At 36.3% G+C, this 46,376-nt stretch carries 45 protein-coding genes and 3 tRNA genes (1 of these 48 only partly in view); 36 read left to right on the top strand and 12 right to left on the bottom strand.

The window, feature by feature from the left end:
• Positions 1 to 5: 5 nt before the first annotated feature.
• Both SanJ4206_RS09815 and htrA read right to left on the bottom strand, forming a co-directional pair.
• The gene (locus tag SanJ4206_RS09815; protein ID WP_003029516.1) at positions 6 to 773 is read right to left on the bottom strand and encodes a ParB/RepB/Spo0J family partition protein; all 768 of its coding nucleotides are present in this window, start codon (positions 771 to 773) and stop codon (positions 6 to 8) included.
• A gap of 54 nt (positions 774 to 827) precedes the next feature.
• On the bottom strand, positions 828 to 2,018 hold the full coding sequence (gene htrA / locus SanJ4206_RS09810) for a serine protease HtrA (RefSeq protein WP_003029517.1): 1,191 nt from the start codon (positions 2,016 to 2,018) through the stop codon (positions 828 to 830).
• A 192-nt stretch (positions 2,019 to 2,210) separates the two neighbouring features.
• On the opposite strand from htrA, the gene rlmH reads away from it, so the two are divergent.
• The 8 genes from rlmH to SanJ4206_RS09770 all read left to right on the top strand — a co-directional run bounded on the left by rlmH (position 2,211) and on the right by SanJ4206_RS09770 (position 6,512).
• Positions 2,211 to 2,690, top strand: coding sequence for a 23S rRNA (pseudouridine(1915)-N(3))-methyltransferase RlmH (rlmH, locus tag SanJ4206_RS09805; protein WP_003029518.1), 480 nt, complete (start codon positions 2,211 to 2,213; stop codon positions 2,688 to 2,690).
• A 42-nt stretch (positions 2,691 to 2,732) separates the two neighbouring features.
• Positions 2,733 to 2,806: transfer RNA gene (locus tag SanJ4206_RS09800), tRNA-Arg, on the top strand.
• A gap of 165 nt (positions 2,807 to 2,971) precedes the next feature.
• Positions 2,972 to 3,118 carry a bacteriocin gene (locus tag SanJ4206_RS09795; protein WP_003029519.1) on the top strand — a complete coding sequence of 49 codons (147 nt, stop codon included), beginning with the start codon at positions 2,972 to 2,974 and terminating at the stop codon, positions 3,116 to 3,118.
• A 20-nt stretch (positions 3,119 to 3,138) separates the two neighbouring features.
• The gene (locus SanJ4206_RS09790) at positions 3,139 to 4,461 is read left to right on the top strand and encodes a sensor histidine kinase (RefSeq protein ID WP_232202911.1); all 1,323 of its coding nucleotides are present in this window, start codon (positions 3,139 to 3,141) and stop codon (positions 4,459 to 4,461) included.
• Positions 4,461 to 5,210: a competence system response regulator transcription factor ComE gene (comE, locus tag SanJ4206_RS09785; protein WP_157622123.1), complete on the top strand. Its 750-nt coding sequence runs from the start codon at positions 4,461 to 4,463 to the stop codon at positions 5,208 to 5,210. The genes SanJ4206_RS09790 and comE overlap by 1 nt, the downstream gene beginning before the upstream one ends.
• Before the next feature lie 109 nt (positions 5,211 to 5,319).
• Positions 5,320 to 5,391 (top strand) — tRNA-Glu (locus SanJ4206_RS09780).
• 5 nt (positions 5,392 to 5,396) lie between these two features.
• Positions 5,397 to 5,470, top strand: a tRNA-Asn gene (locus SanJ4206_RS09775).
• A gap of 208 nt (positions 5,471 to 5,678) precedes the next feature.
• The gene (locus SanJ4206_RS09770) at positions 5,679 to 6,512 is read left to right on the top strand and encodes an ISL3 family transposase (protein WP_022525263.1); all 834 of its coding nucleotides are present in this window, start codon (positions 5,679 to 5,681) and stop codon (positions 6,510 to 6,512) included.
• 43 nt (positions 6,513 to 6,555) lie between these two features.
• On the opposite strand, the gene SanJ4206_RS09765 is transcribed toward SanJ4206_RS09770, so the two are convergent.
• A complete protein-coding gene (locus SanJ4206_RS09765; RefSeq protein WP_003027897.1) occupies positions 6,556 to 9,132 on the bottom strand; it encodes a YfhO family protein in 2,577 nt (858 codons plus the stop codon).
• Positions 9,133 to 9,198: 66 nt separating this feature from the next.
• Positions 9,199 to 10,821 carry an ATP-binding cassette domain-containing protein gene (locus SanJ4206_RS09760; RefSeq protein WP_003040594.1) on the bottom strand — a complete coding sequence of 541 codons (1,623 nt, stop codon included), beginning with the start codon at positions 10,819 to 10,821 and terminating at the stop codon, positions 9,199 to 9,201.
• A gap of 162 nt (positions 10,822 to 10,983) precedes the next feature.
• On the opposite strand from SanJ4206_RS09760, the gene SanJ4206_RS09755 reads away from it, so the two are divergent.
• From SanJ4206_RS09755 to guaB, 5 genes are all read left to right on the top strand, one after another.
• Positions 10,984 to 11,523 (top strand): NAD(P)H-dependent oxidoreductase, encoded by a 540-nt coding sequence (locus SanJ4206_RS09755; protein ID WP_003027895.1) that lies wholly within the window; start codon positions 10,984 to 10,986, stop codon positions 11,521 to 11,523.
• 21 nt (positions 11,524 to 11,544) lie between these two features.
• Positions 11,545 to 12,234 (top strand): triose-phosphate isomerase, encoded by a 690-nt coding sequence (locus SanJ4206_RS09750; RefSeq protein ID WP_003027894.1) that lies wholly within the window; start codon positions 11,545 to 11,547, stop codon positions 12,232 to 12,234.
• A 20-nt stretch (positions 12,235 to 12,254) separates the two neighbouring features.
• The gene (gene galE, locus SanJ4206_RS09745) at positions 12,255 to 13,250 is read left to right on the top strand and encodes a UDP-glucose 4-epimerase GalE (RefSeq protein ID WP_003027892.1); all 996 of its coding nucleotides are present in this window, start codon (positions 12,255 to 12,257) and stop codon (positions 13,248 to 13,250) included.
• A gap of 81 nt (positions 13,251 to 13,331) precedes the next feature.
• Positions 13,332 to 14,357, top strand: a complete 1,026-nt coding sequence (gene trpS / locus SanJ4206_RS09740) for a tryptophan--tRNA ligase (protein WP_003027891.1) — start codon at positions 13,332 to 13,334, stop codon at positions 14,355 to 14,357.
• Positions 14,358 to 14,486: 129 nt separating this feature from the next.
• Positions 14,487 to 15,968: an IMP dehydrogenase gene (guaB, locus tag SanJ4206_RS09735; RefSeq protein WP_003027890.1), complete on the top strand. Its 1,482-nt coding sequence runs from the start codon at positions 14,487 to 14,489 to the stop codon at positions 15,966 to 15,968.
• Between the two features lie 88 nt (positions 15,969 to 16,056).
• Here guaB and recF read toward each other — a convergent pair whose 3' ends face one another.
• Together recF and yaaA are read right to left on the bottom strand one after the other, a co-directional pair.
• On the bottom strand, positions 16,057 to 17,154 hold the full coding sequence (recF, locus tag SanJ4206_RS09730; protein ID WP_003027889.1) for a DNA replication/repair protein RecF: 1,098 nt from the start codon (positions 17,152 to 17,154) through the stop codon (positions 16,057 to 16,059).
• Position 17,155: 1 nt separating this feature from the next.
• Positions 17,156 to 17,533 carry a S4 domain-containing protein YaaA gene (yaaA, locus tag SanJ4206_RS09725; protein ID WP_003027888.1) on the bottom strand — a complete coding sequence of 126 codons (378 nt, stop codon included), beginning with the start codon at positions 17,531 to 17,533 and terminating at the stop codon, positions 17,156 to 17,158.
• A 175-nt stretch (positions 17,534 to 17,708) separates the two neighbouring features.
• On the opposite strand from yaaA, the gene yfmF reads away from it, so the two are divergent.
• From yfmF to SanJ4206_RS09685, 8 genes are all read left to right on the top strand, one after another.
• On the top strand, positions 17,709 to 18,956 hold the full coding sequence (gene yfmF / locus SanJ4206_RS09720; RefSeq protein WP_037582553.1) for an EF-P 5-aminopentanol modification-associated protein YfmF: 1,248 nt from the start codon (positions 17,709 to 17,711) through the stop codon (positions 18,954 to 18,956).
• On the top strand, positions 18,956 to 20,251 hold the full coding sequence (yfmH, locus tag SanJ4206_RS09715) for an EF-P 5-aminopentanol modification-associated protein YfmH (RefSeq protein ID WP_003027886.1): 1,296 nt from the start codon (positions 18,956 to 18,958) through the stop codon (positions 20,249 to 20,251). The genes yfmF and yfmH overlap by 1 nt, the downstream gene beginning before the upstream one ends.
• Before the next feature lie 58 nt (positions 20,252 to 20,309).
• Positions 20,310 to 21,131 carry a cytoskeleton protein RodZ gene (rodZ, locus tag SanJ4206_RS09710; protein ID WP_003027884.1) on the top strand — a complete coding sequence of 274 codons (822 nt, stop codon included), beginning with the start codon at positions 20,310 to 20,312 and terminating at the stop codon, positions 21,129 to 21,131.
• Between the two features lie 10 nt (positions 21,132 to 21,141).
• Positions 21,142 to 21,681 (top strand): CDP-diacylglycerol--glycerol-3-phosphate 3-phosphatidyltransferase, encoded by a 540-nt coding sequence (pgsA, locus tag SanJ4206_RS09705; protein WP_003027883.1) that lies wholly within the window; start codon positions 21,142 to 21,144, stop codon positions 21,679 to 21,681.
• 1 nt (position 21,682) lies between these two features.
• Positions 21,683 to 22,510 carry an energy-coupling factor ABC transporter ATP-binding protein gene (locus SanJ4206_RS09700; protein ID WP_022525260.1) on the top strand — a complete coding sequence of 276 codons (828 nt, stop codon included), beginning with the start codon at positions 21,683 to 21,685 and terminating at the stop codon, positions 22,508 to 22,510.
• Positions 22,495 to 23,334 carry an energy-coupling factor transporter ATPase gene (locus SanJ4206_RS09695; RefSeq protein ID WP_003027880.1) on the top strand — a complete coding sequence of 280 codons (840 nt, stop codon included), beginning with the start codon at positions 22,495 to 22,497 and terminating at the stop codon, positions 23,332 to 23,334. The genes SanJ4206_RS09700 and SanJ4206_RS09695 overlap by 16 nt, the downstream gene beginning before the upstream one ends.
• Complete coding sequence (locus SanJ4206_RS09690; protein WP_003027879.1) at positions 23,327 to 24,121, top strand: energy-coupling factor transporter transmembrane component T family protein; 795 nt, start codon at positions 23,327 to 23,329, stop codon at positions 24,119 to 24,121. Before SanJ4206_RS09695 ends, SanJ4206_RS09690 begins: the two co-directional genes overlap by 8 nt.
• A gap of 156 nt (positions 24,122 to 24,277) precedes the next feature.
• Positions 24,278 to 24,895, top strand: coding sequence for a LysM peptidoglycan-binding domain-containing protein (locus SanJ4206_RS09685; RefSeq protein ID WP_003027878.1), 618 nt, complete (start codon positions 24,278 to 24,280; stop codon positions 24,893 to 24,895).
• Between the two features lie 137 nt (positions 24,896 to 25,032).
• Here the strand turns inward: SanJ4206_RS09685 and SanJ4206_RS09680 are convergent, their stop codons facing one another.
• Genes SanJ4206_RS09680 through sdaAB form a run of 3 tightly spaced genes read right to left on the bottom strand, consistent with a single transcriptional unit; the run spans position 25,033 to position 27,294 of the window.
• Positions 25,033 to 25,689: an HAD hydrolase-like protein gene (locus SanJ4206_RS09680; protein ID WP_003027877.1), complete on the bottom strand. Its 657-nt coding sequence runs from the start codon at positions 25,687 to 25,689 to the stop codon at positions 25,033 to 25,035.
• A 52-nt stretch (positions 25,690 to 25,741) separates the two neighbouring features.
• A complete protein-coding gene (gene sdaAA, locus SanJ4206_RS09675; protein WP_003027876.1) occupies positions 25,742 to 26,614 on the bottom strand; it encodes an L-serine ammonia-lyase, iron-sulfur-dependent, subunit alpha in 873 nt (290 codons plus the stop codon).
• 8 nt (positions 26,615 to 26,622) lie between these two features.
• A complete protein-coding gene (gene sdaAB, locus SanJ4206_RS09670) occupies positions 26,623 to 27,294 on the bottom strand; it encodes an L-serine ammonia-lyase, iron-sulfur-dependent subunit beta (RefSeq protein ID WP_003027875.1) in 672 nt (223 codons plus the stop codon).
• A gap of 247 nt (positions 27,295 to 27,541) precedes the next feature.
• Here sdaAB and apf point away from each other — a divergent pair, with 247 nt between their 5' ends.
• The 9 genes from apf to rpsD all read left to right on the top strand — a co-directional run bounded on the left by apf (position 27,542) and on the right by rpsD (position 37,434).
• Positions 27,542 to 28,069, top strand: coding sequence for an aggregation-promoting factor (apf, locus tag SanJ4206_RS09665; RefSeq protein WP_003027874.1), 528 nt, complete (start codon positions 27,542 to 27,544; stop codon positions 28,067 to 28,069).
• 333 nt (positions 28,070 to 28,402) lie between these two features.
• Positions 28,403 to 29,548: a tRNA 2-thiouridine(34) synthase MnmA gene (gene mnmA, locus SanJ4206_RS09660; protein ID WP_255261428.1), complete on the top strand. Its 1,146-nt coding sequence runs from the start codon at positions 28,403 to 28,405 to the stop codon at positions 29,546 to 29,548.
• A 135-nt stretch (positions 29,549 to 29,683) separates the two neighbouring features.
• Entirely contained in the window at positions 29,684 to 31,600 is a 1,917-nt protein-coding gene (gene mnmG / locus SanJ4206_RS09655) for a tRNA uridine-5-carboxymethylaminomethyl(34) synthesis enzyme MnmG (RefSeq protein ID WP_037613094.1), read from the top strand.
• Between the two features lie 241 nt (positions 31,601 to 31,841).
• The gene (locus tag SanJ4206_RS09650) at positions 31,842 to 33,818 is read left to right on the top strand and encodes a DHH family phosphoesterase (RefSeq protein ID WP_003040566.1); all 1,977 of its coding nucleotides are present in this window, start codon (positions 31,842 to 31,844) and stop codon (positions 33,816 to 33,818) included.
• Entirely contained in the window at positions 33,815 to 34,267 is a 453-nt protein-coding gene (gene rplI / locus SanJ4206_RS09645; protein WP_003040525.1) for a 50S ribosomal protein L9, read from the top strand. The genes SanJ4206_RS09650 and rplI overlap by 4 nt, the downstream gene beginning before the upstream one ends.
• Before the next feature lie 31 nt (positions 34,268 to 34,298).
• Positions 34,299 to 35,651 carry a replicative DNA helicase gene (dnaB, locus tag SanJ4206_RS09640; protein WP_022525258.1) on the top strand — a complete coding sequence of 451 codons (1,353 nt, stop codon included), beginning with the start codon at positions 34,299 to 34,301 and terminating at the stop codon, positions 35,649 to 35,651.
• A gap of 3 nt (positions 35,652 to 35,654) precedes the next feature.
• A complete protein-coding gene (locus SanJ4206_RS09635; protein ID WP_003027868.1) occupies positions 35,655 to 35,927 on the top strand; it encodes a Veg family protein in 273 nt (90 codons plus the stop codon).
• Between the two features lie 58 nt (positions 35,928 to 35,985).
• Positions 35,986 to 36,618, top strand: coding sequence for an HAD family hydrolase (locus SanJ4206_RS09630; protein WP_022525257.1), 633 nt, complete (start codon positions 35,986 to 35,988; stop codon positions 36,616 to 36,618).
• A gap of 204 nt (positions 36,619 to 36,822) precedes the next feature.
• Positions 36,823 to 37,434 carry a 30S ribosomal protein S4 gene (rpsD, locus tag SanJ4206_RS09625; RefSeq protein WP_003026749.1) on the top strand — a complete coding sequence of 204 codons (612 nt, stop codon included), beginning with the start codon at positions 36,823 to 36,825 and terminating at the stop codon, positions 37,432 to 37,434.
• Positions 37,435 to 37,545: 111 nt separating this feature from the next.
• On the opposite strand, the gene SanJ4206_RS09620 is transcribed toward rpsD, so the two are convergent.
• Entirely contained in the window at positions 37,546 to 38,079 is a 534-nt protein-coding gene (locus SanJ4206_RS09620; RefSeq protein ID WP_003027864.1) for a TetR/AcrR family transcriptional regulator, read from the bottom strand.
• 173 nt (positions 38,080 to 38,252) lie between these two features.
• On the opposite strand from SanJ4206_RS09620, the gene SanJ4206_RS09615 reads away from it, so the two are divergent.
• Positions 38,253 to 41,051, top strand: coding sequence for a YhgE/Pip domain-containing protein (locus SanJ4206_RS09615; protein ID WP_003027863.1), 2,799 nt, complete (start codon positions 38,253 to 38,255; stop codon positions 41,049 to 41,051).
• A gap of 39 nt (positions 41,052 to 41,090) precedes the next feature.
• Here the strand turns inward: SanJ4206_RS09615 and SanJ4206_RS09610 are convergent, their stop codons facing one another.
• Entirely contained in the window at positions 41,091 to 41,864 is a 774-nt protein-coding gene (locus tag SanJ4206_RS09610) for a Cof-type HAD-IIB family hydrolase (protein WP_003027862.1), read from the bottom strand.
• Between the two features lie 17 nt (positions 41,865 to 41,881).
• Positions 41,882 to 42,766, bottom strand: coding sequence for a helix-turn-helix domain-containing protein (locus tag SanJ4206_RS09605; RefSeq protein WP_022525256.1), 885 nt, complete (start codon positions 42,764 to 42,766; stop codon positions 41,882 to 41,884).
• A 567-nt stretch (positions 42,767 to 43,333) separates the two neighbouring features.
• Between SanJ4206_RS09605 and SanJ4206_RS09600 the strand changes: the two genes are divergently transcribed.
• From SanJ4206_RS09600 to SanJ4206_RS09580, 5 genes are all read left to right on the top strand, one after another.
• Complete coding sequence (locus SanJ4206_RS09600) at positions 43,334 to 44,092, top strand: DUF6261 family protein (RefSeq protein ID WP_022525255.1); 759 nt, start codon at positions 43,334 to 43,336, stop codon at positions 44,090 to 44,092.
• Positions 44,093 to 44,183: 91 nt separating this feature from the next.
• A complete protein-coding gene (locus SanJ4206_RS09595; RefSeq protein ID WP_049533144.1) occupies positions 44,184 to 44,576 on the top strand; it encodes a hypothetical protein in 393 nt (130 codons plus the stop codon).
• Between the two features lie 158 nt (positions 44,577 to 44,734).
• The gene (locus SanJ4206_RS09590) at positions 44,735 to 45,469 is read left to right on the top strand and encodes a polyphosphate polymerase domain-containing protein (protein ID WP_003027856.1); all 735 of its coding nucleotides are present in this window, start codon (positions 44,735 to 44,737) and stop codon (positions 45,467 to 45,469) included.
• On the top strand, positions 45,450 to 46,130 hold the full coding sequence (locus SanJ4206_RS09585) for a DUF4956 domain-containing protein (RefSeq protein WP_003027855.1): 681 nt from the start codon (positions 45,450 to 45,452) through the stop codon (positions 46,128 to 46,130). Before SanJ4206_RS09590 ends, SanJ4206_RS09585 begins: the two co-directional genes overlap by 20 nt.
• Positions 46,131 to 46,143: 13 nt before the next feature.
• Positions 46,144 to 46,376, top strand: partial view of a carbohydrate-binding domain-containing protein gene (locus tag SanJ4206_RS09580; protein ID WP_022525254.1) — the start only. 1,228 nt of this gene lie beyond the right edge of the window; only the first 233 of its 1,461 coding nucleotides appear in the window; it begins with the start codon at positions 46,144 to 46,146; the stop codon falls past the right edge of the window.

Below are 46,376 nucleotides of genomic sequence, written 5' to 3'. Positions count from 1 at the left end.
CAGCCTTATTTAAAGCTGTCAATAATTCTTTGATATTCTTCTAGGTTTGAAAAATGAATACAAATTTTCCCTGATTGAGATTGTTTAGAAAATTGGAGTGAAATATCTGTACCGAATATCTTTTTTAACCTTTCTTCTTCTTCTTTGATAAAAAGTTGATTTTTATCTTTTGTTACAGTTTTTGTTCGTTTTGGGTGCAATTGTTTTTCTAGTTTTCTAACTGAAAGTTCTTGAGATAGAATTTTTTCAAACCAGTGAATTTGATCTTTTTCTGAGAGATTGATAAGCAGGCGAGCATGTCCTTGAGAGATATTTCCTTCTTTTACTGCTTCAATGATATTGGATGGTAAGTTTAATAAACGAACAGAATTTGTAATGTAAGGGCGAGATTTTCCCATTGTTAGAGCGATTTCTTTGTGTGTCAATCCCTTGTCAATTAAATATTGATAAGATTGTGCTTCTTCTATAGGATTTAAATCTTCTCGTTGTAAATTTTCAATGATAGCTTGCTTCATCATTTCATCATCTGTTACTTCTTTTATAATAGCTGGTATATTTGTTAAGCCTGCTAATTTAGCAGCTCTAAAACGCCTTTCACCAGCTAGCAATTCATAACCAATTATCGGAGATTTTCGTACAATAATGGGCTGAATAATCCCATGTTCTTTTATAGAATTAGCAAGCTCAGTAATTTTTTCTTCTGAAAATTCTTTTCTTGGTTGGTAAGGATTAGTTTGAATGTCCTTAAGTGCAATATATTGATATTTTTCCATGTTTATATAGAATAACACACCTTTACAATTCTGTAAAGATGTGTTAATAAAGTGTCAATTATTTGAATCTAAATCTTTTGTAGATTTTGTAAGCTTAATGGTAGTAGTAGTTTCTTTTCCATCACGATAGAAAGTGATTTTTATGTTGTCACCAATTGAATGTTTGTATAAAGCGGATTGTAAATCACTTGTTGAAGAAATTTCTTTATCATCTACTTTTGTAATCACATCATATTTTTGAAGTTTTCCTTCAGCTGGCATTCCAGATTGAGCTGAACGTACGACAACTCCACTAGTTATTTTTGATGGAAGTTTTAAGCGTGATAGATCTGAACTAGACAGATTAGTGATGTCAATCATTTGGATTCCTAGAGCTGGTCGTGTAACAGTTCCATTTGCTTCTAACTGGTTAATAATGTTTATAACATCATTAGATGGAATAGCAAATCCTAATCCTTCAACCGAAGTTCCGCCGTTGTTAGCTATTTTACTTGAAGTAATACCAATTACTTGTCCTTGGATATTCACAAGTGGTCCACCAGAGTTCCCTGGGTTAATAGCTGTGTCTGTTTGAATAGCTTGTGTTGAAATCGTTTGTCCGTCTTCAGATTTTAGAGAAACATTACGATTTAAACTAGAAATAATTCCTTGCGTCACAGTATTAGCATAATTTGAACCAAGTGGACTTCCAATCGCAATAGCTGTCTCACCAACAGTCAATTTGCTAGAATCTCCAAATTCAGCAACTGATTTTACTTTATCAGCACTAATGCGAACAACGGAGATATCAGAATAAGTATCTGACCCTACAATTTCTCCAGGAACTTTATTACCATCTGCTAAACGAATGTCAACTTTTTTAGCACCACTGATAACGTGAGTATTGGTTACTAAGTAAGCGTATTTTCCATCTTTTTTATAAATAACTCCAGACCCTTCGCTAGCTACTTGTTGAGAATTATCATTGTTATTATTTGAATCATCATTTCCAAACACACTGTTTTGTGAATTATTATTAGCATAGGTAATAACGGATACAACAGCATCTTTTACTTTACTCACAGCTTGTGTTGTGGAATTTGTATTTTTATAAGCAGTAGTAACTTGATTAACTTTAGTCGTTGTAGAGCTATTTGTTGATAATTTAGATGAAGTTAAGTTTCCAAGTAAACCACCAATAAAACCTATAGCTAAGACCATGAAAAGCAATAACAATTTTTTTGTGAAATTTGAAGAGTTTTTCATATCTTCCTCCTAGTTATTTCAATTACTGAAAGTATAAAGAATTTAACTTAATTATAGCTTAAATGTTTTATCTTTTCCACAAATTGTGGATAACTTTTAAAATCTGTGATTTTCTAAGTCATTTATAAGGTAATTTATTTTTTATCCTGTGAATAAGGTGTGAAATAATTGTGGATATGGTAGAATAGAGATATGAAAATAAAACTTGTAACTGTTGGAAAATTAAAAGAAAAATACCTTAAAGATGGAATAGCAGAGTATGTAAAACGTTTAGGACGCTTTACTAAATTTGATATGATTGAACTTCCAGATGAAAAAACACCCGATAAGGCAAGTCATTTAGAAAATCAACAAATTCTTGACAAAGAAGGAACTCGTATTTTATCGAAAATAACTGATAAAGAATTTATGATTGCTTTAGCTATTGAAGGGCAACAATTTCCGTCAGAAGAATTCAGTAAGAGATTAAGCGATGTGACTGTTTGTGGATTTTCGGATATTACTTTTGTGATTGGTGGGAGTCTTGGTCTGTCTACTGCTGTCAAAAAAAGAGCTAATTTGCTGATGAGTTTTGGAAAATTGACACTTCCTCATCAGTTAATGCGATTAGTTTTAGTAGAACAAATTTATCGAGCATTTATGATTCAACAAGGAAGTCCCTATCATAAGTAATCTTGACGTCATAGGCTTTTTTTGTTAAAATGATAGAGCATTGGTCTCATAGCTCAGCTGGATAGAGCATTCGCCTTCTAAGCGAACGGTCGCAGGTTCGAATCCTGCTGGGATCATATAAGAAAAGGGCACGGGAAAGCGTGCCTTTTTCTATAACTGGATAAAGAAGTCTTTTGAGATGTAAAAATGTGTCGTTTAGAGTTTTTTTCAATTTATTTATGAAGATTTTGTATAATTACCTTGTAAGATTTCTTACAAAAAACAAACATTAAGGAGAAATTATGAAAAAGTTGTTTGCTAAAAAAGAGGTAGTAAAAAAGGAAGTTGTAGAATTTAAAGAACTGAATGATGAGCAGTTAGATAAAATCATTGGTGGGGATAGTCGAATCAGAATGGGATTTGATTTTTCAAAACTTTTTGGTAAATAATTATTTAGGAGAATAATATTGTGAAAATAGAATTTATACATTGGATTATTTTCTCAATTATAGAAGCTGTTTCTGTTGTATACTGCTATAAGAAAATAAGTAGAGTGAATAAAGTGAATATTCACTTTACTTTGTTGTGTTTAGGAATTGTATTTTTAACTGATTTCACTACTTTAATACATTATTCCATTAGATATATGATGTTTTTTATTCAACCATTATTTTTTTATTTATATTTTTTTAAAGTAAAAAAAGTTAAAAAACATCTTTCTGTATTTTTAGCACTATTTTTATCTTTAGCTGTGTCAAGTTCTGAAACCTTCTTTTCAGTCATTATTTCTTCTGTTACAGGTGATAAGTTTGTTGATAGATACTGGGGATTGTTCTATATTTTTATCAATATCATTTCTTTAGTTTTTATTTTAAAAGCAATTGATTATTTTAAGTTTAATTTTAAATATTTTAAAAAGGCGGATTTTAAAGAGAATATTGTGCAATTAAACTTTTATCTCTTATTTATTCATTTTTTATTAAATTTGTCGCATTGGCTTAGTAATATGAAAAATTTAAATAGTTTTTCTAGTATGATTGCTACAATTTGCTTTTTAATGTTTATGTCAACTTTATTCTACTTACAATCTATTCGCGAAAAGTATGAAAAAGAAGAACAAATTAAACAGAAAGAACGAGAACAACTACAATTACAAAAATATACAGATGAAATTGTTAATCTGTATAATGAAATTCGAGGTTTTCGTCACGATTATGGTGGGATGTTGGCAAGTTTTCAATCAGCTATTCATACAAGTAATATAAAAGAAGTGGAGCGAATCTATCAGGAGGTTCTCGTAAATGCTAATTTACAGCTTCGTTCTGATAAATATACGTATTTTGATTTAAATAATGTTGGAGATTCAGCACTTAGAAGTGTTATGACGCAAACATTGTTTAAGGCACGAGATTACAATATAGAATTAACATTTGAAGTAAAAGATTTTGTTAAACCTTTGCCAATTAAATTGTTAGATTTGGTTAGAATGACAAGTGTTCTTTTGAATAATGCCATAGAAGGATCAGCAGAAAGTTATCAAAAAACGATGAATGTTTCTTTGGTGGATTTAGATACAGAAACAATCTTAGTCATTCAAAATTCACGTAAGAAAAGACCGCTAGATTTAGAAGAGATTTACCAAACTGATTTTTCAACAAAGGGTGAAGGACGCGGTTTAGGCTTAAGCAATATCAAAGAAATTATTAACAACTATGAAGGAATTATCCTCGATACTAAAATTGAGGATGAATATTTTACACAAGTAATGAGAGTGCGGAAAGAAGGTTTATAATGAAAGTATTAGTATTAGAAGATGAAATTTCACATCAAGTAAGAATGGAAACAACTTTGGCAGAGATTGCGAAAGAAATGGGAATTACGATAAAAGTTAAAGTAACTGGCAAAGTAAGAGAATTTAAAGAATATATTGAAAATGATGAGGTGAATCAATTATATTTTTTAGATATTGATATCAAAGGAGAGGAAACAAAAGGTTTAGAAATAGCAAAATTTATATGTCATCACAATCCGTATGCTATTATTGTTTTTGTTACAACGAAATCAGAATTTGCTACGATGACATTTAAATATAAAGTATCTGCACTGGATTTTGTTGATAAAAATTTGAGTGATATTGCTTTTAAAAAACATATAAAAGACAGCATTGAGTATACAAAAGCGACATTGATTGAAAATAAAGATATGGTGGATTATTTTGAATATAGCTTTCGTGGCGGAGAGGTTAGAATGCCTTTTAATGACATTTTATATATTGAAACGACAGGCTCTTCTCATAAATTAAGAATTGTCGGTAAAAACTTTTTTAAAGAATTTTATGGTACTATTGCAGATATTCAAGAAAAAGATAAAGAAACAAGACGTTTCTTTTCACCTCATAAATCTTATCTAGTCAATATTGGAAACATCAAAGGTTATGACAAAAAAATGCGAGAAATAATTTTTTATGAAGATCATCGTTGTCCGATTACTCGAATGAAAATTGGAAAGTTAAAGGCTATTTTAGAGGAATTAAAAGGATAAATAGAATAGGCAAATGAAATAGCAAATATAGTTAAATTTTTAAATAAAAACTATTGACAAAGTTTTCCAAACTGGTATAATAGTATATGTTCTGTGAAAGAACATATATGGTCCGTTGGTCAAGGGGTTAAGACACCGCCTTTTCACGGCGGTAACACGGGTTCGAATCCCGTACGGACTATATCATCCGGCATAGCTCAGTTGGTAGTAGCGCATGACTGTTAATCATGATGTCGTAGGTTCGAGTCCTACTGCCGGAGCTACTAAGCATTCATAAAGAATGCTTTTTTATATAACTAAAGAATACTAAAAGCCAAACTGTCTTATTGTTCAGCTTGGCTTTTTGGCTCTATAATTTCTGTAGTGGGTAAAACTACCGCAGAGGTTATGGAGCTATTTTTGTGTATACAAAAAGTCCCATATGACCTATAATGAAAAGCGACGAAACAACTCATTAGAAAGAATCATATGGAACAACTCGATTTTATCACAAAACTTCTTGGAATTGAAGACAAAAATATCAAAATAGACAATCTTTTTGATGCCGATACTCACAAAGAAATCATAGCCCACCTTGACTATGATGCCCCTTCATGCCCTGCCTGTAAGGGACAGATGGCCAAATACGACTTCCAGAAACCTTCTAAAATTCCTTATCTGGAGACAGCAGGATACAAAACCCTTATCCGACTTAAAAAGCGGCGCTTTCGCTGTAAGAACTGTGGGAAAATGGCTGTCGCCGAAACCTCCCTCGTCCAGAAAAATCATCAGATTGCCGTCGCAGTCAAACAGAAAATCGCTCAATTATTAGTTGAGAAGCAAGTCATGACTGATATTGCGCACAGGCTCTCGATCTCAACTTCAACCGTCATTCGCAAGCTCAGCCATAAGCGTTTTTACAGACCGGCCTTCCGCTCTCATTTAACCAATCAGGAGATTCTCCATCAGCTACTCAGCTATTCGGACCAACTTCGACAGCACTATGAGCTTTACCAGCTTCTGCTCTTTCACTTTCAGGAAAAGCAAACTAATCATTTCTTTGACCTAATTGAGGAGGTTATTTCGGATATTCACCCGATTTTTCAAACCGTCTTTCGGACTTTCCTGAAGGACAGAAACAAGACTACCAACGCCTTGGAACTCCCCTACTCCAACGCCAAGCTGGAAGCGACTAACAATCTCATCAAGGTCATCAAGCGCAACGCTTTTGGATTCAGGAACTTTGACAACTTTAAGAAACGCATTCTCATCGCTTTGAACATCAAAAGAGAGAGAACGAATCTCGTCCTCTCTAAAGCTTAGCTGACATCAACCCACTACAGTTGACAAAGAGTCGGCTTTTTAACTATAACAATTTTTTCTTACGTATCTTATTGTAAATTATAAATAACGCGATTCCAGATAAAAATGCTATACTACCTTCTTTAAGACCATTTGGGATAAATGTCAGTTTTATTTTTCCAGCGCCTTTTTTGACATCAATTTTCATAAAGCCATTTTGTGCTCTTGAAATTTTAATTGATTTTCCGTTTTGTGTGGCAGTCCAACCTTTATCATAAGGAATTGTGAAGAATAAAGAACTATCTCGTTGAGCTTGATAATGTGCTGTTATTGTATTATGTTTTGTTGTCACAGATACTTTTTGTCGTTGAATCTTGTTTATCGCTTGTTGAAAATGACTGGTGTCAAGCTTATAAAATTCAGGACTATCAAATGAAACTTTTGAATTATCTGGGAAAGATATTTTAACGGTTATGATTTGTTTTTGCTTAAAATAACCAAGATTAAAAAATGGAAAGACATTGTTGGTACCATAATGCATTTTTTGATTGTTATTTACAGTTATGTCAACTGATTTTTGGTTATCATTTGAGAAAGTTAAGTTTGGCAGAGTTAAATAAACTTGACTATTTGCTGGAACTTCTAAAGTGTAAGTGATGCTGGCAAAAGAGTCATAACTTTCTTTATCTACTTCTGCAGCTATTCTATTTCCAACTTTCTTAACATTATGATTACTTGTAGGAGGTAATCTGTGATAGTATTTTAAATTTAATCCAGAAAGCTGATTGAGAAAACGAGTTTGATTATCTAATGTTAAGTGATTAAACTTTACATCTCTGTAAATTGAATTTGTTAAAAATGCTAGTGAATTAGCATTTTTATTTTCATAAAGTGTTAAATTATCTTTCGTTTTAATGGAAGTAAAACCATATTTTTGAGGATTGTTTGTTGAAATATTATATTTTACACCCAATAAGCTATCCATAAGGATACTATTGTTTTGGTAACGTAAATTTAAATTAGTTCCAGATGACTTAAAACCTAATTTATCAAGAATAGAACTAGCTGCAGTATTGCGGACAGAAGAAAATTGTGAGATACCATTATAATTGTATTTCATACTGTCATTTCCAGTTTGAATAGCTAATTTTTCAGTTCTAAAGAAATTGGAATTTTTCTTTTTACTGTAGTTGACGAGTAAATCAATAGCTGTTAAATCTTGTTCATAAGCATTTCTACTTGCAAAGACCCATTCTTTTGCAATTCCTTCCATTTGATAAAAACTATTTAAACTTAGTTCAAAGCAAACAAATAATAAAGTAGAAATAGTAAATATTTTAACAGAAATATATTTTTTCGTATAAGTCCAAGAAATTAAAAGATAAGCAATCAAAAACTCTAATGTTAAGATGAAATTAACAGAACCTAAAAATTTGTAATGATTCTTAAAAATAAAAGCAGCAATAAAACCAAGTCCTAAGATAGAAAAACTGGCTAGAATGTTTGTCAATTTAATCTCTTTTAGACGCTCCAAGCTTTCAGCAGATAAGAAAATAATGACAATAGAAAAAGTCCAAGAGTAACGATGTAGGAACATATTTGGTGTGTGCATACCTTGCCAAAGCAGATCCAAAGGCTGTAAGTAAAAACTAGCTACTAAGAATATAATTAAAATAACATAGGAAAGTTTCACGTGAAACTTAATAGACTTTAAAGTGAAGAAGAGAATTGCTAGTAATAATGGAACAAGCCCAACATAAATCATCGGAATAGATCCATATTTAGTTGTGTCAAAAGCTCCAATAAAGTTTTTGGCAAAGATATCCAAATACCAACTTTTTTCAGTCAGTAAGGTTGTTACTTTTGTTAATTTCTCACCATGCGTTTTTAAATCTAGAAAAGTTGGTAGAATCATAATGAGACTAGTTATCCCAGCTGAAATTGACACAACGGTAAAGTCTATGAAAGATTTAATCCTAATTTTAAAATCCCATGAAGTTTGAACAAAGAACCACAATACAAGAAAGATTGCCATCATATACCCAAAATAATAATTTTGAATAAAAAGAATTGACAAAGCTGTAAAGTAAAGAACACGTTTTTTTTGAGTAATCAACTGGTGTAAACCAAGTAAAATAAGTGGAATAATAATGAAGATATCTAGCCAAGTTTTTATTTCAAGTTGACTAACTGCAAAACTCATTAGAGCGTAGGAAGTTGACAGTATTAATATAAGATAAGGAGAAATTTTTTTAAAGATACCTTTAATACTGATGAAACAAGTTAATCCCATCAAACCAAACTTTATCAAAGTAAATAAGTATACTTCATCTGGCATATTTTTTAGATTGAAAAAATAAACTAAAGGTGATAAAAAACTCCCTAGATAATAGCTAGATAAGGCATAAAAGTTCAAACCGAGTCCACTTGTAAACGTATAAAAGATGTTATCTGTACCATGCAAAATATTCCTTAAAGTGACATCAAAAATAACATATTGATGAAATCCGTCTCCTAATAGCGGAGAAGTGTCACTTTTCCAATAGATTCCATTTATAAGGTAAGTTATAAACAGAATCAAAAATGGAATAAAAAAGGCTATCAAATAATAATTTTTGAAGAGTTTTTTGATTTTTTTCATAAGCTATCGTAAAATACTAAAATTTAAGGAACTGAATCTTTCATCAGCTCCTATTTTTTGAAAAGTCTAATCTTTCCAAAGACTATTGACTTTTTCTTGTACTTCTTGATTTTCTAAAAATTCATCATAGGTTTCGTCAATACGATCAATGACACCATTTTTAGAAAGAACAATAATGTGATTAGCAAGTGTCTGGATAAATTCATGATCGTGGCTAGCAAAAATAATAGATTCTTTAAAGTTTTTCAGACCGTCATTTAGGCTAGAAATAGATTCTAAGTCTAAGTGATTGGTTGGATCATCTAGTACTAAAACGTTTGATTTGAGCAACATGAGCTTTGACAGCATGACACGAACCTTTTCACCACCTGACAAGACGTTGACAGACTTGTTAACCTCATCACCAGAGAAAAGCATGCGACCTAGAAATCCTCGAAGGAAGGTGTTGTCATCTTCTTCTTTACTTGCAAATTGACGGAGCCAGTCAAGAATAGATTCACCGCTGGCAAAATCTTTGCTATTGTCTTTTGGTAAATAAGATTGACTAGTTGTAATACCCCACTTGACAGTTCCTTCATAGTCAATATCTCCCATAATAGCTCGAATCAAAGCGGTTGTTTGAATGTCATTTTGTCCAATCAAAGCTGTCTTGTCACCCGGACGCAAGATAAAGCTGATGTTGTCAAGGATGACTTCGCCGTCAATCTTGACAGAAAGGTTTTCGACTGTCAAGAGGTCATTTCCGATTTCGCGTTCGGCTTTGAAGTTAATAAATGGATATTTACGGCTTGATGGGACAATTTCTTCCAGCTCAATTTTGTCAAGCATTTTTTTACGAGAAGTTGCTTGCTTAGATTTTGAAGCATTAGCAGAGAAGCGAGCAACAAATTCTTGCAGTTGCTTGATTTTTTCTTCAGCTTTAGCATTACGATCTGCTAAGAGTTTAGCAGCTAACTCACTAGATTCTTTCCAGAAATCATAGTTACCAACATAGAGTTTGATTTTGCCAAAGTCTAAATCAGCCATGTGTGTACATACTTTATTGAGGAAGTGACGGTCGTGGGATACAACGATAACGGTATTTTCAAAATCAACTAAAAAATCTTCTAACCAAGAGATAGATTGAATGTCAAGACCGTTGGTCGGTTCGTCTAGCAGCAGAATATCTGGTTGACCAAATAGAGCTTTTGCAAGGAGTACTTTTACTTTATCTCCATTGGATAATTCACTCATATTTTGATAGTGAAGATTTTCTGGGATATTCAAGTTCTGGAGGAGTTGAGAGGCTTCACTTTCAGCCTCCCAACCACCTAACTCAGCAAATTCACCTTCTAATTCAGCTGCTCGGACACCGTCTTTATCAGAAAAATCAGGTTTCATGTAAATGGCATCTTTTTCTTTCATAATGTTATAAAGATGCTCATTTCCCATGATAACTACATCAATCACTCGTTCTTCTTCATAATCAAAGTGATTTTGCCGAAGGACTGAGAGACGTTCGTCTGGTCCGAGTGAGATATTTCCAGTCGTTGGTTCGATATCTCCAGCTAGGATTTTTAAAAAAGTTGATTTTCCTGCACCATTAGCACCAATTAAACCATAAGTATTTCCTTTTGTAAATTTGATATTCACATCATCAAATAATTTTCGATCACTAAAGCGTAGTGAGACATCTGATACTGTAAGCAATATTTTTCTCCTAATTCTGTAATCTGTAATTAGTTTCATTTTACTAGAAAATTTGACTTTTTTCAAATGATTCGGGGATAAAATATGACATTTTAGAATATTGATAAGTAAGAGAAATTTCAAAAATTTATAATGAATTTAGAATATTTTTAGGAGGAGAAAATGAAAATTTTATTGGTAAATGGTTATCAAAAACATGATTTTTGTAAAGGAGAATTAAATTTTAGTTTGTATAATATTATGTTGGATAAATTACGTCACAATCATGATGTGCAATTATCGTCAGTTGAGAACTATAATGTAATAGACGAGAGAAATAAGTTTTTGTGGGCAGATTTGATTATTTTTCAATTTCCTATTTATTGGTTTAATGTACCTGGGAAGTTGAAATTATATATGGATGAAGTCTTTGAATATGGTCAATTTTATTCATTTGCAGATACTTATGGACAAGGTGGTTTAATGAAAAATAAAGAATATATCTTATCCACAACTTGGAATGCACCAGAAGAAGTTTTTAATAATCCGGCTGCATTTTTTGATGGAAAAAATGTAGATGATGTTTTGATTTCATTCCATAAAACCATGGAATTTTGTGGTTTAAAGAAAAGAAAAACACTATCTTTTCATAATGTTGTGAAAAATCCTCAATTTAAATTTTATAAACAGACAATAGAAGATTATTTTTTAAAAGAGTTGTAAATAGTGTAAAGGGGGCGTAAAGTGTTAGTTGTTTTTAATTTTAAAAATCAGATGTCAATCAAGCAACAATTAGAATTGTTAGAGAAGTTCAATCAACCAATAAGCAAGCAACATCAATTGATTATTGCTCCTATCATACCGGATTATAATGTATATCATTTTGACATTGCAGTTCAAAATTTGTCAATTAAAGGAAGAAATGTAGGTGATTTATCGCCTCAACATTTAAAACATTATAATATAAATTATGCTTTTGTAGGTCATTTAGAAAGGCAAAAGTATTTAAATGAAACAACAAGAATGATTCGCTCAAAGATTGACAATGCTTTACAGAAAGATATTATTCCTATTATTTGTGTAGGAAATCATGAAAATCCTATTTTTGAATGCGCAACATATTTAGATGATCTAGATCTTCAGGATAAACATATTATTGTAGCTTACGAAATATTGAGTGCAACATTAAAAGGAAAAAAAGATTATTCCTTTATAGATGTTGAAGAAAGTTTTCAAGATTTAAAAGATTATTTGGATAATTTAAGTGTAAAGTTTGGGTTTACATATCAGTTGATTTTTGGTGGTGGTGTAAACTGTGAAGATATTGAACAGATTTTAAATATTGGATTTGATGGGATTCTTATTGGAGATAGAATTGAAAGTTTGGTTGAAACCTACCAATACTTACTAAAAGATACTCTTGTATTGATGTAGAAAGACAAGGAGAAGAAAAAATGAAATCAATTTTAGTAACAGGTGGAGCTGGATATATTGGCTCTCATACTGTAAAGGCACTTTTAGATGCTGATTATGATGTGCATGTTTTGGATAATCTAGCATCAGGTGTCAGGGATGCGGTGGATGTAAGAGCGCACTTTAAAGAACTGGATGTTTATGATGAGCTGGCATTAAAAGATTATTTACAATCTCATAAAATTGATGCTGTATTGCACTGTGCAGGGGAAATCGTTGTTAGTGAAAGTATTGAAAATCCTAGTAAATATTTTGCAGCAAATGTAGCTGGTATGAATCGTGTGTTAAAAGTATTATCAGAAGTAGGAATTGATAAAATTATATTTTCTTCTACAGCTTCAGTTTATGGCAATAATTGTATGGATAAACCTGCAAATGAAGATACGCTATTAAATCCAGTAAATCCTTATGCAGAGACAAAACTGATGGGAGAACGCATGATTTATTGGATGGCCAACCGCTATAGTTGGAAATATGTCATTTTTCGTTATTTTAATGTTGCTGGTGCTGCTATGGATACTTCAAATGGTTTGAGGGTTAAAAATCCGACACATATTATCCCTAATATTAATAAAACGGCTCTTGGACAAAATGATGCTTTAAAAATTTATGGCGATGATTATGAAACGCGAGATGGCTCATGCATTCGTGATTATATTCATGTTTTAGATTTAGCGCAGGCACATGTAAAGGGATTTGACTATTTGTTTACATATTCGTCAACTTCACAGATTTTCAATTTAGGAACAGAACAAGGTTATACTGTCAAGGAAATATACAATACTGCAGAGCAAATTTTACAGCAAAAAATTCCTCATGAAATTGTGGCACGTCGTTCTGGTGATCCAGCAAGTGTGTTAGCAAATGCTTCTAAAGCAAAAGAATTTTTAAATTGGCAAGCAACTTATTCTTTGAAAGATATTATATTATCTGATTATAAATGGCGTGTGAAAGCTGGTAATTCAATTGTCAAATAATTTTAAGAAGTGTAGAAATAGTTTCTACACATTTTTCTTGAAAATGGTATAATATTATCAAGAAAATTCAAGGAGAATGTGATGTCAAAACCTATTATTTTAACAGGAGATCGTCCAACAGGAAAATTACATATTGGTCATTATGTAGGAAGTTTGCGAAATCGTGTTTTATTACAAGATGAAGGAAAATATGAATTATTTGTATTTTTAGCTGATCAGCAAGCCTTGACAGATCATGCTAAGGATCCTAAGACAATTGTAGAGTCAATTGGAAATGTAGCATTAGACTATTTAGCTGCTGGATTAGATCCTGAAAAGACAACCCTTTTTATTCAAAGTCAAATTCCTGAGTTGTCAGAGTTGTCAATGTATTATATGAATTTGGTGTCATTAGCGCGTTTGGAACGTAACCCAACTGTCAAGTCAGAAATTGCCCAAAAAGGATTCGGTGAAAGTATTCCAACTGGTTTTTTAGTTTATCCAATTGCACAAGCAGCAGATATTACTGCTTTTAAAGCGAATTATGTTCCAGTAGGAAATGATCAGAAACCAATGATTGAACAAACTCGTGAAATTGTACGTTCTTTTAACCATACTTATAATTGTGATGTCTTGGTAGAGCCTGAGGGCATTTATCCTCAAAATGAAGCAGCAGGACGTTTGCCGGGGCTTGACGGGAATGCAAAAATGTCTAAATCTTTAAATAATGGCATCTATTTATCTGATGATATGGATACTTTACAAAAGAAAGTGATGAGCATGTATACTGATCCTGACCATATCAAGATTGAAGATCCTGGTAAAATAGAAGGCAATATGGTTTTCCATTATTTAGATGTGTTTGGTCGTCCAGAAGATGCGCGAAAAATTACAGCCATGAAGGAACACTATCAACGAGGTGGACTGGGAGATGTGAAAACAAAACGCTATTTATTGGAAATTTTAGAGCGTGAGTTAGGACCGATTCGTGAACGTCGTGTTGAATTTTCAAAAGATATGGGAGCAGTCTACACTATGCTACAAAAAGGTAGCGAAAAAGCACGTCAAGTAGCTAGTCAGACTCTTTCTGATGTAAAATCTGCTATGGGAATTAATTATTTCAAATAAATTAAGAAAGACTGTCACTAAAAGTGATGGTTTTTTAGATAATAGTGATTGACAAATACAGATAGAATGGTATCATATTAACAATAAATACGAGCTGTGCTCAATCAATAAAGAAAAGAGGAATTGTGGATGTCTAACTGGGACACTAAATTTTTGAAAAAAGGTTTTACTTTTGATGATGTATTACTCATTCCTGCAGAGAGTCATATTTTGCCAAATGATGCGAATTTACAAACAAAATTGGCTAAAAATTTGACACTCAATATTCCAATTATCACCGCAGCAATGGATACTGTTACAGAAAGTAAAATGGCCATTGCTATTGCTCGTGCTGGAGGTCTTGGTGTTATTCACAAAAATATGTCTATTGAGCAACAAGCAGATGAAGTTCGGAAAGTTAAACGATCAGAAAATGGGGTTATCATTGATCCATTCTTCTTGACTCCGATTCATACGGTATCAGATGCAGAAGAATTGATGGAACGTTATCGTATCAGTGGTGTTCCTGTTGTTGAAACGCTTGAAAATCGCAAATTAGTTGGGATTATTACAAATCGTGATATGCGATTTATTACGGATTATAATCAACCTATCTCAGCGCATATGACGAGTAAAAATCTTGTGACAGCTCCTGTTGGAACAGATCTTGAAACGGCAGAGCGGATACTTCATGAGCATCGCATTGAAAAATTACCATTGGTTGATGACTACGGTCGTTTATCTGGTCTGATTACAATTAAAGATATTGAAAAAGTAATTGAATTTCCAAATGCAGCTAAAGATGAATATGGTCGTCTTTTGGTTGCTGGTGCAGTAGGAGTTACTTCTGATACATTTGAGCGTGCAGAAGCTTTATTTGAAGCAGGTGCAGATGCTATTGTCATTGATACAGCACATGGACATTCAGCGGGAGTACTTCGGAAGATTGCTGAGATTCGTGAACATTTTCCAGAACGAACGTTGATTGCAGGGAATATTGCTACAGCAGAAGGTGCCCGTGCATTATATGATGCCGGAGTTGATGTTGTAAAAGTCGGGATTGGTCCAGGTTCAATTTGTACCACTCGTGTTATTGCTGGAGTTGGTGTACCTCAAGTGACGGCAATTTATGATGCTGCACAAGTTGCGCGTGAATACGGGAAAACAATTATTGCAGATGGTGGGATTCAGTATTCAGGAGATATCGTGAAAGCACTTGCTGCAGGAGGAAATGCAGTGATGCTTGGTTCAATGTTTGCTGGTACAGATGAGGCACCAGGTGAAACAGAAATTTTCCAAGGCCGTAAGTTTAAAACATATCGTGGGATGGGGTCCATTGCTGCTATGAAGAAAGGGTCCAGCGATCGTTATTTCCAGGGTTCTGTCAATGAGGCGAACAAGCTAGTTCCAGAAGGAATTGAAGGTCGTGTAGCTTATAAAGGTGCAGCAGCAGATATCGTTTTCCAAATGATTGGAGGAGTTCGTTCTGGTATGGGATATTGTGGAGCAGCCAATCTCCAAGAACTACATGACAAAGCTCAATTTATTGAAATGAGTGGAGCTGGTTTGAAAGAAAGCCACCCTCATGATGTTCAAATTACGAATGAAGCTCCAAACTATTCTGTACAATGAGATTTATTATAAAAGCTCTGCAGTAGATAATGCAGAGCTTTTATAATTAACACACTTTACAAACATGTAAAGCGTGTTAATATCTAGTTTACACCTTATCTTCAGTTAAATGTCCTTCATGAATTGAGAAAATTTTAATATTAGAAGGCACGTTTTGTAGATGTTCTAGAGTTGTTGTTGTCATAAATGTTTGGATATTTTGAGAAATAGTTTCAAGTAAATTAAGTTGACGACTATTGTCAAGTTCACTCATAACATCGTCAAGTAGAAGAATTGGTTTTTCTTTAGTAACAGTTTCCATGAGCTCAATTTCTGCCAGTTTGAGAGATAAAACCACACTTCGATGTTGTCCTTGACTACCAAAATTGGCATTCATGTCATTGATACAAAAAGCAATATCATCTCGATGGGGACCAACTCCAGTATTTTTTTTAAATAAATCTCTACTACGGCTTTGCTTTAATGCAATTTGGAAGGATTCTTTTAACTTATTGGAATCTGAAAGTGGAACAGAAGAGCAGTACTTAATGGTTAAGTTTTCTAAATGACTTGAGAGTTCCAAATGTTTTTGTTGACCAAAGTGCTCTAATTTTTTGAGAAATTCTATCCGATGCTGCATAACACGACAACCAAATTCCACTAGTTGATCATCTAAAACTGCTAAAAAAGTCTCATCTATTGTTTTTGCTGTTTTTAAATAAGTATTTCTTTGTTTTAAAACATGGTGGTAATGTGATAAATCAGATAAATAGATTGGCTTAATTTGCCCCAATTCTATATCAATAAATTTTCGTCTAAGGGCTGGAGCTCCTTTAATCAACTGTAAATCTTCTGGAGCAAATAAAATAACATTCATATTTCCAACATAATCAGATAGTTTGCTTTGTTTTAGATGATTAACCTTTGTAATTCTTCCTTTAGGTGTCAAGTCAATCTCTAAAGAGATTTTCCCCGTTTGCTTGACAAGTTGTCCAGATATTTTTAGGGTGTCTTTGGAGAAATAAATTAAATCTTTGTCTGAACGAGTTCGATGACTTCGTGTCAATGCAAGAAAATAGATGGCTTCCAAGATATTTGTTTTTCCTTGAGCATTTTGGCCTAGAAAAATATTGAGACCAGAATGAAAATCTATTTCAGTTGCTTCATAATTACGAAAATGTTGAATTTGTAACTTTTTTAACCACATATTAAATACCTGGGAAGCGGATAGGAGTCTTTTTATCCGATTTATTGGTTCTCAGACTTGTTGTCGATTTACTTTTTTTGATATTTTTGTTCATTTCTTTTACAAGGGTGGCAACTCGTCTTTTTTCTAAAAGCTCTTTTTCATGCTCCCCCCTTTCCTCTTCATTTGGTGCAGTCAGCAGTATTTCTAATTTTTGATTTGGGAGAGTAATAGTATCGCCAATGCGAATTTTCTTTCCGCGGCGAGTTTCGAGCTCTCCATTAAAATAAACTTGATTTTCTTGAAGAAAACTTTTAATAGCACCACCACTTTGAATGATTCCGACTTCTTTTAATAAAGCTTGTAGGGTGATGTAGTCATCAAATAATTTATATTTCATAATTCACCTCGATCTTTGTCATTATATCATAATTAGATGAAAAGATGATATTAGAATTATCACAATCACACCATTAAGAAAACGTTTTAAGTTGAAAGAATAAAGCTTGAAGGAGAAATTAGGAGTCGTTTCGTGATATAATAGAAGTCAATATTAAAAGAACATGAGGGACACTATGGAGCTGGTTTCTGGAGTAGATCTCCATTTTATAACATCCAAAAAATTTAAAACGAATCGAATAAAAATGAGGTTTTCAGCTCCGATGTCTACGGATACGATAGCGGGGCGCGTGCTGGTTGCAAGTATGCTTGAAACAGCTAATGAAATCTATCCAACTTCGCAGATTTTTCGTGAACGATTAGCAACTCTTTATGGTGCCAACTTTTCAACGGGATTATCACGCAGAGGACTAATACATTACGTGGATTTAAATATCTCTTTTGTTAGCGATGCATTTTTAAGTCGAAAAAATACACTAACAGGAGAGATACTTGATTTTTTAAAGGATAGCTTGTTAAAACCTTTAGCGAATGAAGGAGCTTTTAATCAGGCTGTTTTTGAAATTGAAAAAAAGAATGTACTCAATGATTTAAAAGCTGAAATTGAAGATCATTTTTATCACGCGCATCAAGAGCTGAATAAATTATTTTATACAGAAAAGGAAATGAAAACTCCTCGTTTAGCTACGCCAGACTTAGTTGACAAGGAAACACCAGAAAGTAGTTTTGCTATTTTTCAAAAAATGCTTCAAAATGATAAAATTGACATCTTTTTTATGGGTGATTTTAATGAGATTGAAGTCTGTGAACATATTAAAACCTTTGGTTTACAGCCGCGTCAACTTAGTTTGCAACTGCATTATCATCAAAAATTTTCGAATGTTTTAAAAGAATCATTGGAGCGAAAAGATGCTCATCAATCTATTGTTGAATTAGGATATCATTTTTCTGCTCAATATGGTGATAAGACTCATATCCCTCTTATTGTATTGAACGGACTTTTAGGTGGCTTTGCTCATTCAAAATTATTTGTTAATGTTCGGGAAAAAGAGGGTCTAGCTTATACAATTTCAAGTAGTATTGATATTTTTTCGGGTATGATGCGTATTTATGCTGGAATTGATAGGAAAAATCGAACAAAAACAGTGAGTTTAATTTATCGACAAATTGCAGATTTAAAAAACGGACATTTTACTGATGAGGCGTTAAATCAGACCAAAAAAATGCTACGAAATACGATGCTCCTTTCTTTAGATAGGCAAAATACGTTGATAGAACAAGCTTATATGGCATCTGTTTTGCAGAAAATATTTATGCCAATTGCTGTTTGGCTAAATGCTTTAGAAGCAGTCAGCCGAGAAGATATCATTGTTGCTGCAACACAACTCAGGCTACAAGCGATTTATTTTATGGAAGGAAAATAATGCAAACTTTAAAAATGGAGAGGAAGGATTATCCAGCAGTTGGAGAAGCAGTCTATCAGACTACTTTACGAAATGGTCTAAAAGTATTTCTTTTACCCAAACGAGATTTCAATGAAACTTATGGGATTATGACAGCAAATTTTGGCTCAATTGATACTTCTTTTATTCCGCGTGGTTCTAATCAAGCTGTTCAATACCCTGCAGGAGTTGCACATTTTTTGGAACATAAATTATTTGAGGATGAAAATGGTCAAGATCTTTTACAACAATTTGTTGAATTAGGTGCTGAGAGCAATGCCTTTACAAGTTTTACTAAGACCAGTTATCTTTTTTCGGCGACGGACAATGTTTTAGAAAATGTGAGATTGTTGCAAAGTTTACTAGAAAATGCTTATTTCACAGAAGAATCTGTTCAACGTGAACAGGGAATTATCCAGCAAGAAATTGATATGTACAAAGACAATCCAGATTATTACCTGTTTTTTCACACTTTAGCAAATCTTTATCCAGACACTCCATTGGCAGAAGATATTGCAGGAAGCGTTGAATCAATTGCAGAAATAACTGTTGAGGATTTGGATGAAAACTTTGAAACCTTTTACCATCCATCTAATATGAGTTTACTGCTGATTGGTAATTTTGACTTAGAAAAGACCATTGCTGTTATTCAGGAACAACACGAATCTTTGAAGGGGATTGATGAAGCAAGTTTGATTAGACGTTTTCCCCTTGCGTTAAATCCTGTTATTTCTACTGGGAGTGTTCGAATGGAAGTGGCAAGTTCTAAACTAGCAATCGGGTTACGTGGAAATCAATCGTTAGCGGAAGTTGATTTATTTCGTTATAAAATTGGTTTAAAACTGCTATTTGCAATGATGTTTGGCTGGACATCTAAAAGATTTCAAGAGCTTTACGAAGTTGGAAAAATAGACAACTCTCTATCGTTAGAAGTTGAGGTAGAAAAAGATTTTCACTTTGTGATGTTGACAATGGATACTAGTGAACCAGTTACTCTATCTCACCAATTTCGTTCTGCGATTCGTAATTTTGAAAAAGACCCTGATGTAACAGAAGAGCATCTTGATATTATAAAAAGTGAAATGTTTGGTGATTTTTTACATGGACTGAACTCATTAGAATATATTGCCACTCAATACGAAACCTTTTCAGAAGGGGATAATCTATTTGATTTACCAAAATTATTACAGACAATTAGTTTAGTTGATGTGATTGAAATAGGACATCATTTTATTGATTCTTGTGAAATGATTGATTTTACTATTTTTCCAAAATAATTTCATGTTTTGATGAAATTTGGTAAAATAGTGTTTAATAGAAAGAAGGCTAGTGTGTATGAGAAAGAAAACAATCGGTGAAGTCCTGAGGTTAGCTCGTATTAATCAAGGAATGAGCTTGGAAGATTTACAAAAGAAAACAGATATTCAGTTAGAGCTACTGGAAGCTATGGAAGCTGATGATTTTGATCGTCTTCCCAGTCCCTTCTATGCTCGTTCTTTTCTAAGAAAATATGCTTGGGCTGTTGATTTAGATGAGCGAATTATTCTTGATGCTTATGAAGAAGGAAACATGATTACTTATGATGAAGTGGATGTTGATGAGGAAGAGAATTTTAGAAGTCGAAGAACAAAAAAACAACAAACTTCTTTTTTACCATTATTTTATCTGACGATTCTTGCATTAGCTATTTTATCTTTTGTTAGTTATTATGTTTGGACATACGTTCACCATAACTCATTAACAACCACTCCTTCATCAAGTTATAGTGTTGTAAACAAACAGACAACTACTTCTTCTAGTTCGACTAGTGAGGCAACTTCTAGTGAATCTTCTGGCAGTTCAAATACAAATTTGACTGTATCAGGAAATGGTAACAACTTGACAGCAACCTTGACAGGTGCAACCACCTCTGTCAATTTAAAACTATCAGTTACTGATGCAACTAGTTGGGTAAGTGTTACAGGTACAGACTTAGAAGGTGGGGCAACATTAAGTCCTGAGAATCAAAGTGTGTCAACTACAATCTCTCCAGGGACCACTTCAACAATTACTCTTGGTGTAGTTCAAGGTGTGACCATTACAATTGATAATCAACAGATTGATACGTCAGGCTTGACAAGTTTGACAGGTACAATTACACTTATAATAAACAATTAAGGAAAAGAAAATGAAAAAAGAAAATATTCCTAATGCTTTAACTTTGTTACGGATTGCTTTAATTCCAATTTTTATTTTAGTACTATCCTTGGGTCACTCTGTTGGAATGCATGTCTTTGCAGCGATTATTTTTGCAGTAGCCAGCATTACAGATTATTTGGATGGATATTTGGCTCGTAAATGGAAGGTTGTAACAAATTTTGGGAAATTTGCTGATCCGATGGCAGATAAGTTATTGGTCATGTCAGCTTTTATTATGTTGATTGAAATGAATATAGCACCTGCTTGGGTTGTTGCAGTTATCATCTGTCGTGAGTTAGCTGTGACAGGTTTGCGGCTATTGTTGGTTGAAACTGGAGGGACAGTCTTAGCTGCTGCTATGCCAGGGAAAATAAAAACATTTACGCAGATGTTTTCCATTATTTTTCTGTTATTGCACTGGACACTGCTAGGACAAGTTTTGCTATATATTGCATTGATTTTTACGATTTATTCGGGTTATGACTACTTCAAAGGAAGTGCCTATCTTTTTAAAGATACATTTAGATAATATGAAAAATATCATTGAAGTTCAGCATTTAAAGTATAAATACGATCATCATGCAGATGATTATATTCTCAAGGATGTGACGTTTCACGTGAAACAAGGAGAGTGGCTGTCTATTGTGGGGCATAATGGCAGTGGCAAGTCTACGACGATTCGTTTAATAGATGGCTTGTTGGAGGCAGAAAGTGGCGAGATTATCATTGATGGAGATAAATTAACTCTTGAAAATGTATGGGAAAAGCGCCAGCATATTGGGATGGTTTTTCAAAATCCAGATAATCAATTTGTGGGGGCGACTGTTGAGGATGATGTTGCCTTTGGTTTGGAAAATCAAGGAATGGATTACCAAATAATGTTTGACAGAGTTCAAGAAGCATTAGACATTGTTGGAATGCAAGATTTTAAAGAGCGTGAACCTGCAAGACTTTCAGGTGGGCAAAAGCAGCGTGTGGCTATTGCTGGTGTGGTTGCTTTGCGTCCTGACATCATTATTTTAGATGAAGCAACTAGTATGTTGGATCCGGAAGGGCGTTTAGAGTTGATCCAGACAGTTAAAAAGATTAAAGATCGACATGGAATGACTGTTATTTCTATCACGCATGATTTGGATGAGGTGGCTCTTAGTGACCGAGTTTTGGTGATGAAGGAAGGTCAGGTGGAATCAACCAGCACACCAAGTGAGCTTTTCTCACGAGTGGATTTAGAAGATTTAGGTTTAGATGAACCTTTTACAAATCAAGTAAAAGCAACTTTGCTGAATTCAGGCTTTCAATTGCCAGAGCGCTATTTAACAGAAAAAGAATTGCAGGATTATTTATGGGAATCACTTTAGAAAATGTAAGTTATACTTATCAAGCAGGCACTCCCTTTGAGGGTCCTGCCCTTTTTGAAGTCAATTTAGAAATAAAAGATGGCTCATATACTGCTTTGGTTGGTCATACAGGTAGTGGAAAATCAACTATTTTACAATTGCTGAATGGGCTTTTAGTCCCAACTGAAGGAAGTGTTGTGATTGATGATGTCAAAATTACTTCCACATCTGTAAACAAAGATATTAAACAAGTACGTAGAAAAGTAGGCCTAGTTTTTCAGTTTGCTGAAAGTCAGATTTTTGATGAGACCGTTTTAAAAGATGTTGCTTTTGGTCCACAAAATTTTGGAATATCAAAGGAAGACGCTGAACGTGTAGCACGTGAAAAATTAACTCTTGTCGGAATTTCAGAAGAATTATTTGAACGAAGCCCGTTTGAACTGTCTGGGGGACAAATGCGTCGAGTAGCCATAGCTGGTATCCTAGCCATGGAGCCAGATATTCTTGTATTGGATGAGCCAACAGCAGGCTTAGATCCTGCTGGACGAAAAGAATTGATGAGTTTATTTAAACGATTACATGAAGCAGGAATGACCATTGTTTTGGTAACGCATTTGATGGATGATGTTGCTAATTTTGCAGATACGGTTTATGTGATGGAAAAAGGAAGATTAGTCAAAAGCGGAGAGCCTCGGCAAGTTTTTCAAGATGTAGCATTTATGGAAAGTATTCAACTAGGAGTCCCTAAAATTACAAAATTTGTACAAGAATTAAAAAATAGAGGGTTAACTCTTCCGTATTTACCTATCACCATAGAAGAATTTAAGGAGTTACTACATGGATAGTATGATTTTGGGGCGATATGTTTCTGGAAATTCAATCATTCATCGATTAGATCCTCGCAGCAAACTTTTGTCAATGTTTCTCTTTATTTTAATTATCTTTTTGGCAAATAATATTGTAACAAATGGACTATTATTCGTCTTTACAATATTATTAGTTGGACTTTCCAAGATTCCTTTAGGCTTTTTCCTTAAAGGATTAAGATCTATGGTCTTTTTGATTGCTTTTACTACTTTGTTTCAACTACTTTTTACATCTGGTGGCACGACTTTATTTCAATTTGGCTTTATTAGAATTACTGAAGTAGGTCTGGCTCAGGCGGGTATCATTTTTAGTCGTTTTCTTTTAATTATTATATTCTCTACCTTATTGACTTTAACAACAATGCCACTTAGTTTGGCAGACGCAGTTGAATCATTATTGCAGCCTTTAGTATCATTAAAGGTACCCGTTCATGAAATAGGGTTGATGTTATCAATGAGTTTACGTTTCGTTCCTACTTTGATGGATGATACGACACGGATTATGAATGCTCAAAGGGCGCGTGGGGTTGATTTTGGTGAAGGAAATATTGTTCAAAAAGTAAAATCAATTATTCCGATTTTAATTCCGTTATTTGCTTCTAGCTTTAAACGTGCGGATGCTTTGGCAACTGCTATGGAAGCGAGAGGTTATCAAGGTGGTGTAGGAAGAAGTCGTTATCGTCAATTGAGGTGGAAAAAAGCAGATACCCTTTCTATTTTTATCATGTTTGCTTTAGGTTTGATGTTATTTTTCTTAAAAAGTTAAAAAACTTATATTATTGTTAGCTAAAAAACGCCTTGAAGGGCGTTTTTTGCGTATAAAATCAATATTTCTGTAATCTTTGTAATACAATTATAAGATTAAAGTAATATTTTATGTGTAATATAGTATTATACGAAAAAAGGAGAAATTGATATATACATGAATACAAAATCAATGAAATGGACTTTATCAGGACTTTTTACGGCAGTTGCTTTTTTTGCAACGGGAGCTATTGCAAGTGCTGAATCTTATACTGTTAAATCAGGTGACACTTTATCAGAAATCGCTAAAGAAAAAAACACATCAGTTGAAAAAATTGTTGAGCTCAATAAAATTGAAAATCCTGACTTGATTAAAGTTGGGCAAATTTTAGAACTTGATGAAGAGAAAAATTCAGAAGTTTCAACAGAAACTACAACAGAAGAAGCTGTAACTTATGAAGATGTGACATATAACGCACCTGCTGCTTCCACTACCTATTCGCAACCGGCTGCAAACACTTCTTCAAATGTTGTTCTTCCTAATGGAAATACTGCTGGTGCTACGGGATCTTATGCAGCTGCTCGTATGGCAGAATTGACAGGTGTCCCAGCATCAACTTGGGAACATATCATTGCTCGTGAGTCAAACGGACAAGTAAATGCTTATAACCCATCAGGAGCTAGTGGTCTTTTCCAAACTATGCCAGGTTGGGGGTCAACAGCAACAGTAGATGATCAGATTCAATCTGCTTACCGTGCTTATAATGCTCAAGGTCTTTCAGCTTGGAACTATTAAGCAAAATTTTATGATAAATGAGTAAACAAAAAGACGAATCATTGAGTAAAAAATGATTCGTCTTTTTCTATGAGTGATTGGCTTAGTAAACATAGTTGTTTGTTTTAGAATCTTTGATTGTATATTGTAAAGATGGTTTACAATTCATGTAAAGTATTATTTACCAAAGCTGTTAAAATTTTCTGAGGCGAATCTGAGATAAAATCTGCCCCATTGTCAGTTAATTCTTTCTTGTTTCCAAATCCCCACAGAACTCCTAAAGTAGCAATTCCGACTGATTTTCCACCAATCATATCAAATTTTGTATCCCCAACAATAATAGATTGCTTAAGATTAGCATGAGAATTATTTAAAGCACGAGTTATAACATCTGCTTTATGATAAGAATTTGGAAGAGAGCCGAAGATACCATTAAAATGTTTATCAATTTCTAGGTATTGTGCCATTTTATGGGCCATTGGTTCATTTTTACTAGTGGTAATATAGACATGGTAATCCGAATGTTCTAATTCTAACAACAGTTCTTTTATACCCTTGTAAAGTTGAGCTTCAAAAACACCGTTATTTTTATAGTATTCTCTAAAGAAAGCAATAGCTTGATTGACGTTGGTCTCTGGCACTACAGAAGCGAAACTAACTTCTAAAGGTGGTCCAATGAAAGTATCCAGCTCTTTGCTATCAGGGGCTTTGATATTTAGTGAAGTAAATGCGTGCTGGAAAGCATTCTTGATTCCTACAGAACTGTCAACAAGTGTTCCATCTAAATCGAAAAAAATATATTTAAAATTTTGCATAGTCTAAATTCATGTTTACAGAGTTGTAAACTTTTTCCTTTTTTGGAGAAAGTTACTCTCCAAAAATTTCTTTGGACAATCTACGACCAGTAGGTGTAGCTGCCAATCCACCTTCAGCAGTCTCACGGAAGGCAGTTGGCATACTTGCTCCAACTTGATACATAGCGTCAACTACTTCGTCAACGGGAATTTTTGATTCAATACCTGCTAAAGCCATATCAGCGGCAATGAAAGCGTAGCTAGCTCCCATAGCATTTCGTTTGACACAGGGAACTTCTACTAATCCTGCAACGGGGTCACAGATTAATCCAAGCATATTCTTAATCACAAAACAAATCGCCTGGCTGGCTTGAAATGGGGTACCACCTGCTGCCAAAACAAGTGCTGCTGAACTCATGGCTGAGGCTGATCCAACTTCTGCTTGACAGCCCCCTTCAGCTCCTGAAATAGAAGCATTATTAGCGATGACTAGACCGAAAGCTCCAGCTGTTAATAAAAAGTCTAGTTGTTGTTTTTCAGTAAGATTTAATTTTTCGATAGCAGATGTAAGGACAGCGGGTAAACAACCAGCACTTCCTGCTGTTGGTGTTGCACAGACCAACCCCATTTTAGCATTGTATTCATTGACAGCAATAGCATTTTTAGCTGCCGTCAAGACAGTATAGTCCGAAAGAGTTTTTCCTGATTGAATATATTTGTGGAGTTTGGCTGCATCGCCACCTGTTAAACCACTCCGAGATTTACTTTCATCTAATCCCATAACGACAGAAGCTTTCATAACTTCTAGATTTCTAGTCATCAAGCGTAAGACTTCATCTCGTTCACGACCTGTCAGTTCGTATTCAGTAGCAATCATAAGTTCGGCAACGCTACCCTGAAAGTCTAAATCTGCTTGCTCCACTAATTCTTTGATTGAATAAAACATAAACTCTCCTATTTAAAGAAATTGACATTATGAAGTTTAGGAATTTTCTTGATTTCCTCAATAGCTCCATCACAGCTGCGACTGTCAACTTCAATGATCATAATTGCTTTTTCACCTGCTTTTTCTCTTGTGACATTCATCTGTGCGATATTGATGTTATAACGAGAAAGTGCTTCAGTAACATGAGCAATCATTCCAGGTACGTCCTGGTGAACGATAATGATTGTTGGAGTGTTCATGCTGAGTGAAATAGAAAAACCATTTAATTCAGTTACCTGAATATTTCCACCACCAATAGAAATACCAGTAACACTAATCGTTTTGTGGTCGTTTTTTACGGTGATTTTAGCTGTATTTGGGTGTGGAGCATTGCTATCTTTTTGAATAGTCCAGACAATTTTAATCCCTCTTTTATGAGCAATTTCTAGGCTATTTGGAATATCAGAGTCATCTGTATCCATTCCGAGAATCCCAGCTACAAGAGCCAGGTCTGTACCATGTCCCCGATAAGTTTTCGCAAAAGAATTAAATAGTTGGAATTCAACTTCTGTTGGTTCGTCATCAAAGATAGACGAGACAATTTTTCCGATACGAACAGCTCCTGCAGTATGACTACTAGATGGACCAATCATAACAGGTCCAATAATATCAAAAACAGATTGAAATTTTAGTGAGTTCATTGTAATTCCTTATAAGTTCATTAGCTTCATTATATCAAAATTCAGTATTTTTTGTTTGATAAAATAGATGTGATATAAATTCTAGACCATCTTTAAGGTCACTTTTCTTATAGTAACCTTAAAGCAAAGAAATATAGGGTGAATTTTAGTCTCTCTTCAATTTGCCTGTAATATTTTTAATGAAAGGTAAAAACAATAGTAATAATTAAGGTATATGATAGTTCTATCACAGAAAAGGAGAATTTAAATGATTTTGAATTTAAAGAATACAAATAAAAAAATGAAAGTAGGTTTAATGAGCTTAGCAGCAACAGCGCTGTTCTTTCTTCCTACACTTGCAAACGCGGATAGTTATACAGTGAAATCTGGAGATACACTTTCAGCTATTGCTGCATCACATCATACAACAGTTGATAAAATTGCTCAGAAGAATAAAATTAGCAATATTCATCTGATTAGTGTTGGGCAGGTATTGGAGTTAGATGACACCACTACAAGCACTGCAACTGCGGAGTCAAGTAATTCGGCAACTACCACATCTGGTCTGAGTGCTGAAGATGCAGCTGCAAAAGAATGGATTGCGCAAAAAGAATCAAGTGGCAGTTACACAGCCCAAAATGGACAATATTATGGTCGTTACCAATTGAGTTTATCTTACTTAAATGGTGATTTGTCAGCAGAAAATCAAGAAAAAGTAGCTGATGCTTATGTAGCAAGTCGTTATGGTTCTTGGTCAGCTGCAAAGACTTTCTGGTTAGCAAATGGCTGGTATTGATGAATACAAAAAATGATTGAGGTTGGGACAAGATGTCTCAACCTTTTTGTGATGAAAGCAAGGTTTTAATATAGTAGTTTACGACTAAAAGCACCATTTTCAGACTGTAGATAGAGGCTGAAAGTTGCTCATTAGATTCGCCCTTTTGATAGAATCTCTATTGTTTCATTCACTGATTTAATAGTTTATCCACTGAATTTTTAGTTTACAGTAGTGTAAAGTTATTGATGTCTGGTTATTGAAATTTGTTCTTAAGGTTATTTCGTGTTATAATAAACCTTGCTCTAAGCGACCTTCAATCGTTGAAAGCAAAACACGACCTTCAATCGTGAAATAACGAAAAGATGGGAGAACACTATGAGTGATCATTCTAAAACACGTGTCGTTGTCGGAATGAGTGGCGGTGTGGATTCGTCAGTTACGGCTCTTTTGTTAAAGGAGCAGGGCTATGACGTGATCGGCATTTTCATGAAAAATTGGGACGACACTGACGAAAATGGGGTCTGTACGGCTACAGAGGACTATAAAGACGTAGCAGCTGTGGCAGACCAAATTGGCATTCCCTATTATTCTGTCAACTTTGAAAAAGAGTATTGGGATCGCGTTTTTGAATATTTCTTAGCTGAATATCGAGCTGGTAGAACCCCGAATCCAGATGTCATGTGCAACAAAGAAATTAAGTTCAAAGCTTTTTTGGACTATGCTATGACATTGGGAGCGGATTATGTGGCAACAGGTCACTATGCGCGTGCAAAGCGCGATGAAGACGGAATTGTTCATATGCTGCGAGGAGTGGATAATGGCAAAGATCAGACTTATTTCCTTAGTCAGTTATCACAAGAGCAGCTGCAAAAAACGATGTTCCCTTTGGGACATTTAGAAAAGTCTGAAGTTCGAGCTATTGCAGAGAAAGCAGGATTAGCTACTGCTAAGAAAAAAGATTCAACTGGCATCTGCTTTATTGGTGAGAAAAACTTTAAAGAATTCCTAGGAAACTATTTACCGGCTCAACCTGGTCGCATGATGACAGTTGATGGTCGAGATATGGGTGAACATGCTGGTTTAATGTATTATACAATTGGTCAGCGTGGTGGCCTTGGCATTGGTGGTCAGCATGGCGGGGATAATGAACCTTGGTTTGTAGTGGGTAAGGATCTCAGTCAAAATATTCTTTATGTTGGTCAAGGTTTTTACCATGACAACTTGATGTCAACGAGTCTTGACGCTAGTCAAGTACATTTTACAAGAGAAATACCAGCTGAGTTTACTATGGAATGTACAGCTAAGTTTCGTTATCGTCAGCCAGATTCTAAGGTTACAGTAACTGTAAAGGGTGACAAGGCAATTGTCAACTTTGCAGAACCTCAACGTGCTATTACACCTGGACAAGCCGTTGTATTTTATGATGAAGAAGAGTGTCTTGGTGGTGGCTTGATTGACAATGCCTATAAAGATGGTAAACTTCAACAGTATATTTAGATTGACATTTTTTAGCAATCTGCTAAAATGGATATAGCAATAACTATGATGGTCAAAGCTCATGGATGTTGCAGGCTTTTTGTCCTGCACTTCTAGAGGTTTGACTTTTTTGGTGAAAAAATAAGGAAAGAAAAGATGACACACAATTTTACTGAAAGTTATGATATTGTCGTAATTGGCGCAGGGCATGCGGGTGTTGAGGCTTCGTTAGCAGCAAGCCGGATGGGCTGTAAAGTTTTGCTTGCGACAATCAATATTGAAATGCTAGCTTTTATGCCTTGTAATCCGTCTATTGGAGGATCTGCTAAGGGGATCGTTGTACGTGAAGTGGATGCTCTAGGTGGAGAGATGGCTAAGAATATAGATAAAACTTATATTCAAATGAAGATGCTCAATACTGGGAAAGGTCCAGCAGTTCGTGCTCTTCGTGCCCAAGCAGATAAGGAACTTTATTCTAAAGAAATGCGCAAGACGGTTCAACATCAAGAAAATCTCACTTTGCGTCAAACTATTATAGATGAGATTCTAGTTGAGAACGGGAAAGTCGTTGGTGTGAAAACAGCCACGCACCAAGAGTTTGCTGCACAGGCAGTTGTCGTAACAACCGGTACAGCTCTGCGTGGAGAAATTATTATTGGAGATTTGAAGTATTCTTCTGGCCCTAATCATAGTTTAGCTGCAATTAACTTAGCAGACAATTTACGTGATTTAGGGTTTGAAATTGGGCGTTTTAAAACAGGGACTCCACCACGTGTGAAAGCCTCTTCTATCAATTATGAAGAAACGGATATTCAGCCTGGAGACGAAAAAGCGAACCACTTTTCCTATACTTCTCACGATGAGGATTACCTCAAAGATCAGATTCCTTGTTGGCTAACTTATACTAATGGAAGAAGTCATGAAATTATTCAAAACAACCTTTACCGTGCACCAATGTTTTCAGGAATGGTGAAAGGTGTAGGACCACGTTACTGCCCGTCAATTGAAGACAAAATTGTTCGTTTTGCAGATAAAGAGCGTCACCAACTTTTCTTGGAGCCAGAAGGGCGAGATACAGAAGAAGTTTATATTCAGGGGTTGTCAACGAGTTTGCCAGAAGATGTTCAAAAAGATTTAGTGCATTCTATTAAGGGACTTGAAAATGCTGAATTGATGCGAACTGGCTATGCGATTGAATATGATATGATTATGCCACATCAGCTTCGTGCTACTCTAGAAACTAAGAAAATCTCAGGTTTGTTTACAGCTGGGCAAACGAATGGGACGTCTGGTTATGAAGAAGCAGCGGGACAAGGCATTGTTGCAGGAATCAATGCAGCTCTAAAAGTTCAAGGAAAACCGGAACTGATTTTGAAACGCAGTGATGGTTATATTGGGGTCATGATTGATGACTTGGTCACTAAGGGAACGGTAGAGCCGTATCGTCTTTTGACTAGTCGAGCCGAATATCGTCTCATTTTACGTCATGACAATGCGGATATGCGATTGACTGAAATTGGACGTAAAGTAGGATTGGTTGATGATGAGCGCTGGCTGCGTTTTGAAATTAAGAAACATCAATATGAAACTGAAATGAAGCGTTTGAATTCTATTAAATTAAAGCCAATTAAAGAAACGAATGAAATGGTTGAAAAATTAGGCTTTAAACCATTGACAGACGCAGTTACAGCGAAAGAATTTTTGCGTCGTCCAGAAGTTTCGTATGAAGATGTTATCAATTTTATTGGTCCAGCAGCTGAAGTTTTAGATGAAAAGATTATTGAATTGATTGAAACTGAAGTTAAATATGAAGGCTATATTTCTAAAGCATTGGATCAGGTTGAAAAAATGAAGCGCATGGAAGAAAAACGCATTCCAGCAACTATAGATTGGGATGATATTGATTCTATTGCTACAGAAGCTCGTCAGAAGTTTAAGAAAATAAATCCAGAAACTATTGGTCAGGCTAGCCGGATTTCTGGTGTCAATCCTGCAGATATTTCTATTTTGATGGTTTATTTGGAAGGTAAATCACGAAGTATTTCGAAAAACCAGGAAAAAACAAAAAAATAATGATGAAGATACTTGTTCAATAGTATGAACAAGTATCTTTTTCGTGAAAAATGTTTGACAAGTTTGTAAACTATTGAGTTAGTAAAGTTGAGAAAACAGTGACAGAACTTATTTTTCCTTGTAAAGTAGACCAAGTGGTAATAGAAAGATTGATGTCTAACAAGATATTTGGCTTGCTTTATACAGGGAAAACTCGCTTTTTTAGAGTTTTTGTGGTAAAATGGCGGTTAAGAGGTTTGTGATGAAAAAATTTCGTTTTACTCCAATTCATTTTGTAATCATGGGCGTTATTTCCTTTGGAATTTTAGCTATTTTATTACGAGTTTTTGGTAGCAGCATTCTGATGTTATCTGCACTTTTTTTGGTGCTTGCTCTTTTGATTTTTCTATTGATTTACCAACAAAAAAGTTATGAAATTGATGAAGTGGAACAAATCCAGTATGTGAATGATCAAGCAGAAAATAGTTTGGCATCATTGCTTGAAAGAATGCCGGTTGGTGTTGTAAAAGTTGATCAAACATCTGGAAATGTAGAATGGTTTAATCCTTACGCAGAGTTGATTCTTACCAATGAAGACGGTGAATTTGATGTGGATTTGCTGCAAAAAATTACCAAAACACCATCTGAGGGTGCTGGGTCGTATGCAACAATTGGGGATACAAAATATTCGGTCTACTTAGATCATGCTTCAAGTGTGTTTTACTTTTTTGATGCATCTAATGAGTATGAAGCAACTTCAGAATTAGTAACGACGAGACCAGTTATTGGTATTATTTCAGTCGATAATTATGATGATTTAGAGGACGTCGTCTCAGATTCAGATATTAGCCACATTAATAGCTTTATTGCAAATTTTGTCTCTGAATTTGCAGGAAAATATGCTATGTTTTCTCGTCGTGTTGGAATGGATCGTTTCTATATTTTTACGGATTACACGGTGCTAGATCGGTTAATGCAAAATAAGTTTGCAGTTATTGATCAGTTTAGAGAAGAAGCTAAAAAGCGGGAAATTCCTCTCACATTGAGTATGGGCTTCTCTTATGGTGATAGTAATCATGAGCAAATTGGTAAAGTGGCTCTCTTAAACTTGAATCTTGCTGAAGTTCGTGGTGGTGATCAGGCTGTTGTTAAAGAAAATGATGAGTCAAAGAATCCTGTTTACTTTGGTGGTGGCTCAGCTGCATCGGTGAAACGGACACGTACTCGCACGCGCGCTATGATGACTGCTATTTCGGATAAGATTAAAAGTGTGGACCAAGTTTTTGTAGTTGGGCACAAAAATTTGGATATGGATGCGCTTGGTTCTGCTGTGGGAATGCAAGTATTTGCTAGTAATATTATTGATCAGACTTATGCTGTTTATGATCCTCATCAAATGGCTGCGGATATTGATCGAGCAGTTCGCAGACTGCAGGATGAAGGGGAGACCAATCTTCTTTCGGTCGCTGATGCGATGACAATGGTGACCAATCGTTCTCTGTTGATTATGGTGGATCATTCAAAAACAGCTCTGACTTTATCAAAAGAATTTTATGATTTGTTTAACCAAATTATTGTCATTGATCACCACAGAAGAGATCAAGATTTTCCGGAAAATGCTGTTATCACTTATATCGAAAGTGGAGCAAGCAGTGCCTGTGAATTGGTAACAGAGTTGATTCAATTCCAAAATTCTAAGACAAAACGCTTGAGTAAAATGCAGGCTAGTGTGTTGATGGCTGGGATTATGCTGGATACGAAGAAGTTTTCTTCTCGTGTAACGAGTCGGACGTTTGATGTAGCGAGCTATTTGCGCACGCGCGGAAGTGATAGCGTAGCCATTCAAGATATTTCTGCCACAGACTTTGATGAGTACCGTGAAGTGAATGAGCTAATTTTAAATGGTAAGAAAATCTTGCCAAATGTACTTGTAGCCACTGGAGCAGAAGAAAAATGCTATGATACAGTTGTTATTAGTAAAGCTGCAGATGCTATGCTAGCTATGTCAGGGATTGAAGCTAGTTTTGTTGTCAGCAAAAATAAACAAAATAGTATATCGATATCTGCTCGTAGTCGTAGTAAAATCAATGTCCAACGTATCATGGAAGAACTGGGCGGCGGCGGTCATTTTAATTTGGCGGCAGCGCAAATTCCTGACCAGACAATTGCTCAGGTGGTTCATAGCCTGAATGAAATTATTGTTCGTGAAGTACTAAAAGATAAGGAGTTAGAAGAATGAAAGTAATCTTTTTAGCAGATGTAAAAGGTAAAGGAAAAAAAGGTGAAATTAAAGAAGTGCCTACTGGCTATGCACAGAATTTTCTGATTAAGAAAAATCTTGCAAAAGAGGCGACTGCAGCAGCTATCGGCGAGCTTCGCGGAAAACAAAAATCAGAAGAAAAAGCACACGCTGAAATGCTAGCTGAAGCGCAAGCCATTAAGGAAAAGTTGGAAGCAGAAAGTACAATTGTCGAATTTACTGAAAAAGTGGGACCAGATGGACGGACTTTTGGTTCTATTACCAGTAAAAAAATTGCTGAAGAGTTGCAGAAGCAATTTGGAATTAAGATTGATAAACGATTGATTCAAGTCAAGAGTCCTATTCGTTCTGTTGGTTTGATTGATGTGCCAGTGAAAATTTATCAAGATGTGACGAGTGTGATTAACTTACGTGTAAAAGAAGGTTAATTGAAGAATATTTTTTGAGAGAGGAGGTCTTATGGCAGATATTGATGAATTGCGAGCACAACCGCAGGATATTTTAGCAGAGCAATCTGTTTTAGGTGCGATTTTTATTGATGAAAGTAAGCTAGTTTTTGTTCGTGAATATATCGAGCCAACTGACTTCTTTAAATATGCTAATCGGTTAATTTTTAAAGCGATGATTGACTTGGTAGATCGAGGCGATGCCATTGATGCGACAACTGTTCGTAATATTTTAGACAGTCAGGGTGATTTGCAAAATATCGGTGGCTTGTCTTACTTGGTTGAAGTGGTCAATTCAGTTCCGACTTCTGCCAATGCTGAATATTATGCTAAGATTGTCGCAGAAAAAGCTGTTCTGCGTCGGTTGATTTCGCGGCTGACAGACTCTATCAATCTAGCTTATGATGGCTCTAGTCCTGCAGATGAAATCATTGCTGGGGCTGAAAAAGCGCTGATCGATGTTAGTGAAAATGCTAGTCGAAGCGGCTTTAAAAATATTAAAGAGATTTTGAATCTTAACTTTGGCAGCTTGGAAACGCGGTCTCAGCAAACTTCTGATATTACAGGGATTGCGACAGGTTATCAAGATTTAGATCATATGACGACTGGTCTCCATGAAGAAGAGCTCATCATTGTGGCAGCTCGTCCTGCGGTTGGTAAGACTGCTTTTGCCCTCAATATTGCACAAAATATTGGAACCAAGTTAGATAAAACAGTTGCTATTTTTTCTCTAGAAATGGGTGCCGAGAGCTTAGTAGACCGGATGTTGGCGGCTGAGGGTTTGATTGAATCGCATTCAATCCGAACGGGACAATTGACAGATGAAGAATGGAGCAAGTATGCGATTGCACAAGGAAATTTAGCAGAAGCTAGCATTTACATTGACGATACACCAGGAATTCGGATTACAGAGATTCGTTCACGTGCTCGAAAATTAGCGCAAGAAACAGGAAATCTTGGCTTGATTTTAATTGATTACTTGCAATTAATTACAGGGACTGGTCGAGAAAATCGTCAACAGGAAGTTTCTGAAATTTCTCGTCAATTAAAGATTTTAGCAAAAGAGTTGAAAGTGCCTGTTATTGCGCTGAGCCAGCTTTCGCGTAGTGTGGAGCAACGTCAGGATAAGAGACCAGTTTTGTCAGATATTCGTGAGTCTGGTTCAATTGAGCAGGATGCAGATATTGTAGCTTTTCTTTACCGTGATGACTATTATGAACGGGGCGGTGAAGAAACTGAAGGGATTCCAAACAACAAAGTCGAAGTGATTATCGAAAAGAACCGTAGCGGTGCACGTGGTACGGTGGAATTGATTTTTCAAAAAGAATACAATAAGTTTTCAAGTATTTCTAAGAGAGAGGAATAGATAATGAGTGATGCATTTACAGATGTTGCAAAAATGAGAAAAATCAAAGAAGAAATCAAAGCCCATGAGGGCAAAATGGTAGAAATGACTCTTGAAAATGGTCGTAAACGTCAAAAAAATAAGCAAGGGCGCTTGATTGAAGTTTATCCTTCTTTGTTTATCGTTGAATATACAAGTAATGGAGGTCAACCAGGTGAGATTGAAAACACTTATGTCGAATCTTATACTTATTCAGATATTTTAACAGAGAAAAATCTCATTCATTATTTGGATTGAGAATAAATTTGTTTTAATGACGAAAAACTGCTTTGATGTGATGTAGCTGGAGTGAAAAATGATTAAAAATCTAGTTTTTGATTTTGGCAATGTTTTAATTGAATGGAATCCCGCTAAGATTTTAGCTACTTTTGTAGAAGATGAAGAAGACCGGAAGTGCGTCAAAGCTGCTATTTTTGATTCGGGGTTCTGGGCTCAGACAGATACTGGACAATTAACTTTGGAAGTAGCCATTCAGGCAGCTCAAACATTGCTAGATAGTTCTTACTCTGCTACTGTTGAAGCCATTTTTACTCATTGGTATGAGACAGTGGATGTTTATTATCAGCTACAAGAGAAAATTTTTGAATGGGCTCAGCTGGGATATGGCATTTATATTTTGTCTACTACAAGTGAGATATTTTATGCAGTTGAAAATGCAGATTTATTACCGATGACGAAAGTGTTGACTGGTAAAATCCTTTCTTACGAAGTAGGGTGTGCAAAGCCAGATAAAAGTATCTATCAAAAGTTACTAGCTCAATACGCATTACAAGCTAATCAATGTGTGTTTATAGATGATCTACAGGTTAATTTAGATGTCGCTAAAAGTCTAGGATTTGAAACTATTTTAGCAACATCTGAACAGCAAAATATAATTGCGATAGAAGAATTGTTGAAAAAGAAAGGTTATTTTCATAGAAAGAAATAATCTGGTAAAATCCGTCTTTACAGATAGGATTTTTTTTGATATAATGGCTTTTGTGTGAAATAGCAGCAGGGGAGCATGAAGCTCGTCAACAGAACATTAGCTATAAAAGTAGCCTTGGCTGTTTAGGCGAAAATGTTCTGCACGAATCAGGGCTTTCTAAGTGACTATTTCCTCAAATTATTATTTTTACAGGAGGACATTTTTATGTCACGTTATACAGGACCATCTTGGAAACAAGCTCGTCGTTTGGGTCTTTCACTTACAGGTACAGGTAAAGAATTAGCACGTCGTAACTACGTACCAGGTCAACATGGACCAAACAACCGTAGTAAATTGTCAGAATACGGTTTGCAATTGGCTGAAAAACAAAAACTTCGCTTCACTTACGGTGTAGGTGAAAAACAATTCCGTAACTTGTTCGTACAAGCAACTAAAATCAAAGGCGGAATCCTTGGTTTTAACTTCATGCTTCTTTTGGAACGCCGTTTGGATAACGTTGTTTATCGTCTTGGACTTGCAACAACTCGTCGTCAAGCTCGTCAATTCGTAAACCATGGTCATATCCTTGTTGACGGAAAACGTGTAGATATTCCTAGCTACCGCGTATCTGTTGGACAAGTGATTTCAGTTCGTGAAAAGTCACTTAAAGTACCTGCAATCCTCGAAGCTGTTGAAGCAACTCTTGGACGTCCAGCGTTCGTATCGTTTGATGCTGAAAAATTAGAAGGTTCATTGACTCGCCTTCCAGAACGCGATGAAATCAACCCAGAAATCAACGAAGCACTTGTCGTTGAATACTACAACAAACAACTTTAATCAATGGATTATCAGAAGTTGGGATTTCCCCAGCTTCTTTTTTGTTATAAAGATTACGAAAAAAGTCCTAGAGACCTTGTGTGTGCTACTAGGGCAGGTATAGGAAATATTCTAATACAGCATTTTTAAAAGGAAATCTGCCATTTGTTCGGGGCTTTCTTTTTTTCCTCTGGAAATCCACATTTGACAGACACCAAAAAAGGCATTTGTGAGATAAACATAACTGTACTCTTTTTCTAATTGGCTCAGCAATTTGCTATTGAAGTGATCTTGTAGGTCTTCAGCTAGCATAATTTGGAATTTATGGCGTAAAAAAGTTTGGATTTCTTTGGTTCCGTTTTCTGTCAATAGGGCAGAAAGGAGAGATTCACGTGTGAGAAAATCAAAAACTTCTATAATGGCACTGCGCTTATTTTGGGCATACTTATCAAAAATGTATTCTAACTTATGAAAAAGTTTTTGCTGATAATGCTCAATCATGTCATATTTATCTTTGTAGTGTGTATAAAAACTGCTGCGACTGATACCAGCCGTTTTTGTCAACTTGACAGTGCTAATCTGATCGAATGATTCGTGTTCCAGTAGCTCTACCATAGCGTTTTCAATAATCATTTTTGTTTTTTGACGTTTGTTACTTTCTACCATTTTACCTTCCTCTTTTGAACAATTTTATACAACGTGTCTAAAAATGAAATTTTTCTCTTGTGAAAAATTTCAGAAACTGTATAATCTATTATATCAAATATTTAGACAATGTGTATAAAAATATTTCAAAAATTAAAATTTTTATACAGAGTGTCTAAGATAGAGGAGAAAAAATGTTCAAAGAATGGAAAGCAATTTTCAAAAAACCAATTTTTGTGATTGTCATGATTGGTGTTTCCTTGATTCCTGCTCTTTATAATGTAATCTTTTTGAGCTCCATGTGGAATCCTTATGGTAAAGTTTCAGAATTGCCAGTAGCGGTTGTGAATAAAGACCAACATGCGACATTTAACAACAACACCTTATCTGTTGGCGATGATATGGTGAAAAGTCTTAAAAAGAATGATGCTTTGGACTTTCATTTTGTATCTGAAGGAAAGGCTAAGAAGGGATTGGAGAAAGGTGATTATTATATGATAATCACGCTTCCAAGTGATTTGTCTCAAAAGGCTGCTAGTATTCTGGATAATAAGCCGCAAAAGATGCAGATTGATTATCAAACATCTAGCGGACACAGCTTTATTGCCAGCAAGATGAGTGACTCAGCTATGACGCGGCTTCAACAAACTGTCGCTAACAATGTGACAAATACATACACGACATCTCTCTTCAAGAGTATGAATAGCTTGAGGAAAGGCATGACAACAGCTGCTTCTGGTAGTGGTCAACTCGCTTCTGGCGGTCAACAATTAAAAGACGGTAGTCAAACCTTGACAGATAATTTGAATACTTTATCTAGCTCTAGTATGACGTTTGCAGACGGCGCTAATACATTGACGACAGGTTTGGGGACCTATACGCTTGGTGTGCGTCAGCTTTCAGACGGAATTGGTACGCTATCGACACGCCTTTCAGCTTATACGTCAGGTGTCGGTCAATTGGCTTATGGGTCAGATACGCTTTCAAAAGGTCTGACAGACTATACAAATGCTGTTGGTCAATTAGCTTCTGGGTCAGATATATTATCAAAAGGTCTGATAGACTATACAAGTGCTGTTGGTCAATTGGCTGACGGCTCAGGGCAATTATCAGATGGCTTAACTACCTATACCAATGGTGTGGCCAATCTTGCAGGTGGTGCAAATCAATTAAACAGTCAATCGCAAAACTTATTGGCTGGTGTTAATCAATTGAGTGCTTCTAATGAAGAAATTCAAAAATTATCAAGCGGTGCGCATCAATTAGCTACGGGTCTGAACACGTTAATGACGACTGTTCAACAATCTGGCATGACTGCTGAACAAGTTCAAAAGCTACAGGATTTGCAAGCAGGTTTAACTGCTGTGCAAACCGCTCTTTCAACTGGATCAGACTTATCAGCTGCCAAAGCAAGCATGACAACTGCTTTAAGCGATATGGAAACGGCTGTGAACACGCTTGCCAATAGTGCGACGACAGACAAGACTACGATTGCAACTAACGTGGCTGCTACAGCTGCTTATCAAAAGTTAAGTGCTAGTGAGCAGGCAGAAATCAATGCTGCGATTTCGCAAACTCCAAGTCAAACTGCTACGACTGCGGCAAGTCTATTGACAAATATTCAAGCGCTCAAGACGCAAGTGACGAACTTGCCAGAGCAATCTTCTAATCAACAAAGCGCAGCTGTCATCGGACAAGCAAAAGGTGCGCTTTCAGAGCTTCAAACGAGCGCACAACAATCCCAAGCAAAAATCCTTGCAGCTTTGCAACAATCAAATGCGGGTGCTAATCAAGTAGCAGCAGGTATTGACCAATTGCAAACGAGCTTAGCAACAGGTGCTGGTCAATTGGCAAAAGGTGTAACCGACTACACCAATGGGGTTGCGCAGATAACAGCAGGAGCTAATACCTTATCTAGTAAGAATAGTCAATTAACATCCGGCATGGCGAAAATCAGTTCAGGTTCTAAGACCTTGGCTGGTAAGAATGAGCAGTTGACGTCTGGCATGGCGAAAATCAGTTCAGGTTCTAAGACTTTGGCTGGTAAAAATAGTCAATTGACATCTGGTATGGCAAAAATCAATTTCGGAGCTAATCAATTGGCGGCTAATAATGGTCAAATTGACGCCGGCTTGGCAAAATTGGCAGACGGAGCTAGTCAATTAGTGAACAATTCTGCTACACTCGTGTCAGGAGCAGGCAAACTGTCTGACGGTGCTAGTCAAATTGCGAATGGTTCTACGAAGCTGGCAGACGGCAGCTCAACTATCACGTCTAATCTGGGAGCACTTGTGTCGGGTGCGGACAGCTTAACAGCCGGTTTGACAGACGCCAAAGAGCAATTATCCACGGTGATAACCAATAAAGCCAATGCTAAAGCTCTCGCAAATCCATTAACAACGAAGAAAACAGATAAAGACCATGTTGGTAAAAATGGTATCGGTATGGCTCCATATATGATTTCTGTGGCACTTTTTGTAGCAGCGATTTCAACCAATATCATCTTTAGCACGTTGCCTTCTGGTAAGAAACCTGAGACACGTATGGAATGGCTGAAAGCACGTATTCAGGTCAATGGCGTTATTTCTCTCTTGGCAGGTTTATTGGTATATGGTGCGGTACACATGATTGGCTTAACCGCAAACCACGAATGGGCAACGCTTGGTATCATTCTTTTGACCAGCATGTGCTTCATGGCGGTGGTGACGGCTCTGGTAACGTGGGACACCAAGCTTGGAGCTTTCATTTCCTTGATCTTGTTGTTGCTGCAACTCGCCTCTAGTGCGGGTACTTACCCATTGCCATTGACGGATAAGATTTTCCAAGATGTCAATCCTTGGATGCCAATGAGTTACTCTGTTTCGGCTTTGCGTCAAACAATTTCGATAACAGGGCAAGTCGGTGGACAAGTTGCCTTCATGACAGTTGTTCTGCTGCTCTTTGTCGGTCTTGGTTTCTTGGTTTACAATCCAAATAAAAAAGAATTAGTCTAATCTAAAAGCTCTTGTATCTTGAATACAGGAGCTTCTTTTTCAAATTAAACCAAAGTGAGCAAGGGCGTACGGAATACCGTTTTCATCATTGGAGCGCGTGATGAAAGTGGCTGCTTCTTTGACGGCTGTTTGGCTATTGCCCATTGCAATGGGATAATCTACTGTTTCAAACATGGTCAGGTCATTGAGTCCGTCTCCGAATGCGTAAGTCGGTGCTTCGTCTGCCAGCAAGGTCAGCAGGTGCTGAATCCCAGAGCCTTTGTTACAACCGTGCGGCGTGATGTCTATCGAGTAGGGGCTGTTACGGAAAAAGTGAAGTTCAGGGATTTCTGCTTGATATTGGGTGTCTTTTTCAGGCTTCTCACTAAAAATGAGCAACATCTGACAAGGCTGGTTTTGATAAATGGTCGGACCGACTTGGGGCAGGTCTTGATGAAAATAGCGGAAATTCTGCTGAACGGTCAGACTGAGCGCTGTCACACGCATTTCTCCTTGCGAATAAAAACCGAGGTCATGCTCATTTTCCTTTGCCAGTTGCAGGAGCTTGAGAATGCTGTTTTGTGCAATTCGTCCTTCAAACAGGAATTGCTTTTCATGGAGGATTTCCATGCCATTTAGCAAGATAGCGGAATGAATCCCAGCGTCTTCCAGAACCGTCCCCATTTCTCCGCGACCGCGTCCCGTACAGACAATAGGCAGAAAGCCGTTGGCTCGTAGTTGAGCAATGGCTGTTTTGTTGTCTGCTGGGACTTGTCCTTGGCTATCAACCAAGGTGCCGTCAATATCAAAAAATACAAATCCGTTGTAAGTCATTTGCTTCTCTGTCTCCTTTAAGATGCTGAAGTTCCACGTGAAACGTGAGAGAAAGGGGAAGTACGATGTTGTTTGACTTCTTCTTTCAAGTTTTCGAGCAAGGTCGTTTCTTCTGTCAGCTCAAGCAACTGGAGCCCCTTCTGGACAAGGGCATCGTCTCCTTGGCAAATACCCAGGCGAACCTGAGCAAAGCCGAGCTTGTCGTATCGTTTTGTTTGCTTGGCGAGCGGTAAGATCATCTCGGTGATACGCTGGCAATCGTCAAGGCGGTTATTGAGAAAATAAACGGTGGAAAGATTGAATAAAATAGAGGCTTGAGTTCCTTTGATGTTTTTATAATCATTATATTTTTCAAGATTGGTGAGAATTTTTTCGGTAATCTCCTGAATGGTTTCAATTGGAAAGAAGAAGAGAATAACACCTAACAGGCGAAAGTCACTTTCGTACCAGACATCTCGCTTTTCTAAATCTGTCCAAATTTGCTCTGCCAATTGTTTTGCTTTATCGCTAAAGTTATGCTCTCGTACTTCCATAATAATATTGATTGTGGAGAGAATATTTTGGATTGGCAAATCATGTTTGACTTTTTTAAGATGTTCTTCGCATAGATGAGCAATTTTTTTAAGTTCTGTATTATTAACAATAGATAAGTGGTTTGACATTTGATTGATAATCACTTGTCTTGTCCGCGGTTTATAATAATTACAAATATATTCAAATTCCCCAAAGCTCATGTCAATCTGGTGGAGCAGAAATTCCATAGTTTCATAGCTGGGAACGGATTGGTTGCTTTCAAACTTGGAAAGATTGGAGCGCGAAATCCAATCTCCGCAAATCTCTTGCTGGGTGATTCCCTTTGCTTTTCGAATTGTCTTGTAAACTGTTCCAATATCCCAACGCATAGGCGACTCCTTGTGTAAAATATGAAATGTGAAAATAGTGGGCATTTTGTGAATGCCTTTTCATCATATTATATCATATAGATGAAAGGAGAAAAAGTGATGAAGAAAAATACCTTTTCTGCTTCTGCGTTCCATTAAGGACTGTGTGTTCAAACTGTTTTGAAAGTGGTTAATCCTCTTTTTCAGAAAATTTCCTATAATTTCCCATTCATGTTATACTAAATGAGATGATTTTTCTGGATTTCGTTGGCTGATGAGGTGAGGCGAGACAATTTTACTTCGTCCACGCGGCTGACAAGGCAAACTGATTGTCGTTCAGACCGTCGACCGGGTCGAAAGAGTGAACGAAAAGTAGTTTAGACTGTCGACTGGGTCGAAAGAAAGAATGCAAAGTAGTTTAGACCGTCGACTGGGTCGAAAGAATGAATGAAAAGTAGTTTAGACTGTCGACCGAGTCGAAAGAGTGAATCCAAAGTAGTTTAAGTTGTCGCCCCAGTCGATAGAAAAAAGGAGAAGTCATTGAAACGGTCGCTTTAAGTGACAAGTAAAAAAGGAAAGAAGGAATTTATGAAGCAAGAAAAGCTCATTGGACTTAAAATTAGTAATCTCCGCCATGCGGAATTCACGCAGTTTATCACTCGTTTTTTAGACGATGTGGAGAAAGAAGCGCTCGACTTTAAAAATGAGGACGTCATTACCGCTCTCGTCAAGAAGATCAAGGCAGCCTTGCCTGCTTATCAAGCCTCTCTCGGTCAGATTCGGGCGAGTGAAAAGTCAGCTTCGATTAGTGCGGCTGACGAATTGCGCGACGCTGATTTGCAAGCTCTTCGCGATGCGCTGAAACCGTATCGGGCAGCCAAGCGGGAAGAGGAAAAGGCGGCTTATGCCAGCTTGAAACGCTTGTTTGACCAATACAAAGACGCTCATCAGAAGCATTACGAGGAAGAAACCGCCCTCGTTGTCAGCTTACTGGACAAGCTAAAAACAGCCCCATATAAGGAGCAGGTGGGGACTTTAGCGCTTGGAAAATTCGTTGAAAATCTGACCGAAAGTCACTCAGCTTTTGAACAACTCTTTGCCTCTCGCTCCCAAGAGAAATTGCAAAAAGTGAGCTATGATGTCAAGCGATTGCGCAAAGAAGTGGCGACGCCTTACCAACAGTTGGCGGACTATGTGGTGATTTTGCACCAAGTCAAAGACGATAGCTTTTATGCGACCTTCCTTTCCGTGCTCAATAACAGCCGCAAGCACTATGCAGATGTCCTTGCCCGTCGCAAGGGTAAAGAGCCTAAAGCAGAAGCAGGAAAAGTAGCAGAAATCAACTAACATTTCTCCTTCATCTTACTTGAAGTTTGTCTGTCAGAGTGGTAGGATAAAGACGAAGAGGAACGAGCAGAAAATTAGAAAGTGTGATGGGATGATACGATTTCATTTTAATAACGAATTTTGGTTTCGGTGGCGGTTTTATCTGTTGAGCATGATGATATTCGTTTCCTTGGTTGTTGAACCTTATGCGAAATTAGACGTGTTCAATGTGATTTATTTTGCTGTGTTGGGAACATTTTTGCTTTTGCAGATCTTTGTGCCAGAGTGTTCGCATAAGCGGTCCTATCCAGTAGGCAGCTATCACTTTAACTGGGAATTTTATAATGAAACTTCCTTGTATCTGATGATTTATTTTTCACGTTCCCTCTACTCTGGTCCGAGAAGCAGCCATGATGTGTGGTACTGGATTTTTCTGGTAGCAGCTATTCTGATTATTTTCAGTTTTCTTATCAAAAAAGAAAAAGAAGAGAAGAGTGAAGAATAAGATTGCGGTAGCTTCTAGTTTCTATTTCATTCTACAGACATTTATTAAACACCTCCAGAAAATGGGGGTGTTTTGTTTTCTTTAAGTTTTTTTTAGCTTTCTTTTAAGGATTTGCCCGTAAACTACGTAGATAAAGAACGACAAAGGAGAGCAATCTCATGGCTAAAAAAACATTTAAAGATAAATTTCAACGGATAGAAACCAAGTACGTCATCTCAAAGGAAACGTTGGCAGATTTGCTACAGGAGTTTGAAGCGTATATGGCAGAAGATGAGCACGTCTATTCAACGATTGGCAACCTCTACTATGATACACCGACCTATCAGATGATTCGGGAGTCTTTGGAGAAGCCTTATTTCAAGGAAAAATTGCGCGTGCGCACTTATGATGCTAGCCCTCAGGCTGATAGCCAAGTCTTTTTGGAAATCAAGAAAAAAGTGCGCAAGGTCGTGTATAAACGTCGGATTGCGACTGAGTTGTTGACAGCAGAGCAGTATCTCGCAGGGGAATGCCAGCTTGAGGATTCGCAGATTAAACAGGAAATCGAATGGCTTTGTGAGCGTTACGGTGGCGTACAGCCCATGATGTATATCTACTACAACCGCTACTCTCTAAAAGGCTTAGAAAACTCCAATGTGCGGATTACCATTGACTATGATGTGGCTTATCGGACGAAAAATTTGAGTTTACTGGCAGGAAAAGACGGCAAGAACCTTCTTCCTGACAACCATGTCATCATGGAAATCAAAGTGCCGGGGGCGTATCCGCTCTGGCTAGCAGAGATTTTGGATCGCCACCACGTTTTTCCAAAGTCTTTCTCAAAATACGGGGTTGCCTACAAGAAAACAACCGACTACAAAGGAGTAATCAATCATGTTCGATCAGCTATTTAGTGATGTCTTTACGGGGACAACGGTCAATCCAGCCAGTATGTTTGGTGCGATTGGTATCGCCCTTGTGCTGGGGCTGATATTAGCTAAGGTCTATCAATACAAAACCATTTACAGCAAGTCCTTTATGATGACCTTGGTTATGCTGCCGACTTTGATTGCCATTGTCATTTTCCTAGTCAATGGCAGTCTGGGTGCAGGGGTTGCGGTCATGGGGGCTTTCGGCTTGATTCGCTTTCGTTCAGCACCGGGTGGTGCTAAGGAATTGCTGGCGATTTTCCTTGCGATGACGATTGGGATTGCTGTCGGTATGGGCTATCTTGTCTTTGCCAGCGTCTTTACGATCATCATGTCGGTTGTCATGTTGTTGCTGGAAACGGTGAATTTCGGGCAGATGAAGCATTCTATGCGTCAAGTGACCGTTGTCATTCCAGAAAGTTTGGACTATGAGACGGTCTTTGATGACATCTTTCAAAAGGCGGCCAACTATGTTGAATTAGCAAATGTCAAAACGTCTGATATGGGAAGTCTGTTCAAGATTAAGTATATTGTCCAATTAAATGGTACGATGACAGAGAAAGAGTTAATGGACGCTTTGCGGACGCGAAATGGGAATTTAGAGATTGCCATTAGCCGCTATGTCACAAAAGAAAATGAACTATAAAAGGAGGACAGCCATGAGAAGATCAACCTCAAAACGAAAACAGTTCAAACGTTTGATTCCACTTGTCCTATTGACAGTTGCTTTAGGGGCGTGCAGTATGACAAACACCAACTCAACCGGCACTAGCTCTTCTAGCACAAGTAAGACAACAACCACCAAGATATCTGATTACTTTACTAAGCGTGACCAAGATGCTTCTTATGATGAATCAAAAGCAACTAAGATTAGCTTGAGTGGGTCATCTGC

It is taken from the genome of Streptococcus anginosus, assembly GCF_001697145.1.
Lineage (GTDB): Bacteria > Bacillota > Bacilli > Lactobacillales > Streptococcaceae > Streptococcus > Streptococcus hominis.
Note: the sequence above shows the minus strand (reverse complement) of the source record. Positions and strands in the feature narration are given on the sequence as shown.

Excerpts from the sequence above, each read along its gene's own strand:
- SanJ4206_RS09815 (WP_003029516.1), bottom strand. The coding sequence starts at position 773 with ATGGAAAAATATCAATATATTGCACTTAAGGACATTCAAACTAATCCT.
- SanJ4206_RS09605 (WP_022525256.1), bottom strand. The coding sequence starts at position 42,766 with ATGCGTTGGGATATTGGAACAGTTTACAAGACAATTCGAAAAGCAAAG.
- SanJ4206_RS09595 (WP_049533144.1), top strand. The coding sequence starts at position 44,184 with ATGATACGATTTCATTTTAATAACGAATTTTGGTTTCGGTGGCGGTTT.
- SanJ4206_RS09615 (WP_003027863.1), top strand. The coding sequence starts at position 38,253 with ATGTTCAAAGAATGGAAAGCAATTTTCAAAAAACCAATTTTTGTGATT.
- SanJ4206_RS09755 (WP_003027895.1), top strand. The coding sequence starts at position 10,984 with ATGAAAATTTTATTGGTAAATGGTTATCAAAAACATGATTTTTGTAAA.
- pgsA (WP_003027883.1), top strand. The coding sequence starts at position 21,142 with ATGAAAAAAGAAAATATTCCTAATGCTTTAACTTTGTTACGGATTGCT.
- guaB (WP_003027890.1), top strand. The coding sequence starts at position 14,487 with ATGTCTAACTGGGACACTAAATTTTTGAAAAAAGGTTTTACTTTTGAT.
- SanJ4206_RS09590 (WP_003027856.1), top strand. The coding sequence starts at position 44,735 with ATGGCTAAAAAAACATTTAAAGATAAATTTCAACGGATAGAAACCAAG.
- yfmF (WP_037582553.1), top strand. The coding sequence starts at position 17,709 with ATGGAGCTGGTTTCTGGAGTAGATCTCCATTTTATAACATCCAAAAAA.
- rodZ (WP_003027884.1), top strand. The coding sequence starts at position 20,310 with ATGAGAAAGAAAACAATCGGTGAAGTCCTGAGGTTAGCTCGTATTAAT.
- dnaB (WP_022525258.1), top strand. The coding sequence starts at position 34,299 with ATGGCAGATATTGATGAATTGCGAGCACAACCGCAGGATATTTTAGCA.
- rlmH (WP_003029518.1), top strand. The coding sequence starts at position 2,211 with ATGAAAATAAAACTTGTAACTGTTGGAAAATTAAAAGAAAAATACCTT.
- SanJ4206_RS09765 (WP_003027897.1), bottom strand. The coding sequence starts at position 9,132 with ATGAAAAAAATCAAAAAACTCTTCAAAAATTATTATTTGATAGCCTTT.
- SanJ4206_RS09585 (WP_003027855.1), top strand. The coding sequence starts at position 45,450 with ATGTTCGATCAGCTATTTAGTGATGTCTTTACGGGGACAACGGTCAAT.
- SanJ4206_RS09650 (WP_003040566.1), top strand. The coding sequence starts at position 31,842 with ATGAAAAAATTTCGTTTTACTCCAATTCATTTTGTAATCATGGGCGTT.
- SanJ4206_RS09600 (WP_022525255.1), top strand. The coding sequence starts at position 43,334 with ATGAAGCAAGAAAAGCTCATTGGACTTAAAATTAGTAATCTCCGCCAT.
- SanJ4206_RS09695 (WP_003027880.1), top strand. The coding sequence starts at position 22,495 with ATGGGAATCACTTTAGAAAATGTAAGTTATACTTATCAAGCAGGCACT.
- SanJ4206_RS09620 (WP_003027864.1), bottom strand. The coding sequence starts at position 38,079 with ATGGTAGAAAGTAACAAACGTCAAAAAACAAAAATGATTATTGAAAAC.
- rplI (WP_003040525.1), top strand. The coding sequence starts at position 33,815 with ATGAAAGTAATCTTTTTAGCAGATGTAAAAGGTAAAGGAAAAAAAGGT.
- sdaAA (WP_003027876.1), bottom strand. The coding sequence starts at position 26,614 with ATGTTTTATTCAATCAAAGAATTAGTGGAGCAAGCAGATTTAGACTTT.
- apf (WP_003027874.1), top strand. The coding sequence starts at position 27,542 with ATGATTTTGAATTTAAAGAATACAAATAAAAAAATGAAAGTAGGTTTA.
- trpS (WP_003027891.1), top strand. The coding sequence starts at position 13,332 with ATGTCAAAACCTATTATTTTAACAGGAGATCGTCCAACAGGAAAATTA.
- SanJ4206_RS09680 (WP_003027877.1), bottom strand. The coding sequence starts at position 25,689 with ATGCAAAATTTTAAATATATTTTTTTCGATTTAGATGGAACACTTGTT.
- htrA (WP_003029517.1), bottom strand. The coding sequence starts at position 2,018 with ATGAAAAACTCTTCAAATTTCACAAAAAAATTGTTATTGCTTTTCATG.
- SanJ4206_RS09690 (WP_003027879.1), top strand. The coding sequence starts at position 23,327 with ATGGATAGTATGATTTTGGGGCGATATGTTTCTGGAAATTCAATCATT.
- SanJ4206_RS09635 (WP_003027868.1), top strand. The coding sequence starts at position 35,655 with ATGAGTGATGCATTTACAGATGTTGCAAAAATGAGAAAAATCAAAGAA.
- rpsD (WP_003026749.1), top strand. The coding sequence starts at position 36,823 with ATGTCACGTTATACAGGACCATCTTGGAAACAAGCTCGTCGTTTGGGT.
- sdaAB (WP_003027875.1), bottom strand. The coding sequence starts at position 27,294 with ATGAACTCACTAAAATTTCAATCTGTTTTTGATATTATTGGACCTGTT.
- galE (WP_003027892.1), top strand. The coding sequence starts at position 12,255 with ATGAAATCAATTTTAGTAACAGGTGGAGCTGGATATATTGGCTCTCAT.
- comE (WP_157622123.1), top strand. The coding sequence starts at position 4,461 with ATGAAAGTATTAGTATTAGAAGATGAAATTTCACATCAAGTAAGAATG.
- SanJ4206_RS09685 (WP_003027878.1), top strand. The coding sequence starts at position 24,278 with ATGAATACAAAATCAATGAAATGGACTTTATCAGGACTTTTTACGGCA.
- yfmH (WP_003027886.1), top strand. The coding sequence starts at position 18,956 with ATGCAAACTTTAAAAATGGAGAGGAAGGATTATCCAGCAGTTGGAGAA.
- recF (WP_003027889.1), bottom strand. The coding sequence starts at position 17,154 with ATGTGGTTAAAAAAGTTACAAATTCAACATTTTCGTAATTATGAAGCA.
- SanJ4206_RS09700 (WP_022525260.1), top strand. The coding sequence starts at position 21,683 with ATGAAAAATATCATTGAAGTTCAGCATTTAAAGTATAAATACGATCAT.
- SanJ4206_RS09770 (WP_022525263.1), top strand. The coding sequence starts at position 5,679 with ATGGAACAACTCGATTTTATCACAAAACTTCTTGGAATTGAAGACAAA.
- mnmG (WP_037613094.1), top strand. The coding sequence starts at position 29,684 with ATGACACACAATTTTACTGAAAGTTATGATATTGTCGTAATTGGCGCA.
- SanJ4206_RS09630 (WP_022525257.1), top strand. The coding sequence starts at position 35,986 with ATGATTAAAAATCTAGTTTTTGATTTTGGCAATGTTTTAATTGAATGG.
- SanJ4206_RS09610 (WP_003027862.1), bottom strand. The coding sequence starts at position 41,864 with ATGACTTACAACGGATTTGTATTTTTTGATATTGACGGCACCTTGGTT.
- yaaA (WP_003027888.1), bottom strand. The coding sequence starts at position 17,533 with ATGAAATATAAATTATTTGATGACTACATCACCCTACAAGCTTTATTA.
- SanJ4206_RS09795 (WP_003029519.1), top strand. The coding sequence starts at position 2,972 with ATGAAAAAGTTGTTTGCTAAAAAAGAGGTAGTAAAAAAGGAAGTTGTA.